Source organism: Pseudomonas sp. F220 (assembly GCF_057813935.1).
This window is the reverse complement of the sequence record NZ_JBVASJ010000025.1, coordinates 1-55,671: the sequence shown is the minus strand read 5'-3', so window position 1 is coordinate 55,671 and position 55,671 is coordinate 1. Positions and strand designations below refer to the sequence as shown.

The 55,671-nt window shown below is 56.4% G+C and carries 60 protein-coding genes and 4 tRNA genes (1 of these 64 only partly in view); 9 read left to right on the top strand and 55 right to left on the bottom strand.

Going from position 1 to position 55,671, the window contains the following annotated elements:
- From ACZYSM_RS19875 to ACZYSM_RS19855, 5 genes are all read left to right on the top strand, one after another.
- Positions 1-482, top strand: the 3' portion of a protein-coding gene (locus ACZYSM_RS19875) for a DUF2796 domain-containing protein (RefSeq protein WP_489073730.1). Its footprint begins 115 nt before the window's first position; only the last 482 of its 597 coding nucleotides appear in the window; the start codon falls outside the window, past its left edge; the stop codon is at positions 480-482.
- Between the two features lie 147 nt (positions 483-629).
- Positions 630-1,340, top strand: coding sequence for an ABC transporter ATP-binding protein (locus ACZYSM_RS19870; RefSeq protein WP_489073728.1), 711 nt, complete (start codon positions 630-632; stop codon positions 1,338-1,340).
- Position 1,341: 1 nt separating this feature from the next.
- The gene (locus tag ACZYSM_RS19865; protein WP_489073726.1) at positions 1,342-2,607 is read left to right on the top strand and encodes an ABC transporter permease; all 1,266 of its coding nucleotides are present in this window, start codon (positions 1,342-1,344) and stop codon (positions 2,605-2,607) included.
- Positions 2,608-2,647: 40 nt separating this feature from the next.
- Positions 2,648-3,166, top strand: coding sequence for a DUF3299 domain-containing protein (locus ACZYSM_RS19860; RefSeq protein WP_489073724.1), 519 nt, complete (start codon positions 2,648-2,650; stop codon positions 3,164-3,166).
- Between the two features lie 290 nt (positions 3,167-3,456).
- Positions 3,457-4,140 (top strand): OmpW/AlkL family protein, encoded by a 684-nt coding sequence (locus ACZYSM_RS19855; protein WP_489073722.1) that lies wholly within the window; start codon positions 3,457-3,459, stop codon positions 4,138-4,140.
- An 80-nt stretch (positions 4,141-4,220) separates the two neighbouring features.
- On the opposite strand, the gene ACZYSM_RS19850 is transcribed toward ACZYSM_RS19855, so the two are convergent.
- Entirely contained in the window at positions 4,221-5,150 is a 930-nt protein-coding gene (locus ACZYSM_RS19850; RefSeq protein ID WP_489073720.1) for an NAD-dependent epimerase/dehydratase family protein, read from the bottom strand.
- Entirely contained in the window at positions 5,143-6,027 is an 885-nt protein-coding gene (locus ACZYSM_RS19845) for a sugar nucleotide-binding protein (RefSeq protein WP_489073718.1), read from the bottom strand. The genes ACZYSM_RS19850 and ACZYSM_RS19845 overlap by 8 nt, the downstream gene beginning before the upstream one ends.
- 237 nt (positions 6,028-6,264) lie before the next feature.
- Between ACZYSM_RS19845 and ACZYSM_RS19840 the strand changes: the two genes are divergently transcribed.
- Both ACZYSM_RS19840 and ACZYSM_RS19835 read left to right on the top strand, forming a co-directional pair.
- Positions 6,265-10,587: a DEAD/DEAH box helicase gene (locus ACZYSM_RS19840; protein WP_489073716.1), complete on the top strand. Its 4,323-nt coding sequence runs from the start codon at positions 6,265-6,267 to the stop codon at positions 10,585-10,587.
- A 144-nt stretch (positions 10,588-10,731) separates the two neighbouring features.
- The gene (locus tag ACZYSM_RS19835; RefSeq protein WP_489073714.1) at positions 10,732-11,943 is read left to right on the top strand and encodes an MFS transporter; all 1,212 of its coding nucleotides are present in this window, start codon (positions 10,732-10,734) and stop codon (positions 11,941-11,943) included.
- 200 nt (positions 11,944-12,143) lie between these two features.
- Here ACZYSM_RS19835 and ACZYSM_RS19830 read toward each other — a convergent pair whose 3' ends face one another.
- The gene (locus tag ACZYSM_RS19830; protein WP_489073712.1) at positions 12,144-13,151 is read right to left on the bottom strand and encodes a GlxA family transcriptional regulator; all 1,008 of its coding nucleotides are present in this window, start codon (positions 13,149-13,151) and stop codon (positions 12,144-12,146) included.
- Positions 13,152-13,249: 98 nt separating this feature from the next.
- On the opposite strand from ACZYSM_RS19830, the gene ACZYSM_RS19825 reads away from it, so the two are divergent.
- On the top strand, positions 13,250-13,804 hold the full coding sequence (locus tag ACZYSM_RS19825; protein WP_489073710.1) for a cysteine hydrolase family protein: 555 nt from the start codon (positions 13,250-13,252) through the stop codon (positions 13,802-13,804).
- Positions 13,805-13,976: 172 nt separating this feature from the next.
- Here the strand turns inward: ACZYSM_RS19825 and ACZYSM_RS19820 are convergent, their stop codons facing one another.
- Entirely contained in the window at positions 13,977-14,501 is a 525-nt protein-coding gene (locus ACZYSM_RS19820) for a single-stranded DNA-binding protein (RefSeq protein ID WP_419116578.1), read from the bottom strand.
- A 9-nt stretch (positions 14,502-14,510) separates the two neighbouring features.
- The gene (locus ACZYSM_RS19815; protein ID WP_489073707.1) at positions 14,511-15,908 is read right to left on the bottom strand and encodes an MFS transporter; all 1,398 of its coding nucleotides are present in this window, start codon (positions 15,906-15,908) and stop codon (positions 14,511-14,513) included.
- A gap of 146 nt (positions 15,909-16,054) precedes the next feature.
- Here ACZYSM_RS19815 and uvrA point away from each other — a divergent pair, with 146 nt between their 5' ends.
- Positions 16,055-18,889 carry an excinuclease ABC subunit UvrA gene (uvrA, locus tag ACZYSM_RS19810; protein ID WP_489073705.1) on the top strand — a complete coding sequence of 945 codons (2,835 nt, stop codon included), beginning with the start codon at positions 16,055-16,057 and terminating at the stop codon, positions 18,887-18,889.
- Between the two features lie 61 nt (positions 18,890-18,950).
- On the opposite strand, the gene bfr is transcribed toward uvrA, so the two are convergent.
- The 50 genes from bfr to birA form a co-directional block, all read right to left on the bottom strand.
- On the bottom strand, positions 18,951-19,415 hold the full coding sequence (gene bfr, locus ACZYSM_RS19805) for a bacterioferritin (RefSeq protein ID WP_489073703.1): 465 nt from the start codon (positions 19,413-19,415) through the stop codon (positions 18,951-18,953).
- Positions 19,416-19,570: 155 nt separating this feature from the next.
- Positions 19,571-21,019, bottom strand: coding sequence for a catalase (locus ACZYSM_RS19800; protein WP_489073701.1), 1,449 nt, complete (start codon positions 21,017-21,019; stop codon positions 19,571-19,573).
- A gap of 174 nt (positions 21,020-21,193) precedes the next feature.
- On the bottom strand, positions 21,194-21,580 hold the full coding sequence (gene rplQ / locus ACZYSM_RS19795; protein WP_489073699.1) for a 50S ribosomal protein L17: 387 nt from the start codon (positions 21,578-21,580) through the stop codon (positions 21,194-21,196).
- Positions 21,581-21,622: 42 nt separating this feature from the next.
- Positions 21,623-22,624, bottom strand: coding sequence for a DNA-directed RNA polymerase subunit alpha (locus tag ACZYSM_RS19790; RefSeq protein WP_003176403.1), 1,002 nt, complete (start codon positions 22,622-22,624; stop codon positions 21,623-21,625).
- A gap of 22 nt (positions 22,625-22,646) precedes the next feature.
- Entirely contained in the window at positions 22,647-23,267 is a 621-nt protein-coding gene (gene rpsD / locus ACZYSM_RS19785; RefSeq protein WP_003210056.1) for a 30S ribosomal protein S4, read from the bottom strand.
- An 18-nt stretch (positions 23,268-23,285) separates the two neighbouring features.
- Positions 23,286-23,675 carry a 30S ribosomal protein S11 gene (rpsK, locus tag ACZYSM_RS19780; RefSeq protein ID WP_002555466.1) on the bottom strand — a complete coding sequence of 130 codons (390 nt, stop codon included), beginning with the start codon at positions 23,673-23,675 and terminating at the stop codon, positions 23,286-23,288.
- Positions 23,676-23,705: 30 nt separating this feature from the next.
- Positions 23,706-24,062, bottom strand: coding sequence for a 30S ribosomal protein S13 (gene rpsM, locus ACZYSM_RS19775; protein WP_003186020.1), 357 nt, complete (start codon positions 24,060-24,062; stop codon positions 23,706-23,708).
- A 129-nt stretch (positions 24,063-24,191) separates the two neighbouring features.
- Positions 24,192-24,308 carry a 50S ribosomal protein L36 gene (rpmJ, locus tag ACZYSM_RS19770; RefSeq protein WP_002555468.1) on the bottom strand — a complete coding sequence of 39 codons (117 nt, stop codon included), beginning with the start codon at positions 24,306-24,308 and terminating at the stop codon, positions 24,192-24,194.
- A 27-nt stretch (positions 24,309-24,335) separates the two neighbouring features.
- Positions 24,336-25,664 carry a preprotein translocase subunit SecY gene (secY, locus tag ACZYSM_RS19765; RefSeq protein ID WP_419116573.1) on the bottom strand — a complete coding sequence of 443 codons (1,329 nt, stop codon included), beginning with the start codon at positions 25,662-25,664 and terminating at the stop codon, positions 24,336-24,338.
- On the bottom strand, positions 25,665-26,099 hold the full coding sequence (gene rplO / locus ACZYSM_RS19760; protein ID WP_002555470.1) for a 50S ribosomal protein L15: 435 nt from the start codon (positions 26,097-26,099) through the stop codon (positions 25,665-25,667).
- Between the two features lie 3 nt (positions 26,100-26,102).
- Positions 26,103-26,279 (bottom strand): 50S ribosomal protein L30, encoded by a 177-nt coding sequence (rpmD, locus tag ACZYSM_RS19755; RefSeq protein ID WP_003444363.1) that lies wholly within the window; start codon positions 26,277-26,279, stop codon positions 26,103-26,105.
- 2 nt (positions 26,280-26,281) lie between these two features.
- Positions 26,282-26,782, bottom strand: coding sequence for a 30S ribosomal protein S5 (gene rpsE / locus ACZYSM_RS19750; RefSeq protein ID WP_003186035.1), 501 nt, complete (start codon positions 26,780-26,782; stop codon positions 26,282-26,284).
- A 3-nt stretch (positions 26,783-26,785) separates the two neighbouring features.
- Entirely contained in the window at positions 26,786-27,136 is a 351-nt protein-coding gene (gene rplR / locus ACZYSM_RS19745; RefSeq protein ID WP_003186037.1) for a 50S ribosomal protein L18, read from the bottom strand.
- A gap of 10 nt (positions 27,137-27,146) precedes the next feature.
- A complete protein-coding gene (gene rplF, locus ACZYSM_RS19740; protein WP_322219196.1) occupies positions 27,147-27,680 on the bottom strand; it encodes a 50S ribosomal protein L6 in 534 nt (177 codons plus the stop codon).
- A gap of 12 nt (positions 27,681-27,692) precedes the next feature.
- Positions 27,693-28,085 carry a 30S ribosomal protein S8 gene (gene rpsH, locus ACZYSM_RS19735; RefSeq protein ID WP_003186040.1) on the bottom strand — a complete coding sequence of 131 codons (393 nt, stop codon included), beginning with the start codon at positions 28,083-28,085 and terminating at the stop codon, positions 27,693-27,695.
- A gap of 209 nt (positions 28,086-28,294) precedes the next feature.
- Complete coding sequence (rpsN, locus tag ACZYSM_RS19730; RefSeq protein WP_003176414.1) at positions 28,295-28,600, bottom strand: 30S ribosomal protein S14; 306 nt, start codon at positions 28,598-28,600, stop codon at positions 28,295-28,297.
- Positions 28,601-28,613: 13 nt separating this feature from the next.
- A complete protein-coding gene (gene rplE, locus ACZYSM_RS19725; RefSeq protein ID WP_003186044.1) occupies positions 28,614-29,153 on the bottom strand; it encodes a 50S ribosomal protein L5 in 540 nt (179 codons plus the stop codon).
- Between the two features lie 20 nt (positions 29,154-29,173).
- Positions 29,174-29,488 (bottom strand): 50S ribosomal protein L24, encoded by a 315-nt coding sequence (gene rplX, locus ACZYSM_RS19720; RefSeq protein ID WP_150642941.1) that lies wholly within the window; start codon positions 29,486-29,488, stop codon positions 29,174-29,176.
- Between the two features lie 11 nt (positions 29,489-29,499).
- A complete protein-coding gene (gene rplN / locus ACZYSM_RS19715; RefSeq protein WP_002555479.1) occupies positions 29,500-29,868 on the bottom strand; it encodes a 50S ribosomal protein L14 in 369 nt (122 codons plus the stop codon).
- 23 nt (positions 29,869-29,891) lie between these two features.
- Positions 29,892-30,158, bottom strand: a complete 267-nt coding sequence (rpsQ, locus tag ACZYSM_RS19710) for a 30S ribosomal protein S17 (RefSeq protein ID WP_096514759.1) — start codon at positions 30,156-30,158, stop codon at positions 29,892-29,894.
- A gap of 2 nt (positions 30,159-30,160) precedes the next feature.
- Complete coding sequence (gene rpmC, locus ACZYSM_RS19705) at positions 30,161-30,352, bottom strand: 50S ribosomal protein L29 (protein ID WP_002555481.1); 192 nt, start codon at positions 30,350-30,352, stop codon at positions 30,161-30,163.
- On the bottom strand, positions 30,352-30,765 hold the full coding sequence (rplP, locus tag ACZYSM_RS19700) for a 50S ribosomal protein L16 (RefSeq protein ID WP_095080428.1): 414 nt from the start codon (positions 30,763-30,765) through the stop codon (positions 30,352-30,354). The genes rpmC and rplP overlap by 1 nt, the downstream gene beginning before the upstream one ends.
- A gap of 12 nt (positions 30,766-30,777) precedes the next feature.
- A complete protein-coding gene (rpsC, locus tag ACZYSM_RS19695; RefSeq protein ID WP_003176422.1) occupies positions 30,778-31,464 on the bottom strand; it encodes a 30S ribosomal protein S3 in 687 nt (228 codons plus the stop codon).
- Between the two features lie 13 nt (positions 31,465-31,477).
- Positions 31,478-31,810: a 50S ribosomal protein L22 gene (gene rplV / locus ACZYSM_RS19690; RefSeq protein ID WP_419116571.1), complete on the bottom strand. Its 333-nt coding sequence runs from the start codon at positions 31,808-31,810 to the stop codon at positions 31,478-31,480.
- A gap of 13 nt (positions 31,811-31,823) precedes the next feature.
- Positions 31,824-32,099: a 30S ribosomal protein S19 gene (gene rpsS / locus ACZYSM_RS19685; RefSeq protein ID WP_002555486.1), complete on the bottom strand. Its 276-nt coding sequence runs from the start codon at positions 32,097-32,099 to the stop codon at positions 31,824-31,826.
- 16 nt (positions 32,100-32,115) lie between these two features.
- Positions 32,116-32,940 carry a 50S ribosomal protein L2 gene (gene rplB / locus ACZYSM_RS19680; protein ID WP_003176423.1) on the bottom strand — a complete coding sequence of 275 codons (825 nt, stop codon included), beginning with the start codon at positions 32,938-32,940 and terminating at the stop codon, positions 32,116-32,118.
- Between the two features lie 14 nt (positions 32,941-32,954).
- Entirely contained in the window at positions 32,955-33,254 is a 300-nt protein-coding gene (rplW, locus tag ACZYSM_RS19675) for a 50S ribosomal protein L23 (protein WP_002555488.1), read from the bottom strand.
- Complete coding sequence (gene rplD / locus ACZYSM_RS19670; RefSeq protein ID WP_489073689.1) at positions 33,251-33,853, bottom strand: 50S ribosomal protein L4; 603 nt, start codon at positions 33,851-33,853, stop codon at positions 33,251-33,253. The genes rplW and rplD overlap by 4 nt, the downstream gene beginning before the upstream one ends.
- Before the next feature lie 12 nt (positions 33,854-33,865).
- On the bottom strand, positions 33,866-34,501 hold the full coding sequence (gene rplC, locus ACZYSM_RS19665; RefSeq protein WP_150804243.1) for a 50S ribosomal protein L3: 636 nt from the start codon (positions 34,499-34,501) through the stop codon (positions 33,866-33,868).
- 80 nt (positions 34,502-34,581) lie between these two features.
- A complete protein-coding gene (gene rpsJ, locus ACZYSM_RS19660; RefSeq protein ID WP_003186070.1) occupies positions 34,582-34,893 on the bottom strand; it encodes a 30S ribosomal protein S10 in 312 nt (103 codons plus the stop codon).
- Between the two features lie 140 nt (positions 34,894-35,033).
- A complete protein-coding gene (tuf, locus tag ACZYSM_RS19655) occupies positions 35,034-36,227 on the bottom strand; it encodes an elongation factor Tu (RefSeq protein ID WP_489073686.1) in 1,194 nt (397 codons plus the stop codon).
- A 30-nt stretch (positions 36,228-36,257) separates the two neighbouring features.
- On the bottom strand, positions 36,258-38,360 hold the full coding sequence (fusA, locus tag ACZYSM_RS19650; protein WP_489073684.1) for an elongation factor G: 2,103 nt from the start codon (positions 38,358-38,360) through the stop codon (positions 36,258-36,260).
- Positions 38,361-38,390: 30 nt separating this feature from the next.
- Positions 38,391-38,861, bottom strand: coding sequence for a 30S ribosomal protein S7 (rpsG, locus tag ACZYSM_RS19645; protein ID WP_010490886.1), 471 nt, complete (start codon positions 38,859-38,861; stop codon positions 38,391-38,393).
- A gap of 119 nt (positions 38,862-38,980) precedes the next feature.
- The gene (rpsL, locus tag ACZYSM_RS19640; protein WP_002555494.1) at positions 38,981-39,352 is read right to left on the bottom strand and encodes a 30S ribosomal protein S12; all 372 of its coding nucleotides are present in this window, start codon (positions 39,350-39,352) and stop codon (positions 38,981-38,983) included.
- Positions 39,353-39,569: 217 nt separating this feature from the next.
- Positions 39,570-43,769 (bottom strand): DNA-directed RNA polymerase subunit beta', encoded by a 4,200-nt coding sequence (gene rpoC, locus ACZYSM_RS19635; RefSeq protein WP_489073682.1) that lies wholly within the window; start codon positions 43,767-43,769, stop codon positions 39,570-39,572.
- A 64-nt stretch (positions 43,770-43,833) separates the two neighbouring features.
- Complete coding sequence (rpoB, locus tag ACZYSM_RS19630) at positions 43,834-47,907, bottom strand: DNA-directed RNA polymerase subunit beta (protein WP_489073680.1); 4,074 nt, start codon at positions 47,905-47,907, stop codon at positions 43,834-43,836.
- A 220-nt stretch (positions 47,908-48,127) separates the two neighbouring features.
- Entirely contained in the window at positions 48,128-48,493 is a 366-nt protein-coding gene (gene rplL, locus ACZYSM_RS19625) for a 50S ribosomal protein L7/L12 (protein ID WP_489073678.1), read from the bottom strand.
- A gap of 79 nt (positions 48,494-48,572) precedes the next feature.
- Positions 48,573-49,073: a 50S ribosomal protein L10 gene (rplJ, locus tag ACZYSM_RS19620; protein WP_480412752.1), complete on the bottom strand. Its 501-nt coding sequence runs from the start codon at positions 49,071-49,073 to the stop codon at positions 48,573-48,575.
- 198 nt (positions 49,074-49,271) lie between these two features.
- Positions 49,272-49,967, bottom strand: coding sequence for a 50S ribosomal protein L1 (rplA, locus tag ACZYSM_RS19615; protein ID WP_150642949.1), 696 nt, complete (start codon positions 49,965-49,967; stop codon positions 49,272-49,274).
- Positions 49,967-50,398 (bottom strand): 50S ribosomal protein L11, encoded by a 432-nt coding sequence (rplK, locus tag ACZYSM_RS19610; RefSeq protein WP_007933726.1) that lies wholly within the window; start codon positions 50,396-50,398, stop codon positions 49,967-49,969. The genes rplA and rplK overlap by 1 nt, the downstream gene beginning before the upstream one ends.
- Positions 50,399-50,516: 118 nt before the next feature.
- On the bottom strand, positions 50,517-51,050 hold the full coding sequence (gene nusG / locus ACZYSM_RS19605; RefSeq protein ID WP_004883648.1) for a transcription termination/antitermination protein NusG: 534 nt from the start codon (positions 51,048-51,050) through the stop codon (positions 50,517-50,519).
- Between the two features lie 9 nt (positions 51,051-51,059).
- Positions 51,060-51,428 (bottom strand): preprotein translocase subunit SecE, encoded by a 369-nt coding sequence (gene secE / locus ACZYSM_RS19600; protein WP_489073675.1) that lies wholly within the window; start codon positions 51,426-51,428, stop codon positions 51,060-51,062.
- 45 nt (positions 51,429-51,473) lie between these two features.
- Positions 51,474-51,549, bottom strand: a tRNA-Trp gene (locus ACZYSM_RS19595).
- A 54-nt stretch (positions 51,550-51,603) separates the two neighbouring features.
- Positions 51,604-52,797: an elongation factor Tu gene (tuf, locus tag ACZYSM_RS19590; RefSeq protein ID WP_489073788.1), complete on the bottom strand. Its 1,194-nt coding sequence runs from the start codon at positions 52,795-52,797 to the stop codon at positions 51,604-51,606.
- An 84-nt stretch (positions 52,798-52,881) separates the two neighbouring features.
- Positions 52,882-52,957 (bottom strand) — tRNA-Thr (locus ACZYSM_RS19585).
- 26 nt (positions 52,958-52,983) lie between these two features.
- Positions 52,984-53,057: transfer RNA gene (locus ACZYSM_RS19580), tRNA-Gly, on the bottom strand.
- Between the two features lie 24 nt (positions 53,058-53,081).
- Positions 53,082-53,166, bottom strand: a tRNA-Tyr gene (locus ACZYSM_RS19575).
- A 143-nt stretch (positions 53,167-53,309) separates the two neighbouring features.
- Positions 53,310-53,756, bottom strand: a complete 447-nt coding sequence (locus ACZYSM_RS19570; protein WP_489073673.1) for a hypothetical protein — start codon at positions 53,754-53,756, stop codon at positions 53,310-53,312.
- 7 nt (positions 53,757-53,763) lie between these two features.
- On the bottom strand, positions 53,764-54,513 hold the full coding sequence (locus tag ACZYSM_RS19565; protein ID WP_489073671.1) for a pantothenate kinase: 750 nt from the start codon (positions 54,511-54,513) through the stop codon (positions 53,764-53,766).
- Positions 54,503-55,462, bottom strand: coding sequence for a bifunctional biotin--[acetyl-CoA-carboxylase] ligase/biotin operon repressor BirA (birA, locus tag ACZYSM_RS19560; protein WP_489073670.1), 960 nt, complete (start codon positions 55,460-55,462; stop codon positions 54,503-54,505). Before birA ends, ACZYSM_RS19565 begins: the two co-directional genes overlap by 11 nt.
- Positions 55,463-55,671 lie beyond the last annotated feature (209 nt).

Below are 55,671 nucleotides of genomic sequence, written 5' to 3'. Positions count from 1 at the left end.
GGCGTTTGAACGCTGCGCTGGACGGTCAGACCCTGGAGCTGGAACTGGAAAGCCCGGCGATGAACCTGGTGGGTTTCGAACACGTTGCCAGCACCGATGAAGACAAAGCCAAGGTTGTTGCGGCCCGCGCTCAGCTGGAGAAACCATTGGTGCTGTTCAGCCTGCCGCAAGCCGCGGGCTGCGTGGTTGCCAAGCAGGAACTGGAAAGCCCGCTGTTCGGCGACAAGCCAGATGCCGATGATCACGACGAAGATGCAGACCATGACGAAGACGCCAACGGCCACGAACATCACCACGAACACAGCGAGATCCACGCCCACTATCAATTCACCTGCGCCACGCCAACCGCACTGAAAAATCTGGACCTGACGCAAATATTCAAGACCTTCCCCGCCACCCAGAAAATTCAGGTACAACTCATCAGCCCGAGCGGTCAGCAAGGCGTTGAAGCGACGGCCAAGGCTGCAATCCTGAAGTTTTGAATTCACACCGACCCCGTAGGAGCGAGCGGTGCGGCGATCCGACTTGCCTGCGATGAACGATGACGCGGCTTGTCTGATTGACTGCAGCGCCTGAATCGCGGGCAAGCCTCGCTCCTACAAGTACTCAACACACATGAAATCGGCTCAATGACCCAAGCACTTATCGAACTGTCCGACCTGAGCTTCAGCTGGCCCGGTCATCCGCAGTTGCTGGATATCCCGGCCTTCCGCCTCGAACCCGGTGAAACGCTGTTCCTCAAAGGTCCCAGCGGCAGTGGCAAGACCACCCTTCTCGGCCTGCTCGGCGGGGTGCAAAAGCCCAATCGCGGTAGCATTCGCCTGCTTGGCCAGGAACTGACCGAACTCTCGGCCGGCGCCCGTGACCGCTTCCGGGTCGATCACACCGGGTACATTTTCCAGCAGTTCAACTTGCTGCCGTTTCTCTCGGTGCGCGAGAACGTCGAGCTGCCCTGCCACTTTTCCAAATTGCGTGCCAACCGGGCGATCCAGCGCCATGGCAGTGTCGATCAGGCCGCCGCGACGTTGCTCGCCCACTTGGGCTTGAAAGATCCGAACCTGCTCAGCCGTCGCGCCGACTCGCTGTCCATCGGTCAACAACAACGGGTTGCCGCCGCCCGCGCGCTGATCGGCCAACCCGAACTGGTGATCGCCGACGAGCCGACCTCGGCTCTGGACTATGACGCCCGTGAGGCGTTTATCCGCTTGCTGTTCGCCGAGTGCCGTGAAGCTGGGGCCAGCCTGCTGTTTGTCAGCCACGACCAGAGCCTGGCGCCGCTGTTTGATCGCAACCTGTCGCTGGCCGAACTCAATCGCGCCGCCACGCCTGCAGAGGTTTGAGATGTATTTGTTTCGTCTAGCCATGGCCAGCCTGGCTAACCGCCGCTTTACCGCGATCCTCACCGCGTTCGCCATCGCCCTGTCGGTTTGCCTGTTGCTGGCGGTTGAACGCGTGCGCACCGAAGCCCGCGCCAGTTTCGCCAGCACCATCAGCGGCACCGACCTGATCGTCGGCGCCCGTTCTGGCTCGGTCAATCTGCTGCTGTACTCGGTATTCCGCATCGGCAACGCCACCAATAATATTCGTTGGGACAGCTTCGAGCACTTCGCCAATAACCCGAAAGTGAAGTGGGCGATCCCGATTTCCCTCGGTGATTCCCATCGCGGTTATCGGGTAATGGGCACCACCGACGCGTATTTCCAGCACTACCAATACGGCCACCAACAAAGCCTGCAACTGGCCAGCGGCCGCGCCTTCGCCACCGATCCGTTTGAAGTAGTACTCGGTGCCGAAGTCGCCGACGCCCTGCATTACAACCTCGGTGACAAACTGGTGCTGGCCCACGGCGTGGCGGTGATCAGTCTGGTCAAACATGACGACAAACCGTTCACCGTGGTCGGCATTCTCAAGCGCACCGGCACCCCGGTGGACCGCACGCTGCACATCAGCCTCGGTGGTATGGAAGCAATCCACATCGACTGGCATAACGGTGCGCCAGCTCAGGGCAATGGCCGCATCAGCGCCGACCAAGCGCGCAACATGGACCTGACGCCGCAAGCCATCACCGCGTTCATGCTCGGCCTCAACAACAAGATTTCGACCTTTGCTGTGCAGCGCGAAATCAACGAATTCCGTGGCGAGCCGATGTTGGCGATCCTGCCGGGCGTGGCCTTGCAGGAGCTCTGGAGCATGATGGGCACGGCTGAAAAAGCCTTGTTTGTGATTTCGTTGTTCGTGGTACTTACCGGGTTGATCGGGATGCTCACCGCGATTCTCACCAGCCTCAACGAACGCCGTCGGGAGATGGCGATCCTGCGTTCGGTCGGCGCCCGGCCTTGGCATATCGCGACCTTGTTGGTGCTTGAAGCCTTTGCCCTGGCGCTATCCGGAGTGATTGCCGGCTTGGGGCTGCTGTACCTGAGCATCGCCCTGGCGCAAGGCTATGTGCAGTCGACTTACGGTTTGTACCTGCCACTGGCCTGGCCGAGCGAGTATGAGTGGACGCTGCTCGGCGGCATCCTGATCGCCGCGTTGCTGATGGGCAGCGTGCCGGCCTGGCGCGCCTACCGACAATCGTTGGCCGATGGCCTGTCCATTCGTTTATGACTCTCTGTTTATGACCACCCTGTTTATAAGGAACCACGTCATGCCCCGCGCCCTGCTTGCACTGTTGTTGCTGGTTGCCATGCCATTGTGGGCCGCCGAACCGAAAGACCTGACCTGGTCGGAAATGATCCCGCCGGACGCCGCACCGGAAGTCCCGAACATGACGCCGCTGCACGATCTGTCGAAAATGAGCGACGCCCTGGCCGCCGAAGCTGCACCAGCGGCCAAGCAAGACCTGCCCAACGCGCCGGTGGTGAAGAGCCTCGACGGGCAGAAGATCCGCTTGCCGGGTTACATCGTGCCGCTGGAAGTCAGCGAAGAAGGCCGCACCACGGACTTTTTGCTGGTGCCATACTTCGGCGCCTGCATCCATGTGCCACCACCGCCGTCGAACCAGATCGTCCACGTCAAAAGCGAGGTTGGGGTGAAGCTGGATGAGCTGTATCAGCCTTACTGGATCGAAGGCGCGATGCAGGTCAAAGCGTCAACCAGCGAGCTGGCCGATGCCGGATATCAGATGGATGCCGAAAAAATCTACGTTTACGAATTGCCGGAGTGAGTCAGGTGGTTGTTCATCGCCTGCAAGATAGCCATCGCGAGCAGGTTCGCTCCCACATTTGATCTCCATTGGTTGCAGAATTTGCATCCAACACAAATCCCTGTGGGAGCGAGCCTGCTCGCGATCGACTGCGAAGCAGGCGCAAAAGGTTCCCCGCCCAAACACCCCATCATCATTTCATTGAGCTGAGTCAAATCCCCGTCATGATTCCATTGAGCTGAGTCAAAGCCTCGTCCCTGACGCTCTTTACCATTGGACACAGTCAACTTGAATCGTCCTTTGGAGCTCCCATGCACAAGTCTTTGCTTAGCGCTTCCCTGTTTGCTCTCGCGCTCGAAGCCCCACTCGCTCACGCCCACCAGGCCGGTGATTTCATCATCCGTGCCGGTGCCGCTACCACCGCGCCTAACGAAGACAGCGGCGCGCTGAAGCTCGACGGTGCGAAGATTTCCGGCACCAAAGCGACCCTGGACAGCGATACCCAACTGGGTCTGGCATTTGCCTACATGTTCACCGACCACATCGGTCTCGAACTGCTGGCTGCCACACCGTTCCAGCACCAAGTCGGCGTCAAAGGTCTTGGCCCGGCACTGGACGGCAAGCTCGCCGACATCAAGCAACTGCCTCCGACCCTGTCGCTGCAGTACTACCCGATGGAAGCTTCGTCCAGGTTCCAGCCGTATGCCGGTGTCGGTATCAACTACACCCTGTTCTTTGGTGAAGACCTGACCAGCCAGCGTAAAAACGAAGGGTTCAGCAACCTGAAACTCAAGGACTCGGTGGGTATCGCCGGGCAACTGGGCTTCGACTACATGATCACCGACCACATGCTGTTCAACGCCTCGGTCTGGTACGTCGACATCGACACCGAAGCCACCGTCGACGGCCCGACCGCACTGGGCGTCGGCCAGACCAAGGTCAATGTGGATGTCGATCCATGGGTTTACATGGTCGGTGTTGGCTACAAGTTCTGATTCAAACCTGTGGCGCGGGCATGATGTCTGTCGCATGAAAAAGGCGCCTCGAAAGGCGCCTTTGTTCATTCAATAAAACACTAGCGCCCCAACAGCCGCGCCAACGCGACGCTCATCGGTGTCTGCTCAGGGAATTTGAAGCGCTGCAGCAGCCGTTGATTATTCGCCCGTGAATGACGGATATCGCCCGAACGCGCCGGGCCATAGCTCACCGGCGGCAGCCCTCCCACGACATCACCCAAGGCTTCGAGCATCTGCTTGAGCGTGGTCGCCTGATTCAGCCCGACGTTGACCGCGCCCTCTTCGACCTGTGGCGCTTCGATGGCCTGGATCAACACGTCCACCAAGTCTTCAACGTAAACGAAGTCACGGGTTTGCTCACCGTCACCGAACACGGTGATCGGCAGGCCTTTCTGTGCCCGCTCACTGAAAATACTGATCACGCCGGAGTACGGCGACGACGGATCCTGGCGCGGACCGAAGATGTTGAAGAAGCGGAACACCACCGGCTCCAGAGCGTGCTGACGACGGTAGAAATCGAAGTAGTACTCGCTTGCCAGTTTGTCCGACGCGTAAGGCGTCAACGGCGCCTTGGGCGTATCTTCGTCGATCGACTCGCCTTCGCCATTGTTGCCGTAGACCGCCGCGCTTGAGGCGAACAGCACACGTTTGACGCCGGCCTGACGCATGGCTTCGCAGACGTTCAGCGTGCCGATGAAGTTGCTCTGGTGGGTGCGCACCGGATCATCCACCGAGGCCTGCACGGAGGCCACCGCTGCGAGATGGGCCACGGCCTGGCAACCCACCATCGCCCGCGCCACCAATGCCGCGTCGGCGACATCACCTACGATGAGTTCGACCCCAGGGTTGTCCAGCGCCAGATTACTGCGTTTGCCGGTAGACAAATCATCAAGAATCCGCACTGCGTAGCCCTTGGCGAGCAAGGCGTCGACCAAGTGCGAACCAATAAACCCGGCGCCGCCGGTGATCAAAACAGGGCCGTCAGCCATGGCGATAAAACCTATCCAGTAAGCCCGGGAGTGCAGCACGCCAGGCGCGCGGCTTGATCCCGAAAGTGTGCAGAATTTTCTTGCACGCCAGCACCGCGTGTTGCGGTTCGTCGGCGGCATCCGGGCGGGCGGCGTGAGCCTGGGCGGTCGGCGCCTCGATAGCCAGCGGATGCAACTGCCGGGCCTCGGCAAGAATCGCCTGACCCAATGCCAGCGGCGTGGTCGCCTCATGCCCGGCATAGTGGTAAGTGCCCCACAGCGGCGCCGCGCAATCGAGTTGTTTGAGTACCGAAATAATCACTCGTGCAGCGTCATCGACCGGGGTCGGATTACCGCGTCGGTCGTCGGCCATCAGCAGTTCTTCAGGTTTCTCGGCCCGGGCCAGGAAGCGCCCGAGCGTGCCGTCGGCGCTCTCATCGAGCAACCAGCCAAAGCGCAATAAAACATGCTGCGGACAGGTCGCACGCACACTCTGCTCGATCCGCCATAAAGCCTGACCACGCAGCCCTAGCGGTATCGGCTCGTCTTTTTCGCTGTAGGCGGTAGCCCGCGAGCCATCGAAGACCCGGTAGCTGGAGGGCTGCACAAGGATGATATTGTGATGTTGGCACAGCTCGGCAAGCCGCTCGATCGCTCGTTCCTGCCCGGCCAGACGCGCCTCGCCGACCGTCTCCGCCTGAAACCAGTCGAAGTAATAGGCAAGGTTGATCAAGGCATCCGGACGGGTGTCATCGAGCAGTTGCGTCAGGCTCGCGGCATCCCAGCCGTCTTGCGGCGGACGGGGGGCGAGGAAGCCGATGTCTTCCTCCGCACCGAGGCGAATCAGCGCTTGCCCAAGGGCATTTCCGCCGCCCAGTAACATAAGGCGCATTCGCATAGAGTCAGCAGGCCCAGTCTGTGTAGAACAATGGTTTTTATCGGAAAAGCCGTGGGGCCTCGCCGCTGGCATTTGCCAGGATCGTTGCATTTTGCGGGTTTCCAGCGCAACCGTCACCCGCAAAGTGTAGAACGGCCAGATCAGGGCCCGGCAATATGGCCTCTTCGCGATCTCCAACCCCATGGAGATTCTGCCGATGACTTGCAACTTAAGCCCATCGGCCGCATAAATCTCCCCATGAATCTTCCCGAATCAGCGGACAACGCCCTGATCGGCTTCCACCCTGCCGTCAGAGCCTGGTTCAACGCGACGTTCCCGTCGGTCACTGCCGCCCAGGCTCAGGCGTGGCCGTTGATCCGCCAGCGCCGCTCGACGTTGATTGCCGCACCCACTGGCTCGGGGAAAACCCTTACCGCGTTTCTCGCGGTGCTCGATGACCTGGTCCATCAAGGACTGGAGCATAACGGCAAACTGCCAGACGAGACGCTGGTGGTCTACGTCTCGCCGCTCAAGGCGCTGTCCAACGACATTCAGATCAACCTGCAAAACCCGCTCGCCGGGATTACCGAACAATTGCGCTGCATGGGTTTGCCTGAACTGCAGATCAGCACGGCGGTGCGAACCGGCGACACGACCCAAAAAGACCGCACGGCAATGCGCAAAAGCGCGCCGCATATTCTGGTAACCACCCCGGAATCCCTTTACGTGCTGCTAGGTTCGGACTCCGGCCGACGCATGCTCGCCAGCACTCGCACGGTAATTGTCGATGAAATCCACGCCATCGCCTCCAGCAAACGCGGCAGCCACCTGGCCCTGAGCCTGGAACGCCTACAGGCGCTGTGCCCGAATCCGTTGATGCGCATCGGTCTGTCCGCCACACAAAAACCCATCGCCGCGGTTTCGCGCTTTCTGGTCGGCCGTGACCGCCCTTGCGAGATCGTCGACATCGGCCACGCCCGCCCACGGGACTTAGGCATCGAAGTACCGCCGGTGCCGTTGTCAGCGGTGATGGCCAATGACGTCTGGGAACAGGTCTATGACCGGCTCGCGGTACTCGCCCGCGAGCACAAAACCACGCTGATTTTCGTCAACACCCGGCGTTTGGCAGAGCGTCTGAGCCGGCATTTAAGCGAGCGTCTGGGCAAAGAAGCGGTGGCCGCCCACCACGGCAGCCTGGCCAAAGAGTTCCGACTGGACGCCGAGCAACGGCTCAAACGTGGCGACTTGCAAGTGCTGATCGCCACCGCGTCGCTGGAGCTGGGCATCGATATCGGCGATGTCGATTTGGTCTGTCAGATCGGCTCGCCACGTTCGATTGCCGCTTTTTTGCAACGGGTCGGCCGCTCCGGACACCAGGTCGGCGGCACGCCCAAGGGGCGGTTGTTCGCCATCACCCGGGACGACCTGATCGAGTGCGCGGCCCTGCTCGACTGCGTGCGTCGCGGCGAACTCGACACCTTGCTGATCCCCACGGCGCCGCTGGACGTGCTCGCGCAACAGATCGTCGCCGAAGTCAGTTGCCAGGAATGGCAGGAGCAGCCGCTGCTGGAAATGATCCGCCGCGCCTCGCCCTATATCGCCCTCGATGAAGCGCATTATCAGGCGTTATTACAGATGCTCGCCGAGGGCTACAACGGTCGTCAGGGAGTGCGCAGCGCTTATCTGCATCGCGATGCAGTGACACGAACCCTGCGTGGTCGTCGTGGCAGCAAACTGACCGCCGTAACCAGCGGCGGGACTATCCCGGACAACGCCGATTACAGCGTGTTGCTGGAGCCACAGGGCCTGAACATCGGCAGCGTCAACGAGGACTTCGCCGTCGAAAGCATCGCTGGCGATATCTTCCAGCTGGGTAATACCTCGTACCGAATCCTGCGCATCGAAACCGGTAAAGTACGGGTCGAAGACGCCCAGGGCCAGCCGCCGACCATTCCGTTCTGGCTAGGCGAGGCCCCCGGGCGCAGCGCGGAACTGTCGTTCGCCGTGGCGCGCCTGCAAGCGCAGCTCGATGAACGCCTCAGCGCCAGCCCCGGCGACTTGCAACCAAGCCTCGACTGGTTGATCGACAGCCTGGGACTGAACATCGCCAGCGCCGAGCAACTGACGGAGTACCTGGCTCGCGCACGTTTGGCGCTGGGTGCATTGCCGTCCCAGGACACGCTCATCATGGAGCGCTTTTTCGATGAGTCCGGTGGTACCCAACTGATCATCCACACACCGTTCGGTAGCCGCATCAATCGCGCCTGGGGCCTGGCGCTGCGCAAACGTTTTTGCCGCACGTTCAATTTCGAACTGCAAGCCGCCGCCAGCGAAGACGCCATCGTTCTGTCGCTGTCCACCAGCCACAGCTTTGAACTGGACGAAGTCTGGCGCTACCTGCACAGCAACAGCGCCGAACACATCCTGATTCAAGCCGTGTTGGAGGCACCTTTGTTCGGCGTGCGCTGGCGCTGGAATGCAGGCGTCGCATTGGCCCTGCCGCGTTATTCCGGCGGGCGCAAAGTCCCACCGCAGATCCAGCGGATGAAAAGCGAAGACCTGATCGCCAGTGTGTTTCCCGATCAGATCGCTTGCCTGGAAAACCTCGCCGGTGAGCGGGAAATTCCCGAGCATCCGCTGGTGGAGCAGACCCTTGATGACTGCCTGCACGATGCCATGGACAGCGAAGGCTGGCTCGCACTGCTACGGCGTATTGAGAGCGGCGGAGTAAGGCTGATCAGCCGCGACCTGCCGGCCCCCTCGCCCTTGGCCGCCGAGATTCTTAGCGCCCGGCCATACACCTTTCTCGATGACGCGCCCCTGGAAGAACGCCGCACCCAAGCCGTGCTCAACCGCCGCTGGAGTGACCCGCAATCGACCGATGATCTGGGCGCGCTGGATACCGAGGCGATTCAGGCCGTACGCGACGAGGCGTGGCCCGCGCCCACGGGCATTGATGAAATGCACGAAGCGTTGATGAGCCTGGCGTGCATCAGCGATGCCGAGGCGCACGCTAATCCGCAATGGCTGTCCTGGTTGCAAGCCCTGGCCGACAGTGGCCGCGCCAGCCGTTTACAGCTCAATGCCAAACAGTCGTTATGGCTCGCGCTAGAGCGGCTGACGTGTCTGCGGGCGATCTATCCCGACGCCGAGTTGTACCCTGCATTGCAGGCCTTGCCGGGATTCGATGAAGCATGGGATGTCGACGAGGCACTGGTAGAAGTGATCCGCGCCCGCCTCAGTGGCTTCGGTCCTTTGCCACAGGGCGAGATCGCCGAACCGCTGGCGCTGCCGATGGCCAGCGTCACTCAAGCCTTGGCGCAGCTGGAACGTGAGGGTTACGTGCTACGCGGGCATTTCAGCCCGAACGCCACGCACGAGCAATGGTGCGAACGGCATTTGCTGGCGCGCATTCATCGCTATACGGTCAAACGCCTGCGCCGGGAAATCGAGCCAGTGGCGCTACAGGAGTTCATGCGATTCCTGTTCGACTGGCAGCATCTTTCAACGGCAACTCAGGGCCAAGGCAGCGCCGTTTTGTCAGAGATCGTCAACCAGTTCGAAGGCTATCCCGCTGCAGCCTCAGCCTGGGACAGCGATATTTTGCCGGCACGGCTCAAGGACTACTCAGCCAGTTGGCTGGATGACCTGTGCCGCAGTGGCAAAGTGGTCTGGACCCGTTTGACCGCGCGCAACAAGCCGGCGAGTACGGCACTGCGCAGCACGCCAATTGTGTTGTTGCCGCGCAGCCAGGTTGCACTCTGGAGCGGTCTGACCGAGCAGACCGACAGCAGCGAGTTGTCGCCAAAAACCCAGAAAGTCCACCAGGCCCTGACACAGCACGGTGCGTTGTTCTTCGACGAACTGCTGCACGAAGCTCATCTACTGCGCAGCGAACTCGAAACCGCGTTGCAGGAACTGGTAGGCGCAGGATTGGTGAATGCCGACAGTTTCGCCGGGCTGCGCGCGTTGATCACCCCGGCCAGCAAACGCCAGGCCCGCAGCGGTCGTCGTGGGCGTGGCGCCTTTTTCGGCGGGCTGGACGATGCCGGGCGCTGGGCCTTGCTGCGACGCGCCGCGCCAGCAGCGGTGAATGAAATTACTCGCTCCGGGCAAACCCCGACGGCGACTTTGGAGCATGTCGCGATGACCTTGCTTCGGCGTTATGGCGTGGTGTTCTGGCGCTTGCTTGAGCGTGAGGCTGATTGGTTGCCGAGCTGGCGCGAACTGCTGCGTACCTTCCATCGGCTGGAGGCCCGAGGCGAGATTCGCGGCGGGCGGTTTGTCAGTGGCTTGGCGGGCGAGCAGTTCGCGTTACCGGAGGCGATTCCCCTATTGAGGGAAGTCCGTCGACGCCCCCATGACGGCAGCCTGATGGGTGTCTGCGGCGTCGACCCGTTGAACCTGGCAGGGACGCTGCTGCCGGGTAACAAAGTCCCGGCGCTGGCCAGTAATCGATTGGTATACCGCGACGGCTTGCCCGCCGCTGCCGAAATCGCCGGCAAACAGCATTTCTGGCTGGAGCTGGATCAGCAAGCGAGTGCCGAGGTGCGCAGCAAACTGATTCAACACCGCTCTTGAGTAAGCGATCGTTCCCACGCGTGGGAACGATCAAGGCCGGATCTTTGACGTTGAGTCAAATATCTTATGCCGATACCGCTATTTTTCCACACGAGTCAAACACCGACACTGCGCTCCTGATTTAAACCCACCGGAGTTGCAGCCATGCCCATTGCCTTGCTCGCGCTGACCCTAAGCGCATTTGCCATCGGGACGACCGAGTTCGTCATCGTTGGCCTGTTACCCACTATCGGCGCCGACCTTGGGGTCAGCCTGCCGTCCGCCGGTCTCTTGGTCAGCCTTTACGCCCTGGGCGTGGCCATTGGCGCGCCGGTACTCACCGCGTTGACTGGCAAAGTGCCGCGCAAACTCTTGCTGTTGTCGTTGATGGTGCTGTTCACCCTTGGCAACCTGCTGGCCTGGAAAGCACCGAGCTACGAATCGCTGATCATTGCGCGAATCGTCACCGGGCTCGCCCACGGGGTGTTCTTCTCCATCGGCTCGACCATTGCCACCAGCCTGGTGCCCAAGGAAAAAGCCGCCAGCGCGATTGCGATCATGTTTACCGGCCTGACCGTAGCCTTGGTCACTGGCGTGCCGCTGGGCACCTTTATCGGCCAGCACTTCGGTTGGCGCGAAACCTTCCTCGCCGTCTCGGCCTTGGGTGTGATCGCCTTTATCGGCAGCCTGATCTATGTGCCGAAAAACATCGCTCACAGCAAACCGGCTTCGTTGCTACAGCAACTACAAGTTCTGAAACAACCACGCCTGCTGCTGGTGTATGCCATGACTGCGGTCGGTTACGGCGGCTCGTTCATCGCTTTCACCTTCCTTGCGCCGATTCTTCAGGACATCTCCGGTTTCAGCGCCGGCACAGTCAGCCTGGTGTTGTTGGTCTACGGTATCTCAGTGGCCGTCGGTAACATCTGGGGCGGCAAACTGGCCGACAAACGCGGCCCGATCAGCGCCCTGAAAATCATCTTTGCCCTGCTCGCTGCGGTGCTCTTTGTGTTGACCTTCACCGCCGGGAATCCTTGGCTGGCACTGGCCACCGTGCTGGTCTGGGGCGCGGTCGCCTTCGGTAACGTACCGGGCCTGCAAGTGTATGTAGTGCGCCAGGCCGAACATCACACCCCGAATGCGGTGGACGTGGCTTCCGGTCTGAACATCGCGGCCTTCAACCTCGGCATCGCCGGCGGCGCGTGGGGTGGTGGTCTGATCGTCACTCACATGGGCCTGATCCACACGACGTGGATAGGTGGCTTGGTGGTGCTGGTCGCCCTGGCATTGACCGCCTGGAGTGGTCGCCTCGATCGCCTGGGGCCGGTGTATGCAGAACCTGCTGAAGGTTCGGCACGGGTGGTTGCAAGTCATTGATCGGCGGTTTTCAAACCAACGCAGCCTTCGGGCTGCGTTTTTGTATGCAAGCGACCTAGCGTTACGTAGCAGCTGGTGGAGCCTGCGTTCGGCTGCGCAGCAGTCGTGAAATCAGGCTACGTGGTCCTTCAGTTAAACCGTGAACTTAGTGTTTACGACTGCTATGCAGCCGAACGCAGGCTCCGCCAGCTGCTACTGTTTCAGCGTTGCTGCTCGCGCGCTACCGCAACAGACGCCGTCACCCCAAACCGTATCCGGTAATCGCTCGGCGCCAGACCAGTGATTTTTTTGAACATGGCGCGAAAAGCGCTGGGGTCCGAGTAGCCGACGGTCCAGGCTATATGGTCAATGGTACCGTTGGTGAATTCGAGCATTTCTCGGGCCTTGCCGACCCGCAGATGCTGACAATACTCGGTGGGTTTCAGCCCGGTCGCCGTGCGAAAGCGTCGCAGGAAGGTACGTTCTTCCAGCCCCGCCTGCTGGGCCATCGCCGTCAGCGAGACCTCCACCGCACCGTTACCTTGCAGCCAATGCTGGACCTTGAGGATCGCCGGGTCGCCATGGCCGAGTATCGGCGAAAAGTTACTGCCGCACTGGCTCGCACTGTCGCTGTGCTCGATCACCAGAAACCGCGCAGTGCTGGCCGCAATGCTCGGCCCGAGCAGACGGTCCACCAGACGCAACCCCAACTCGGACCAGGCCATCAGCCCGGCGGTGGTAATCAGGTCACCGTCGTCGACGATGGGTTTATCGGCGTTGAGTTTGACCGCTGGGTAACGCTCGGCGAATTGTTTCGCCGACGTCCAGTGAGCGGTGGCGCTGCGACCATCCAGCAAACCGCTTTCCGCCATCAGAATAGAACCCACGCACACCCCGCCGAGGGTCGCACCGCTGGCGTGTTGCTGGCGAATCCAGTGGGTCAACGCTGACGGGGCCTGACCGGCAGAAAACCCGGCGATCGAAGGCGGGATCAGCACCGCCATCAACGCCTGGTCGGGTCCCGGGTGACTGTCGAAGACCCGCACCGGCGCTTCATCAGCATCTGCGCGCCAGTGGCTGACCCGTAGCACTGGCCGTTGCGTCGCCTGATGTTCGGCAGCGATGCGGTTTGCCACACCAAACAGATCGGTCAAGCCATGTACCGCCGCCATCTGCGCACCGGGATAGATCAGCACGCCCAATTCGGCGACTGTACTTTCTACGCCCATTGTCAGTTTTCCCCCTTCTATTGTCGGTGCGGCCAATCCTCGAACGGCCTGCTAAACCCAATACTTCATTCCACACAAACACATCCGAGGAAATACCCATGGCCAAGCAAGCCCTCATCGTAGTCGATATCCAGAACGACTACTTCCCCCACGGCAAATGGCCGCTGGTGGGCGTCGAAGCCGCCGCCGACAAAGCCGCACGGCTGATTCAGGCATTTCGCGATGCCGGTGACGCGGTGGTGCACATCCGCCATGAATTCACCTCCGACGCGGCACCATTCTTCACCCCCGGCTCTGAAGGCGCGCACCTGCACCCTAAAGTCATCAACCGCGCCGACGAACCGGTGGTGCTCAAGCACTTCGTCAACTCGTTCCGCGAAACCGAACTACAGTCAATCCTCGACCAGCAGGGCATCGAGAACCTGGTGATCGTCGGCAACATGAGCCACATGTGCGTCGACGGCATCACTCGAGCCGCGGCCGACCTTGGCTACTCCGTCACGGTGATCCACGACGCCTGTGCCTCTCGTGACCTTGAGTTCAACGGCCTTACGGTTCCGGCCGCCCATGTGCATGCAGCCTTCATGTCGGCATTGGGCTTTGCCTACGCAACCGTGGTATCCACCGACGAATTCCTGGCTGCCAGCCGCTAGCCACACAGGCCACTAGGCCCCCGGCGCACCTCATGGCCTGACCGATACCCACAAAGAAAAGGTCAACGCTGACCTGCTGGCGTTTGCCAAAAGCGGATCAAAGCCCCAGAAACCAAAAGGCCCGTAGCGTTTGAGCGCTACGGGCCTTTTGTTTGCCGTTAGAGAAAGCTTTCTAAAACGGAATATCGTCATCAAAGCTGTCGAAATCCGGAGCCGGTTGCGGTGCGGCCTGTTGTGGCGCTGGACGCGACTCACGTTGTGGCTGCTGCGATGGCTGAGATTGCTGCGGACGCGACTGCTGAGGACGCGGTGCCGAGTTGGACATGCCGCCCTGGCCTTGTTGGTCGCCCTGTGGACGGCCGCCCAGCAGTTGCATGGTGCCTTGCATGTCGACCACGATTTCAGTGGTGTAACGCTTGATACCGTCTTTTTCCCACTCGCGGGTTTGCAGTTTGCCTTCGATGTAAACCTGCGAACCTTTACGCAGGTACTCGCCAGCAATTTCTGCAACCTTGCCGAACATCGACACACGGTGCCATTCGGTTTTCTCGACCTTCTGACCGGTTTGCTTGTCGGTCCACTGTTCGCTGGTCGCCAGACTCAGGTTGGTCACGGCGTTACCGTTAGGCAAGTAGCGAACTTCGGGATCCTGGCCGCAAGTGCCGACCAATATGACTTTGTTAACCCCACGGGCCATAACGTTCTCCTAGGCTTCGCACGCTGTCGGGGCCGGGTTGTTGACCAGGCTCTCGAGGGTCGTGCGATCCAATAGTTCGGTGTCCAATTTGATGTAAATGGCCGCTTCATCAGCAACCACCACTGCATCTGTTACCCCAACGACGGTCAGCAGGCGCTCGACCAGACCAGCTTCGCGGATCGCTTCAGGCGATAACGGCAAGCGCAGGCTCGTCACATAGGGAGGTTCGCGCATGGTAACAGCAAAGGCCAACCAAAGTGCAGCCAGCCCCGCGCATCCAAGGAACACAACCGACAAACCGCCATGTTGGTACAGCCAGCCGCCCATGATCCCGCCCAGTGCCGAACCGAGGAACTGACTGGTGGAGTAAACCCCCATCGCCGTGCCCTTGCCGCCCGCCGGTGAAACCTTGCTGATCAGCGACGGCAGTGAGGCTTCCAACAGATTGAATGCGGTGAAGAACACCACCGTACCAATCACCAGGGCCCGCAAGCTATCGCCGAACTGCCAGAAGAATAGCTCAGTGAGCATCAGCGTACTGACTGCACCGAGTAAAACTCGTTTCATTTTGCGTTTCTTCTCGCCATAGATAATGAACGGGATCATGGCGAAGAACGAAATCAACAGGGCTGTCAGATAGACCCACCAATGCTGCTCTCTAGGCAACCCGGCTTTTTCTACCAGGGCCAGAGGCAAAGCGACGAAGCTGGACATCAGCATCGCGTGCAAAACGAAGATACCCAGGTCCAGGCGCAACAGGTCCGGATGCTTGAGCGTCGGCAAAAGAGCCTGACGCGCTACGCCGGATTCGCGGTGCTGCAACGGTCCGGTGGAACGCGGCACCATGAACATCACAATTACGATGCCGAACAGCGCCATGCCGCCGGTGGCCAGGAACAGCCCTGACAAACCGAACGCGCGAGTCAGCAGCGGCCCGACGACCATGGCGACCGCAAACGACAGGCCAATGGTCATGCCAATCATGGCCATGGCTTTGGTGCGGTGCTGTTCGCGGGTCAGGTCTGACAACAAGGCCATGACCGCGGCAGAAATCGCCCCGGCGCCTTGCAGGATTCGTCCGGCGATCACGCCCCAGATCGAGTCAGCATTGGCCGCCAGCACACTGCCGAGGGCAAACACGATCAGCCCCAGATAAATCACTGGACGCCGCCCAATACGGTCGGAAATGAATCCGAACGGGATCTGGAAGATTGCCTGGGTCAAGCCGTAAGCGCCTATCGCCAGCCCGATGAGGGCCGGGGTCGCTCCTGCGAGATCCATTCCATAGGTCGCCAGGACCGGCAACACCATAAACATGCCAAGCATACGGAAGGCGAACACCAGGGCCAGACCGCTTGCTGCGCGGGTCTCGCTGCCACTCATGCGTTCGCTGTGGGGATCGTGCATGGATAAACCTCATGTGAACCGGCGGCGATTCTACCAGTCCCATCGCCTAACAGCACATACACGAGAGGTGCGCGACGCTTTGCCGCGTAATGGCCTGGAGCCGTATACTCGTTCGTTTTACGCAATGCCCGCCAAGCGAGGCCGCAGTGGACAAGATCCTGATACGTGGGGCACGAACCCACAACCTGAAAAACATCGACCTGACCCTGCCACGGGACAAACTGATCGTCATCACCGGACTGTCCGGATCCGGCAAATCATCCTTGGCTTTCGACACGTTGTACGCCGAAGGACAGCGCCGTTATGTCGAGTCGCTATCGGCTTACGCCCGGCAGTTTCTGTCGATTATGGAAAAGCCTGACGTCGACACCATAGAAGGTCTATCACCGGCGATCTCCATCGAGCAAAAGTCGACCTCGCATAACCCGCGTTCGACCGTCGGCACCATCACCGAAATCTACGACTACCTGCGCCTGCTTTATGCTCGCGTCGGCATTCCACGCTGCCCGGACCACGACATCCCGCTGGAGGCGCAGACGGTCAGCCAGATGGTCGACCTGGTGCTGGCTCAGCCCGAAGGCAGCAAGCTGATGCTGCTGGCTCCGGTGATTCGCGAACGCAAAGGCGAGCACATTTCTGTGTTCGAAGAACTGCGCGCCCAAGGCTTCGTGCGCGCCCGGGTCAACGGCAAGCTCTGCGAGCTCGACGAACTGCCGAAGCTGGACAAACAGAAGAAGCATTCGATCGACGTCGTGGTCGACCGCTTCAAGGTTCGCGTCGATCTGCAGCAACGTCTGGCTGAATCATTCGAAACCGCCCTGAAACTCGCCGACGGTATTGCACTGGTCGCGCCGATGGACGACGAGCCTGGCGAAGAAATCATTTTCTCCGCGCGCTTCGCCTGCCCGATCTGCGGCCACGCCATCAGCGAACTCGAACCCAAGCTGTTCTCCTTCAACAATCCAGCGGGCGCCTGCCCGACCTGTGATGGTTTGGGGGTGAAGCAGTTCTTCGACATCAAGCGACTGGTCAATGGCGAGTTGACGCTGGCCGAGGGTGCGATTCGCGGCTGGGACCGGCGTAACGTGTATTACTTCCAAATGCTCGGGTCGTTGGCCTCACATTACGACTTCAGCCTGGAAGTGCCGTTCAATGATCTACCGGCAGATCAACAAAAAGTCATCTTGCATGGCAGCGGTTCGCAGAACGTCGATTTCAAATACCTGAACGATCGGGGCGACATCGTCAAGCGCTCGCACCCGTTCGAAGGCATCGTGCCGAACCTCGAACGCCGCTACCGCGAAACCGAATCGGCCTCCGTGCGTGAAGAGCTGGCCAAGTTCCTCAGCACCCAAGCGTGCCCGGATTGTCGCGGCACCCGACTGCGTCGCGAGGCGCGTCATGTATGGGTTGGTGAGAAGACTCTGCCGGCGGTGACCAATCTACCGATTGGCGATGCATGCGAATATTTTGGCGTACTGAAACTGACCGGCCGACGTGGCGAAATCGCTGACAAAATCCTCAAGGAAATCCGTGAGCGCCTGCAGTTCCTGGTCAACGTTGGTCTCGATTATTTGTCCCTTGATCGCAGTGCGGACACCTTGTCCGGCGGCGAAGCCCAGCGTATTCGCCTGGCCAGTCAGATCGGCGCCGGCCTGGTCGGGGTGCTGTACATCCTCGACGAACCGTCGATTGGCTTGCATCAGCGCGACAACGATCGATTGCTCGGCACACTGAAACACCTGCGCGATATCGGCAACACAGTGATCGTGGTCGAGCACGACGAAGACGCGATTCGCCTGGCTGACTATGTAGTGGATATCGGTCCTGGCGCTGGCGTGCACGGCGGGCATATCGTCGCCGAAGGTACACCGGCCGAAGTCATGGCCCACCCTGACTCGCTGACCGGTAAGTATCTGTCCGGCCGAGTGAAGATCGAAGTTCCAGCCAACCGTACACCACGCAACAAGAAACTTTCGCTGTCGCTCAAGGGCGCCCGCGGCAACAACCTGCGTAATGTCGACCTGGATATCCCGATTGGCCTGCTGACGTGTGTCACCGGCGTGTCCGGTTCGGGCAAGTCGACGCTGATCAACAACACTTTGTTTCCCCTCAGCGCCACCGCACTGAACGGTGCGACCACCCTTGAGGCGTCGGCTCACGACAGCATCAACGGCCTGCAGCATCTGGACAAAGTGGTGGATATCGACCAAAGCCCGATTGGCCGTACACCGCGCTCGAACCCGGCAACCTATACCGGCTTGTTCACGCCAATTCGTGAGCTGTTCGCCGGTGTCCCGGAGTCGCGCTCCCGTGGCTATGGCCCCGGGCGTTTCTCATTCAACGTGAAGGGCGGACGCTGCGAGGCCTGTCAGGGCGATGGCTTGATCAAGGTGGAAATGCACTTTCTGCCGGACATCTACGTGCCGTGCGACGTCTGCAAGAGCAAGCGTTACAACCGCGAAACGCTGGAGATCAAGTACAAGGGCAAGAGCATCCACGAGACGCTGGAAATGACCATCGAAGAAGCACGAATATTCTTCGACCCGGTTCCGGCCCTGGCGCGCAAGCTGCAAACGCTGATGGACGTAGGTCTGTCGTACATCAAGCTGGGGCAATCGGCGACCACCCTGTCCGGTGGTGAGGCGCAGCGAGTCAAGCTGTCCCGTGAACTGTCCAAGCGCGATACCGGCAAGACGCTGTATATCCTCGACGAGCCGACCACCGGCCTGCACTTCGCCGATATCCAGCAACTGCTTGATGTGCTCCATCGCCTGCGCGACCACGGCAACACGGTGGTGGTGATCGAACACAACCTTGACGTGATCAAGACCGCTGACTGGCTGGTGGACTTGGGCCCTGAAGGCGGTTCCAAGGGCGGACAGATCATCGCTGTCGGTACCCCAGAAGAAGTGGCAGAGATGCCGCAGTCCTACACCGGCTACTACTTGAAGCCGTTACTGGAACGCGACAGGGCCTGAGCCCAATGAAAAAGCCCCTGTCACTGACGACGTGACAGGGGCTTTTTTGTGTCCGCTGAAATCAGAACTGCGATTGCAGGTAGTTCTCCAGACCGACCAACTTGATCAGACCCAGCTGCTTCTCCAGCCAGTAGGTGTGATCTTCTTCGGTGTCGGCCAACTGGATACGCAGAATTTCGCGACTGACGTAGTCCTTATGCAGCTCGCAGAGCTCGATACCTTTGCAAAGCGCGGCACGTACCTTGTATTCCAGACGCAGGTCGCTGGCGAGCATCTCAGGCACCGTAGTACCGGTGTCCAGATCGTCCGGACGCATGCGCGGTGTGCCTTCGAGCATCAGGATGCGACGCATCAAGGCGTCAGCGTGTTGCGCCTCTTCTTCCATCTCGTGATTGATGCGCTCGTAGAGCTCGGTGAAGCCCCAGTCCTCATACATCCGCGAATGGATGAAATACTGATCACGCGCCGCCAGCTCGCCCGTCAGCAACGTATTGAGGTAATCGATAACATCCGGATGGCCTTGCATCGCCCTACATCTCCCTGCTTGAAAGTCTGTAGTTTGAACCAAGCTGACTTGCAGGTCACTTCAAAAAAGTTGGGAAAGTGCGAAATCATCGAGAAAAACCGGCGAACGGAAACGAAAACCGCCCAAATGAGGGCGGTTTCGTTTATCACTTAGACTTAGTTACGCTGTACACCTAACGCCTTGGCAATACCCTCGCCATAAGCGCTATCTGCTTCGGAGAAGTGCTGCAGTTGACGCTGAACCACGTCAGCAGAAACTCCAGCCATGGCCCCGGCAATGTTGTTGATAAGCAGCGCTTTCTGCTCATCGCTCATCAAACGGAACAGCGCACCGGCATGGCTGTAGTAGTCGGTGTCTTCGCGATGATCGTAACGATCTGCGGCACCACTCAAAGCCAACGCCGGCTCGGCATACTGCGGCGCTTGTTTTGGCGCGTCAGCGTAGCTGTTTGGCTCGTAGTTCGGAGCTGCGCCACCGTTGCTACCAAACGCCATGGAGCCATCACGCTGGTAGCTGTTGACCGGACTCTTCGGCGCATTCACCGGCAAATGCTGGTGATTGGTGCCAATACGGTAGCGATGCGCATCGGCATAGGCGAACACGCGGCCTTGCAGCATCCGATCCGGTGACAGACCAACACCCGGCACCATGTTGCTCGGAGCGAACGCGGCCTGCTCGACTTCAGCGAAGTAGTTTTGCGGGTTACGGTTCAGTTCCAGCTCACCCACTTCAATCAGCGGGAACTCCTTCTGCGACCAGGTTTTGGTCACATCGAACGGGTTTTCATAGTGCACCGCAGCTTGAGCCTCGGTCATGATCTGGATACACACGCGCCATTTAGGGAAGTCACCGCGCTCGATCGCGCCGAACAAGTCGCGCTGGGCGTAGTCCGGATCAGTACCGGCCAGGCGCGCCGCATCAGCGGGAGCCAGGTTCTTGATGCCCTGCTTGGTTTTGTAGTGCCATTTCACCCAATGCCGCTCGCCCTTGGCGTTGATCAGGCTGTAGGTATGGCTGCCAAAGCCGTGCATGTGACGGTAACCATCAGGAATCCCGCGATCCGAGAACAGGATGGTGACCTGGTGTAGCGCCTCAGGTGAATGCGACCAGAAGTCCCACATCATCTGTGCGCTTTTCAGATTGCTTTGCGGCAGGCGTTTTTGGGTGTGGATAAAGTCTGGGAACTTCAGCGGATCACGGATGAAAAACACCGGGGTGTTGTTACCGACAATGTCCCAGTTGCCTTCTTCGGTATAAAACTTCAACGCGAAGCCACGCGGATCACGTTCGGTGTCAGCCGAACCGCGCTCACCGCCGACGGTAGAGAAACGCAGGAAGGTCGGGGCTTGCTTACCTACCGACTCGAACAGCTTGGCACTGGTGTATTGGGTGATATCACGAGAAACAGTGAATGTACCGTAAGCACCCGAGCCTTTGGCGTGCACGCGACGCTCTGGGATGTTTTCACGGTTGAAGTGGGCAAGCTTCTCGATCAAATGAAAATCGTCGAGCAGAAGTGGGCCACGTGGGCCGGCAGAGCGGGAATTCTGGTTGTCGGCGACAGGAGCGCCACTGGCGGTAGTAAGCGTTTTATTCTGGCTCATACTCAATCTTCCTCTGTCAGTCTTCGAACTGCCGGCTAATCGGCTGAGAGGGAGTATTGATCATCAGCATGACACCATCAAATTCATTAAATAATCACTATCGATAGAAAATTTCTAATATAGCGCCCACAAAAAACCGGGCACTAGGCCCGGTTCTTTGTTCAGTCTGACGTCTTACTCAGCGGATACTGCTTCACCGCCGACAGCACGATCAACCAACTCGACGTACGCCATAGGCGCGTTGTCGCCAGCGCGGAAGCCGCACTTGAGGATGCGCAGGTAGCCACCCTCACGGGTAGCGTAACGCTTGCCCAGGTCGTTGAAGAGCTTACCAACGATGACTTTCGAACGAGTACGGTCGAAAACCAGACGACGGTTAGCCAGGCTGTCTGTCTTGGCCAAAGTGATCAGCGGCTCAGCAACGCGACGCAGTTCTTTGGCTTTCGGCAGTGTAGTTTTGATCAGCTCGTGCTCGAACAGCGACACCGCCATGTTTTGAAACATGGCCTTGCGGTGCGAGCTGGTGCGGCTCAGATGACGACCACTTTTACGATGACGCATGGTTCATTCCTTACCAAACACAACGTTCGGTGATTACGACGATCAGGCAGTCGCCTTGTCGTCCTTCTTAAGACTTGCAGGCGGCCAGTTGTCGAGGCGCATGCCGAGGGACAGACCGCGGGAGGCCAGAACGTCCTTGATTTCAGTCAAGGATTTCTTGCCAAGGTTCGGAGTCTTCAACAGTTCTACTTCGGTGCGCTGAATCAGATCGCCGATGTAGTAAATGTTTTCCGCCTTAAGGCAGTTAGCCGAACGTACAGTCAGTTCCAGATCGTCAACCGGGCGAAGCAGGATCGGATCGATCTCGTCTTCTTGCTCGATTACCACTGGCTCACTGTCACCCTTGAGGTCGACGAACGCAGCCAACTGCTGTTGCAGAATGGTTGCAGCGCGACGGATAGCCTCTTCAGGATCCAGAGTACCGTTGGTTTCCAGATCAATAACCAGCTTGTCCAGGTTAGTACGCTGCTCGACACGGGCGTTTTCCACCACGTATGCGATACGGCGAACCGGGCTGAACGAAGAGTCAAGCTGCAAGCGACCAATGCTGCGGCTTTCGTCTTCATCGCTCTGACGCGAGTCGGCCGGTTCATAACCACGACCACGAGCTACAGTGAGCTTCATGTTCAGGGCGCCGTTAGACGCCAGGTTAGCGATTACGTGATCGGGATTAACGATCTCGACATCATGATCCAGCTGAATATCGGCAGCGGTAACCACCCCCGAACCCTTCTTCGACAAGGTCAGCGTAACTTCGTCACGGCCGTGCAGCTTGATAGCCAGACCTTTAAGGTTCAACAGGATTTCAATTACGTCTTCCTGTACACCTTCGATGGCGCTGTACTCGTGGAGCACACCGTCAATCTCGGCCTCGACTACTGCACAGCCGGGCATTGAGGACAACAGGATGCGGCGCAGCGCGTTGCCCAGGGTGTGGCCAAAACCACGCTCGAGAGGCTCGAGAGTGATCTTGGCGCGGGTTGGACTGACAACCTGCACATCAATATGGCGGGGTGTCAGGAACTCATTTACCGAAATCTGCATGGATGCACCTATTTTCTAGCCCTTACTTGGAGTAGAGCTCGACAATCAGGCTTTCGTTGATGTCGGCGGACAGATCACTGCGAGCAGGAACGTTCTTGAAAACGCCCGACTTCTTCTCAGTGTCTACTTCTACCCATTCTACGCGGCCACGTTGGGCACACAGATCGAGAGCTTGGACAATGCGAAGTTGGTTCTTTGCTTTCTCGCGAATCGCGACCACGTCACCAGCACGAACCTGGTAGGACGGAACGTTTACGGTCTGACCGTTAACGCTGACGGATTTGTGCGATACCAGCTGACGGGATTCGGCACGAGTAGAGCCAAAACCCATACGGTATACAACGTTGTCCAGACGGCATTCGAGCAGTTGCAACAGGTTCTCACCAGTAGCGCCTTTCTTGCCGGCAGCTTCTTTGTAGTAACCGCTGAACTGACGCTCGAGAACGCCATAAATACGACGGACCTTCTGCTTTTCACGCAGTTGGGTGCCGTAATCGGACTGACGACCGCGGCGTTGGCCGTGGATACCAGGTGCTGCTTCAATGTTGCACTTCGATTCGATCGCGCGCACGCCGCTCTTCAGAAAGAGATCGGTGCCTTCGCGACGAGCGAGTTTGCATTTTGGACCAATGTAACGAGCCATTCTTTACAATCTCCTGGATTACACGCGGCGCTTCTTCGGCGGACGGCACCCGTTGTGCGGGATTGGCGTCACGTCGGTGATGCTGGCGATCTTATAGCCACAGCCGTTCAATGCACGGACAGCGGACTCACGACCTGGACCTGGACCTTTGACGTTAACGTCAAGGTTTTTCAGGCCATATTCCAGCGCAGCTTGACCAGCACGTTCAGCAGCTACTTGAGCAGCGAACGGAGTGGACTTGCGAGAACCGCGGAAACCCGAACCACCGGAGGTAGCCCAAGAAAGCGCGTTACCCTGACGGTCGGTAATGGTCACGATGGTGTTGTTAAAAGACGCGTGGATGTGGGCGATGCCATCAACCACTGTCTTTTTGACTTTTTTACGAGGACGAGCAGCAGGTTTTGCCATGATTAATTTCCTGTCGATTCGCTGGGGCGATTACTTGCGGATCGGCTTACGCGGACCTTTACGGGTACGCGCGTTAGTCTTGGTACGCTGACCGCGTACTGGAAGACCACGACGATGACGCAGACCGCGATAGCAACCGAGGTCCATCAAACGCTTGATTTTCATGTTGATTTCGCGACGCAGGTCACCTTCAGTGGTGAACTTCGCCACTTCGCCACGCAGCTGTTCAATCTGCTCGTCGCTCAGATCCTTGATCTTTGCGGCTGGGTTTACCCCAGTCACTGCACAAATTTTCTGTGCAGTAGTGCGACCAACACCATAGATGTAGGTCAGCGAGATAACAGTGTGCTTGTTATCTGGAATGTTAACGCCTGCAATACGGGCCATTCAGTGGGACTCCAATTGACAGCTACCTACGCCCCGGAAGCCAAGAAATAGGGCGCGAGATAATATCGCTGTAATAACAAATAATCAACCCAGCAGCGCACTAGCTGCTGGGCTTCAAGCGGATCACACTCAGCCTTGGCGCTGTTTGTGACGCGGTTCCGCGCTGCAAATTACTCGAACAACACCTTCGCGGCGAATAATTTTGCAGTTACGGCACAGCTTTTTCACCGATGCACGAACTTTCATCACCAACTCCTCGAACCTTATGGGTACTCAGCGCAACATGCCGCTGCCGTAACCCTTCAGGTTGGCTTTCTTCATCAGGGATTCGTACTGGTGCGAAACGAGGTGCGATTGTACTTGGGACATGAAGTCCATAACAACCACGACCACGATCAGCAACGAGGTCCCGCCAAGGTAGAACGGAACGTTTGCTGCAACCACCAGGAACTGGGGCAACAAGCACACGGCCGTCATATATAGAGCACCGAACATGGTCAAGCGAGTCAGAACGCCATCAATATAGCGCGCAGACTGCTCACCTGGACGGATGCCCGGAATAAAGGCACCGGACTTCTTCAGGTTTTCCGCTACGTCTTTCGGATTGAACATCAACGCCGTATAGAAGAAGCAGAAGAAAATAATCCCTGCACTAAACAGCAGAATATTCAACGGCTGACCAGGAGCGATCGACTGCGAGATGTCCTGCAACCAGCCCATACCTTCAGACTGACCGAACCAGGCACCCAGCGAAGCCGGGAACAGCAAAATGCTGCTCGCGAAAATAGCAGGAATAACACCGGCCATATTCACTTTCAGCGGCAAGTGGCTAGTCTGCGCAGCAAACACCTTGCGGCCCTGCTGACGCTTGGCGTAATGAACGGCGATACGCCGCTGACCACGCTCAATGAACACCACGAAACCGATAATCGCTACTGCCAGCAAACCGATGGCAACCAAGGCGAAGATATTAATATCACCCTGACGTGCAGACTCGAAAGACTGCCCGATCGCTCTCGGAAGACCGGCGACGATACCCGAAAAAATCAACATCGAGATACCGTTACCAACACCGCGCTCAGTAATCTGCTCACCCAGCCACATCATGAACATCGCACCAGCCACAAAAGTGGATACCGCGACGAAATGGAAGCCAAAGTCACCAGTGAACGCAACGCCCTGCCCCGCCAACCCAACGGACATGCCGATAGCCTGGACGAGAGCAAGGACGACGGTGCCATAGCGGGTGTATTGGCTGATCTTACGACGACCAGCCTCACCTTCCTTCTTCAACTGCTCCAGCTGCGGGCTGACGGCGGTCATCAGTTGCATGATGATCGATGCCGAAATGTACGGCATGATCCCCAGTGCAAAGATGCTCATCCGCTCCAGCGCGCCGCCGGAAAACATGTTGAACAAGCTAAGAATGGTCCCCTCATTCTGTCGAAACAGGTCCGCCAGCCGGTCCGGGTTGATACCTGGAACTGGGATGTGTGCGCCTATCCGGTAGACGATAATCGCCAGGAATAGAAAACGCAGTCGAGCCCAGAGCTCGGATAACCCGCCTTTGCTGAGCGCTGAGAGAGCACCTTGCTTAGCCATTTATTCCTCGAACTTGCCGCCAGCTGCTTCGATAGCCGCACGCGCACCTTTGGTGGCGGCGATACCCTTGATGGTGACCGCGCGAGTAACTTCACCGGACAGCATGATTTTCACACGCTGTACGTTTTGGTTAATCACGTTGGCATCCTTCAGGGACTGCACGGTGACGATGTCGCCTTCCACTTTAGCCAGTTCGGACAAACGCACTTCTGCGCGATCCATGGCTTTCAGGGAAACGAAACCGAATTTCGGCAGACGACGATGCAGCGGCTGTTGACCGCCTTCAAAGCCCGGAGCAATAGTGCCACCGGAGCGGGAGGACTGACCTTTGTGACCACGGCCACCAGTCTTACCCAAACCACTACCGATACCACGGCCCGGACGATGCTTCTCGCGACGGGAACCCGGCGCAGGACTCAGATCATTGAGTTTCATCGATTAACCCTCGACTCGCAGCATGTAGTAAGCCTTGTTGATCATCCCGCGATTCTCAGGAGTATCAAGTACTTCTACAGTGTGACCGATGCGACGCAGACCCAGACCCTTAATGCACAATTTGTGATTAGGGATACGGCCGGTCATGCTTTTGATCAGCGTTACTTTAACGGTAGCCATGATCAGAAGATCTCCTTGACGCTTTTGCCGCGCTTAGCGGCAATGGACTCAGGAGACTGCATTGCTTTCAAACCCTTGAAAGTGGCGTGAACCACGTTCACCGGGTTAGTCGAGCCGTAGCACTTGGCCAGCACGTTCTGAACGCCAGCAACTTCGAGGACAGCACGCATAGCGCCGCCAGCGATGATACCAGTACCTTCAGAAGCAGGCTGCATGTACACCTTGGAAGCGCCATGGGCGGATTTCATTGCGTACTGCAAAGTGGTGCCATTAAGGTCCACTTGAATCATGTTGCGACGAGCAGCTTCCATTGCTTTCTGGATCGCAGCAGGCACTTCACGTGACTTGCCACGACCGAAACCAACACGGCCCTTGCCATCACCAACCACGGTCAACGCGGTGAAGGTGAAGATACGGCCGCCTTTAACGGTTTTAGCAACGCGGTTAACTTGAACCAGCTTCTCGATGTAGCCTTCGTCGCGCTTTTGGTCGTTATTTGACATAACTTAGAACTCCAGCCCAGCTTCACGAGCAGCATCAGCCAGCGCCTTGACGCGGCCGTGGTACTTGAAGCCAGAGCGGTCGAAAGCCACCTGCGAGACGCCAGCGGCTTTAGCACGCGTAGCGACCAGCTGGCCAACCTTAGTGGCCGCGTCGATGTTGCCAGTGGCGCCATCACGCAGTTCTTTATCCAAAGTCGAGGCGCTTGCCAGGACTTTGTTGCCGTCGGCCGAGATGACCTGGGCGTAGATGTGCTGCGACGAGCGGAACACGCAGAGACGCACGACTTCGAGTTCGTGCATTTTCAGGCGTGCTTTGCGAGCGCGACGCAGTCGAGTAACTTTTTTGTCGGTCATTTGCTATGCCCTACTTCTTCTTGGCTTCTTTACGACGGACGACTTCGTCCGCGTAACGTACACCTTTACCTTTATAAGGTTCTGGTGGACGGAAACCGCGGATCTCAGCGGCCACCTGACCTACCAGCTGCTTGTCGATACCCCTGATCAGGATATCGGTCTGGCTAGGGGTCTCAGCGGTGATGCCTTGCGGCAGTTCGTAATCCACTGGGTGCGAGAAGCCAAGGGCCAGGTTCAGCACCGTGCCTTTTGCTTGCGCTTTGTAACCAACACCGACCAGCTGGAGCTTACGCTCGAAGCCTTGGCTTACGCCTTGGACCATGTTGTTTACCAACGCACGAGTGGTACCGGCCATTGCGCGGGTTTGTTGATCGCCATTGCGAGCAGCGAAACGCAGCTCACCAGCTTCTTCAACAATCTCAACGGACGAATGGATGTTCAGTTCAAGAGTACCCTTGGCACCCTTCACCGAAAGCTGCTGGCCTGCGAATTTTACTTCGACACCGGCTGGCAGCTTAACGGGGTTCTTAGCGACGCGTGACATGCTTATCCCCCCTTAGAACACTGTGCAAAGAACTTCGCCGCCGACACCGGCAGCGCGCGCAGCACGATCCGTCATCACACCTTTGTTGGTGGAGACGATAGACACACCGAGACCGCCACGAACTTTTGGCAGATCATCGACGGACTTGTACTGACGCAGGCCTGGACGGCTAACGCGCTTCACTTCTTCGATGACTGGACGGCCTTCGAAGTACTTCAGCTCGATGGACAGCAACGGTTTGATTTCGCTGCTGATCTGATAACCCGCAATGTAGCCTTCGTCCTTGAGGACTTTTGCTACAGCTACCTTCAACGTAGAAGATGGCATGCTTACGACGGACTTTTCAGCCATCTGGGCATTACGGATTCGAGTTAGCATGTCCGCTAACGGGTCCTGCATACTCATGGGCTAGACGCTCCTGATACAAAAAAAATAAGCCTTGCGGCTACAACCTTCGCAGAGAAACTCCGCACGTAAAAAGTACGGGCTCAGGCGAGCCGGGTATTCTAGACACACCCCACAAATGAATCAAGCCCCAAAAGGGGCTTGATTCAAGCTCAAGGTCACCGGCGGTCAGTATCTTGCGATAGCGAACGCCGAGACTTTGACAGTACTTACCAGCTGGCTTTAACCAGACCTGGTACGTCACCACGCATTGCAGCTTCACGCAATTTGTTACGGCCAAGGCCGAACTTGCGGTAAACGCCGTGTGGACGACCGGTCAGGCGGCAGCGGTTACGCATGCGCGAGGCGCTTGCGTCACGTGGCTGCTTCTGCAGAGCAACTGTAGCTTCCCAGCGCGCTTCTGGACTTGCGTTCAGATCAACGATGATAGCTTTCAGTGCTGCACGCTTTTTGGCGTACTTGGCAACCGTGAGCTGACGTTTCAGCTCGCGGTTTTTCATGCTCATCTTGGCCATGGTCCTACTCCAATCAGTTGCGGAACGGGAATTTGAAAGCACGCAGCAATGCGCGACCTTCATCATCCGTCCGAGCAGTGGTGGTCAGGGTAATGTCCAGACCGCGGAGAGCATCGATCTTGTCGTAGTCGATTTCCGGGAAGATGATCTGCTCTTTAACGCCCATGCTGTAGTTACCACGACCATCGAAGGACTTGGCATTCAGGCCGCGGAAGTCGCGAACCCGAGGCAGGGAGATCGACAGCAGACGATCCAGGAATTCATACATACGCTCACGGCGCAGAGTCACTTTGACGCCGATCGGCCAACCTTCACGGACTTTAAAGCCAGCGATGGATTTCCGAGCGTAAGTCACAACGACTTTTTGACCGGTGATCTTTTCCAGGTCAGCAACAGCGTGCTCGATGACTTTTTTGTCGCCGATCGCTTCGCCCAGACCCATGTTCAGGGTGATTTTTGTAACGCGCGGAACTTCCATCACGTTCGAAAGCTTAAGTTCTTCCTTAAGTTTCGGTGCGATTTCCTTCCGGTAAATCTCTTTTAGTCGTGCCATGGTCTTCTACCTAGCAGTGTTCAAGCATCAACCGCTTTTTGGGTCGACTTGAAGACACGAATTTTCTTGCCTTCTTCTACTTTGAAACCAACGCGGTCAGCCTTGTTGGTTTCGCCGTTGAAGATGGCGACGTTAGAAGCGTGCAGTGGCGCTTCTTTCTCGACGATACCGCCCTGTACGCCCGACGCCGGGTTAGGCTTGGTATGACGCTTAACCAGGTTCAGACCACCAACGACCAGACGGTCGTCAGCGAGAACCTTAAGCACCTTACCGCGCTTACCTTTGTCTTTGCCGGCGATCACGATGATCTCGTCGTCACGACGAATCTTTTGCATGTCGGATCTCCTTACAGCACTTCTGGGGCGAGCGAGACGATCTTCATGAACTTCTCAGTACGAAGTTCACGGGTCACTGGCCCAAAGATACGGGTGCCGATCGGCTCTTGCTTGTTGTTCAACAGAACAGCAGCGTTGCCATCAAAGCGGATGATGGAGCCGTCAGCACGACGGACGCCATGGCGAGTGCGGACTACAACAGCAGTCATCACTTGGCCTTTTTTCACCTTACCGCGTGGAATTGCTTCCTTCACGGTAACTTTGATGATGTCACCGATACCAGCGTAACGACGATGGGAGCCACCCAGCACCTTGATGCACATAACACGGCGAGCGCCGCTGTTATCGGCCACATCGAGCATGGATTGAGTCTGAATCATATAATTTCTCCGACCCCTAGTCCTTAGACTTCCACAGCGCGTTCGAGAACTTCAACCAATGCCCAAGACTTGGTCTTGGCCAGCGGACGAGTTTCACGAATAGTGACTTTGTCGCCGATGTGGCACTGATTGGTTTCGTCGTGCGCGTGCAGCTTAGTCGAACGCTTAACATATTTACCGTAGATCGGGTGCTTAACGCGGCGCTCGATCAGAACGGTGATGGTCTTGTCCATCTTGTCGCTGACAACACGGCCAGTCAGCGTACGGACGGTTTTTTCGGCTTCAGCCATGATTACTTACCTGCCTGCTGGTTAAGCACAGTCTTCACGCGAGCGATGTCACGTTTAACTTGCGAGAGCAGGTGAGACTGCCCCAACTGGCCAGTTGCTTTCTGCATACGCAGATTGAACTGGTCGCGCAGCAGGCCGAGCAGTTGCTCGTTCAGCTGCTGTGCTGATTTTTCACGAAGTTCATTCGCTTTCATCACATCACCGTCCGTTTAACAAAGGAGGTGGCGAGCGGCAGCTTTGCAGCAGCCAGGGCGAAAGCCTCACGCGCCAGCTCTTCAGTAACACCCTCGATTTCATACAGGACTTTGCCTGGCTGAATCTGGGCAACCCAATATTCCACGTTACCCTTACCTTTACCCATCCGAACTTCGAGTGGCTTTTTGGTGACAGGCTTGTCCGGGAACACACGGATCCAGATCTTGCCGCCACGTTTTACGTGACGGGTCAGAGCACGACGCGCTGACTCGATCTGACGAGCGGTGAGACGACCACGAGCAACAGACTTCAGCGCATATTCGCCGAAGCTGACTTTGCTACCGCGCTGAGCCAAGCCACGGTTGTGGCCTGTCATCTGCTTGCGGAACTTCGTACGCTTTGGTTGCAACATTTGGCGTACCCCTTACTTAGCAGCTTTTTTACGAGGCGCTGGTGCTTGTGGTTTCAGCTCTTCTTGGCGACCACCAATTACTTCGCCTTTGAAGATCCAAACCTTTACACCGATCACACCGTAAGTGGTGTGAGCTTCGTAGTTGGCATAGTCGATGTCGGCACGCAGGGTGTGCAGTGGCACACGACCTTCGCGATACCATTCAGTACGTGCGATTTCAGCACCGCCGAGACGACCGCTCACTTGGATTTTGATGCCTTTGGCACCAATGCGCATGGCGTTTTGTACAGCGCGCTTCATAGCGCGACGGAACATTACGCGACGCTCCAGCTGCTGAGCTACGCTCTGCGCAACCAGCATACCGTCGAGTTCCGGCTTGCGGATCTCTTCGATATTGATGTGCACAGGCACACCCATTTGCTTGGTCAGGTCCTGACGCAGTTTCTCAACATCTTCACCTTTCTTCCCGATAACGATACCTGGACGAGCGGTGTGGATAGTGATACGTGCAGTTTGAGCCGGACGATGGATATCGATACGGCTTACGGACGCGCTTTTTAGTTTGTCTTGGAGATACTCACGCACCTTCAGATCAGCGAACAAATAGTCCGCATAAGTCCGACCGTCTGCGTACCAGACGGAGGTGTGCTCCTTGACGATTCCCAGGCGAATGCCAATGGGATGTACTTTCTGACCCATCTCTTCGACTCCGTTACTTGTCAGCAACCTTGACAGTGATATGGCAAGACCGCTTGACGATGCGATCAGCACGGCCTTTGGCACGCGGCATGATGCGCTTCAGCGAACGCCCTTCGTTGACGAAAACGGTGGCGACTTTAAGGTCGTCAACATCTGCGCCTTCGTTATGCTCGGCGTTGGCTACGGCCGACTCCAGCACTTTCTTGATGATCTCGGCGGCTTTCTTACTGCTGAAAGCCAACAGGTTGAGCGCTTCGCCCACCTTCTTCCCGCGGATCTGGTCGGCGACCAAGCGGGCTTTCTGGGCGGAGATTCGAGCGCCCGACAACTTAGCGGCTACTTCCATCGTTCCTTACCCCTTAACGCTTGGCTTTCTTGTCTGCCACGTGCCCACGATATGTGCGGGTACCGGCAAACTCGCCTAGTTTGTGGCCGACCATGTCTTCGTTCACGAGAACTGGGACATGTTGACGACCGTTATGCACAGCAATGGTCAAACCGACCATTTGTGGCAGGATCATGGAACGGCGCGACCAGGTCTTAACTGGTTTGCGATCGTTCTTTTCCGCCGCCACTTCGATCTTCTTCAGTAGGTGAAGATCAATAAAAGGACCTTTTTTCAGAGAACGTGGCACTGTCGTATCCCTCTATTTACTTGCGACGACGGACGATCATTTTGTCGGTACGCTTATTACCACGAGTCTTCGCGCCCTTAGTCGGGAAGCCCCACGGCGATACCGGATGACGACCACCAGAGGTACGACCTTCACCACCACCATGTGGGTGGTCAACCGGGTTCATGGCAACACCACGAACGGTTGGGCGAACGCCACGCCAGCGCTTGGCACCAGCTTTACCCAGCGAACGCAGGCTGTGCTCGGAGTTCGAGACTTCGCCAAGCGTTGCACGGCATTCAGCCAATACTTTACGCATTTCACCAGAGCGCAGACGCAGGGTCACGTAGACACCTTCACGAGCGATCAGCTGAGCCGAAGCACCAGCGGAACGAGCGATTTGCGCGCCTTTACCCGGCTTCAATTCGATGCCGTGTACGGTGCTACCAACTGGAATGTTACGCAGTTGCAGAGCGTTACCAGGCTTGATCGGCGCCAAAGCACCTGCGATCAGCTGGTCGCCAGCACTCACGCCTTTAGGGGCGATGATGTAGCGACGCTCGCCATCTGCGTACAACAGCAGAGCGATGTGAGCAGTACGGTTTGGATCGTATTCAATACGCTCGACAGTGGCAGAGATGCCATCTTTGTCGTTGCGACGGAAGTCGACCAGACGATAATGCTGCTTATGACCACCACCGATGTGACGAGTGGTAATACGGCCATTGTTGTTACGACCACCAGTCTTCGACTTTTTCTCGAGCAGCGGTGCGTGAGGAGCGCCTTTATGCAGCTCCTGGTTGACCACCTTGACCACAAAACGGCGGCCAGGGGAAGTCGGTTTGCATTTAACGATTGCCATGATGCACCCCTTCCTTACTCAGCACTGCTGCTGAAATCGAGATCTTGGCCTGGCTGAAGGGAGATAACTGCCTTCTTCCAGTCATTACGCTTGCCCAGACCGCGAGCAGTGCGCTTGCTCTTACCCAGAACATTCAGGGTAGTAACACGCTCTACTTTCACGCTGAACAGGCTTTCGACGGCCTTCTTGATTTCCAGCTTGGTTGCATCAGTAGCAACCTTGAAAACGAACTGGCCTTTCTTGTCTGCCAGAACCGTAGCCTTCTCGGAAACGTGCGGGCCAAGCAGAACTTTAAATACGCGTTCCTGGTTCATCCCAGCAGCTCCTCGAATTTCTTCACGGCCGACACGGTGATCAACACCTTGTCGTATGCGATCAGACTAACTGGATCGGAACCTTGCACGTCACGCACATCAACGTGTGGCAGGTTACGAGCAGCCAGGTACAGGTTCTGATCAACAGCCTCAGACACGATCAAGACATCAGTCAGACCCATGCCATTCAGCTTGTTCAGCAGATCTTTGGTTTTCGGTGCTTCAACAGCGAAGTCCTGAACCACGACCAGACGATCAGTACGCACCAGTTCAGCAAGGATGGAACGCATTGCTGCGCGATACATCTTCTTGTTGAGCTTCTGGGAGTGATCCTGAGGACGAGCTGCGAAAGTAACACCACCGCCACGCCAGATTGGGCTACGGATAGTACCGGCACGAGCACGGCCAGTACCTTTCTGACGCCATGGGCGCTTACCGCCACCAGAAACGTCGGAACGGGTCTTTTGCTGCTTGCTACCTTGACGGCCGCCGGCCATATAGGCCACGACTGCTTGGTGAACCAGCGTCTCGTTGAATTCGCCGCCAAATGTCAGTTCGGAAACTTCGATCGCTTGAGCGTCATTTACATTTAATTGCATGTCAGCTTCCCCTTAACCGCGAGCCTTGGCCGCCGGACGTACAACCAGGTTGCCGCCAGTAGCGCCAGGAACAGCACCCTTGACCAACAACAGATTGCGTTCAGCGTCGACGCGCACTACTTCGAGGGACTGCACGGTCACGCGCTCAGCGCCCATATGACCGGACATTTTTTTGCCCTTGAATACACGACCAGGAGTCTGGCACTGGCCAATAGAGCCCGGGACGCGGTGGGAAACGGAGTTACCGTGGGTGTTATCTTGCCCGCGGAAATTCCAACGCTTGATCGTACCCTGGAAGCCTTTACCTTTGGACTGACCGGTCACATCGACCAGTTGACCAGCAGCGAAGATTTCAGCGTTGATCAGATCGCCAGCCTGGTACTCGCCTTCTTCAAGACGGAACTCCCAGACACCGCGACCAGCAGCAACGTTTGCTTTAGCGAAGTGACCCGCTTGAGCAGCAGTCACACGCGAAGCACGACGCTCGCCGACAGTGACTTGCACTGCACGATAGCCATCGGTTTCTTCAGTTTTGAACTGGGTGACGCGATTCGGCTCGATCTCAATGACCGTGACCGGAATGGAGACACCTTCTTCGGTGAAAATACGGGTCATACCGCATTTACGACCGACTACACCAATAGTCATGTTGTAAACCTCATGAGTGTACGGGGCTTTCACCCGCTATGGCCGCCCATTTCAGAGCGTTACACGACTAAGACCGAGTCTTAGCCGAGGCTGATCTGCACTTCCACACCGGCCGCAAGATCAAGCTTCATAAGTGCATCAACGGTTTTATCCGTTGGCTGGACAATGTCCAACACGCGCTTATGAGTACGGATCTCGTACTGGTCACGCGCGTCTTTGTTGACGTGCGGGGAGACCAGAACGGTGAACCGCTCTTTACGGGTAGGCAGTGGAATTGGACCACGCACTTGAGCACCAGTACGTTTCGCGGTTTCCACGATTTCCTGGGTGGATTGGTCGATCAGGCGATGGTCAAAAGCCTTCAACCTGATACGGATTTGCTGATTTTGCATTGGATTTCAGACTCCAGGCTGCTATTCCCACCGAGCGCAATACGCCCGTTAAAAGGAGGCGCAATTCTATAGACGGGCCAACTCAGTGTCAACCCAATAAAAAAGCCCCCGCAAGCGGAGGCTTTTTCATCAATCAACGCTTACGCGATGATTTTGGCTACGACGCCTGCGCCGACGGTACGACCGCCTTCACGAATAGCGAAACGCAGACCTTCTTCCATCGCGATGGTTTTGATCAGGGTAACAGTCATTTGAATGTTATCACCCGGCATTACCATCTCAACGCCTTCTGGCAATTCGCAGTTACCAGTCACGTCAGTTGTACGGAAGTAGAACTGTGGACGGTAGCCTTTGAAGAACGGAGTGTGACGACCGCCTTCTTCCTTGCTCAGAACGTAAACTTCTGCAGTGAACGTGGTGTGCGGCTTAACCGAACCCGGCTTAACCAGAACCTGGCCACGCTCAACGTCTTCACGCTTGGTACCGCGCAACAGCACGCCGCAGTTCTCGCCAGCACGACCTTCGTCGAGCAGCTTACGGAACATTTCAACGCCGGTGCAGGTGGTGGTCACGGTGTCACGCAGACCAACGATCTCAATCGATTCCTGGACCTTGATAATGCCACGCTCGATACGACCAGTTACTACGGTGCCACGACCAGAAATCGAGAACACGTCTTCGATTGGCATCAGGAACGGCTTGTCGATCGCGCGCACTGGATCTGGAATGTAGCTGTCCAGAGTGTCGAGCAATTTACGAACCGAAGTGGTGCCCATTTCATTATCGTCCAGACCTTCCAGCGCCATACGCGCGGAACCGATAATGATAGGAGTGTCGTCGCCCGGGAAGTCGTAAGTGCTCAGCAGATCGCGCACTTCCATCTCAACCAGTTCCAGCAGCTCAGCGTCGTCTACCAGGTCAGCCTTGTTCAGGAAGACCACGATGTACGGAACACCTACCTGACGGGACAACAGGATGTGCTCGCGAGTCTGAGGCATAGGACCATCAGCAGCCGAGCAAACCAGGATAGCGCCGTCCATCTGCGCAGCACCAGTGATCATGTTCTTCACATAGTCAGCGTGACCTGGGCAGTCAACGTGAGCGTAGTGACGAGCCTTGGTGTGATACTCAACGTGTGCAGTGTTGATGGTGATACCGCGAGCCTTTTCTTCCGGCGCGCTATCGATGCTGCCGAAATCAGCCGCTTTACCACCAAACGCTTCCGCAGCCACTCGAGTCAGAGCAGCAGTCAGCGTGGTTTTACCATGGTCAACGTGACCAATGGTGCCAACGTTGACGTGCGGGAGGGTACGTTCAAATTTTTCTTTAGCCACGACAATTAACTCCTTGCCTAAAGGGCTGAATCAGCCTTGTTTTTTAGTGACAGCTTCGACGATATGCGCCGGAGCTACATCGTATTTTTTGAATTCCATAGAGTAGCTCGCGCGACCCTGAGACATGGAACGGACGTCGGTCGCATAACCGAACATCTCACCCAACGGAACCTCGGCGCGAATCACTTTGCCGGAAACCGTATCTTCCATACCCAAGATCATGCCGCGACGACGATTCAAGTCGCCCATCACGTCACCCATATAGTCCTCAGGTGTAACAACCTCTACAGCCATGACCGGCTCAAGCAGCACACCACCACCTTTAGTGGCCAACTGCTTGGTCGCCATGGAAGCAGCCACCTTAAACGCCATCTCGTTGGAGTCGACGTCGTGGTAAGAACCATCGAAAACGGTCGCCTTCAGGCCGATCAGCGGATAGCCGGCCACAACGCCGTTCTTCATCTGCTCTTCGATACCCTTCTGGATAGCCGGGATGTATTCCTTAGGAACCACACCACCCACTACTTCGTTCACAAATTGCAGACCTTCCTGACCTTCGTCAGCAGGAGCAAAACGAATCCAGCAGTGGCCGAACTGACCACGACCGCCGGACTGACGAACGAACTTGCCTTCGATCTCACAGGCCTTCGTGATTTTCTCACGATAGGAAACCTGAGGCTTACCGATGTTAGCTTCGACGTTGAACTCGCGGCGCATCCGATCAACCAGGATGTCCAGGTGCAATTCGCCCATGCCAGAGATGATCGTTTGACCAGTCTCTTCATCAGTCTTGACGCGGAAAGACGGGTCTTCCTGAGCAAGTTTGCCCAGAGCGATACCCATTTTTTCCTGGTCATCCTTGGTCTTTGGCTCAACAGCAACCGAAATAACCGGTTCCGGGAAGTCCATACGAACCAGGATAATTGGCTTTTCAGCGGAGCACAGGGTGTCACCAGTGGTGACGTCCTTCATGCCGATCAGGGCCGCAATGTCACCAGCGCGTACTTCCTTGATCTCTTCGCGGGTATTTGCGTGCATTTGCACCATACGACCCACGCGCTCTTTCTTGCCTTTAACCGAGTTGATCACGCCGTCGCCGGAGCTCAACACGCCCGAGTAAACACGAGCAAAGGTCAAGGTACCCACGAATGGGTCGGTAGCGATCTTGAATGCCAGAGCCGAGAACGGTTCGCTGTCATCTGCATGACGCTCCATCTCGACAGTCTCGTCATCCGGATCGGTACCCTTGATCGCAGGAATATCAACCGGCGCAGGCAGGTAGTCGATAACGGCGTCGAGAACCAGGGGAACACCCTTGTTCTTGAACGAAGAACCGCAAACAGCCAGAACGATTTCGCCAGCGATAGTACGCTGACGCAGAGCGCCCTTGATCTCTTCGACGGTGAGCTCTTCACCTTCGAGATACTTGTTCATCAGCTCTTCGTTGGCTTCGGCCGCAGCCTCTACCATGTTGCCGCGCCACTCTTCTGCCAATTCAAGCATGTCAGCCGGAATTGCTTCGCGACGAGGGGCCATGCCCTTGTCGGCGTCGTCCCAGTAGACAGCTTCCATGTTGACCAGATCGATCTGACCCTGGAAGTTATCTTCCGAACCGATAGCAAGCTGGATTGGCACCGGAGTGTGACCCAGACGCTGCTTGATCTGACCGATCACGCGCAGGAAGTTCGCACCAGCGCGGTCCATCTTGTTGACGTAAACAAGACGTGGAACACCGTACTTGTTGGCCTGACGCCATACGGTTTCCGACTGAGGCTCAACACCCGAAGTACCGCAGAACACAACGACCGCGCCATCGAGTACGCGCAACGAGCGCTCTACTTCAATGGTGAAGTCAACGTGGCCCGGGGTATCGATGATGTTGAAGCGATACTTGTCGAACTGCTTGGCAGAACCCGACCAGAAGGCCGTGGTTGCAGCGGAGGTGATAGTAATACCACGCTCCTGCTCCTGCACCATCCAGTCCATGGTCGCGGCGCCATCATGCACCTCGCCCATTTTGTGGTTTACGCCAGTGTAAAAAAGGACGCGCTCGGTGGTGGTGGTTTTACCAGCATCCACGTGAGCAACGATACCAATGTTACGGTAGCGGTTAATCGGAGTAGTACGAGCCATAAAGCCCTCGCAAAATTATTGACGCTAAATTTAGAAGCGGTAGTGCGAGAAAGCCTTGTTGGCTTCAGCCATACGGTGCACGTCTTCACGCTTCTTAACTGCAGCACCTTTACCTTCAGCAGCGTCCAACAGTTCGCCAGCCAAACGCAGAGCCATAGACTTCTCGCCGCGCTTACGGGCGAAGTCTACCAACCAGCGCATTGCCAGGGCGTTACGACGGGACGGACGAACTTCGACCGGAACCTGGTAAGTAGCACCGCCTACACGGCGCGACTTCACTTCGACCAGCGGAGCGATGGCGTCGAGAGCTTTCTCGAAGATTTCCAGGGGATCGCTGTTCTTGCGTTCTTTAACCTTGTCCAGCGCGCCATAAACGATACGCTCGGCAACGGCTTTCTTGCCGCTTTCCATTACGTGGTTCATGAACTTGGCCAGGATTTGGCTTCCGTATTTTGGATCGTCAAGCACTTCGCGCTTGGCTGCTACGCGTCTTCTTGGCATGGATAAGCCCTCAAACGGTCTTCAGGTTCGCTCGGAATCGGTGCCCTTTCGGGACGCCTCCGACCTTACTCTTATCGACTCAGAAAAATAGATAATTCAGTTTTTACAAAAAGCCGCTACTACTTAGGCTTCTTGGTACCGTACTTCGAACGACCCTGGTTACGACCTTTAACGCCGGAAGTATCCAAAGAGCCGCGAACGGTGTGGTAACGAACACCTGGCAAGTCTTTTACACGACCGCCACGGATCAGTACCACGCTGTGTTCTTGCAGGTTGTGGCCTTCACCGCCGATGTACGAGGAAACCTCGAAACCGTTGGTCAGACGCACACGGCATACTTTACGCAGTGCCGAGTTAGGTTTTTTCGGCGTAGTGGTATACACACGAGTGCATACGCCACGACGTTGCGGGCAGTTCTGCAGCGCAGGCACGTCGGATTTCTCGACGATACGCTTACGCGGCTGACGTACCAGCTGGTTGATAGTTGCCATCTACTAGCTCCACTGTTGTCTTGCGACGCTATTGTCTTGCAAGAAAAGCAAAAATGGCAGGAACGAATTCCCGCCAAATTTAGGGGTACAAGAGTCTAAAGAGGATCTTGCCCCCAGTCAAGGCAAGGCCCCGACCTCCCCACTCAACGAACCTCGACAAAATGTCTCGATCCGCTGAGCGGGGCAGTCAGGGCCCGGCACTTATTTACCGCAGAACTCAGTTACCGCTTGAGTTCAGTGCTTCGGTCAGTGCAGCTTCCACTTCACTGGCGCTTACGCGCAACGGCTTGTCAGCTTCACGACGACGCTTGCGCTCGCTGTGATAAGCCAGGCCGGTACCGGCTGGGATCAGACGACCCACAACTACGTTTTCTTTCAGGCCGCGCAGGTAATCGCGCTTGCCGGTGACTGCCGCTTCGGTCAGTACGCGGGTGGTCTCTTGGAAAGAGGCCGCCGAGATGAACGATTCAGTAGACAACGATGCCTTGGTGATACCCAGCAGAACACGAGTGAACTTGGATACGAATTTCTCGTCCGCGCTCAAACGCTCGTTCTCGACCAAAACATGAGTCAACTCCATCTGGTCGCCCTTGATGAAAGTAGAATCGCCAGATTCAGCGATTTCAACTTTACGCAGCATCTGACGCAGGATGGTCTCGATGTGCTTATCGTTGATCTTCACGCCTTGTAGACGATAAACGTCCTGGATCTCGTTAACGATGTACTTGGCCAGCGCACTCACACCCAGCAGACGCAGGATGTCGTGTGGATCGCTCGGACCGTCGGAGATAACTTCGCCGCGGTTAACCTGTTCGCCTTCGAAGACGTTCAGGTGACGCCACTTCGGAATCAGCTCTTCGTATGGATCACTGCCGTCGTTCGGGGTAATGACCAGACGGCGCTTGCCTTTAGTCTCTTTACCAAACGCGATGGTGCCGCTGACTTCAGCCAGAATCGAGGCTTCTTTCGGACGACGGGCTTCGAACAAGTCGGCAACACGCGGCAGACCACCGGTGATGTCACGAGTTTTCGAGGTTTCTTGCGGGATACGAGCGATAACATCACCGATCGCAACCTGCACACCATCCGCAACACCAACCAAGGCGTTAGCCGGCAGGAAGTACTGAGCCGGTACGTCGGTACCTGGCAACAGCAGATCCTTGCCATCAACACCCACCATCTTAACGGCTGGACGAATGTCCTTACCGGCAGCTGGACGGTCTTTGGCATCGAGTACTTCAATGTTAGTCATACCGGTCAATTCGTCAGTCTGACGCTTGATCGTGATGCCTTCTTCCATGCCCACGTAGGTCACGGTACCTTTCATTTCGGTAACGATTGGGTGAGTGTGCGGATCCCACTTGGCCACGATTGAACCAGCGTCGACCTTGTCACCTTCTTTCACCGAAATCACAGCACCGTACGGCAGCTTGTAACGCTCACGCTCACGACCGTAGTCATCAGCAATTGCCAGCTCACCGGAACGGGACACTGCAACCAGGCAACCATCTACCCGCTCAACGTGCTTCAGGTTGTGCAGACGGACGGTACCGCCATTCTTCACCTGAACGCTGTCAGCAGCGGAGGTCCGGCTTGCCGCACCACCGATGTGGAACGTACGCATCGTCAGCTGGGTACCCGGCTCACCGATCGACTGAGCAGCGATAACGCCGACAGCTTCACCGATGTTCACCTGGTGACCACGAGCCAAGTCACGGCCGTAGCACTTGGCGCAGATGCCGTAGCGGGTTTCGCAGCTGATCGGCGAACGCACGATCACTTCGTCGATGCTGTTGAGCTCGATGAATTCGACCCACTTTTCGTCAACCAGGGTGCCGGCAGGAACGATAATGTCCTCGGTACCTGGCTTGAATACGTCGCGAGCAATAACACGACCCAACACGCGCTCACCCAGCGGCTCTACAACGTCGCCGCCTTCGATGTGCGGAGTCATCAACAGACCGTGTTCGGTGCCGCAGTCGATCTCGGTAACAACCAGATCCTGCGCAACGTCTACCAGACGACGAGTCAGGTAACCGGAGTTCGCAGTTTTCAACGCGGTATCCGCCAAACCTTTACGAGCACCGTGAGTGGAGATGAAGTACTGAAGTACGCTCAAACCTTCACGGAAGTTCGCGGTAATCGGCGTTTCAATGATGGAACCGTCCGGCTTGGCCATCAGGCCACGCATACCGGCGAGCTGACGGATCTGCGCAGCAGAACCCCGTGCGCCCGAGTCGGCCATCATATACATCGAGTTGAAGGACTCTTGGTCGACTTCGACGCCGTGACGGTCGATAACCTTCTCTTTCGAGAGGTTCGACATCATCGCCTTGGACACTTCGTCGTTCGCCTTGGACCAAAGGTCGATCACTTTGTTGTACTTCTCGCCCTGGGTTACCAAGCCGGAGGCGTACTGACTTTCGATCTCTTTCACTTCATCGGTGGCAGCACTGATGATGGCCGCTTTCTCATCCGGGATAACGAAGTCGTTAACACCGATGGAAACGCCGGAAATGGTCGAATAGGCAAAGCCGGTGTACATCAACTGGTCAGCGAAGATCACCGTCTCCTTCAAACCAACCACGCGGTAGCATTGGTTGATCAGCTTGGAGATCGCCTTTTTCTTCATAGGCTGGTTGACTACGTCGTACGACAGGCCTGGTGGAACAACCTGGAACAACAGCGCACGGCCGACGGTAGTGTCGACGATACGGGTGTTCTTGACGCTGCCGCCATCACGATCATTGACTGTTTCGTTGATCCGCACTTTGACTTTGGCATGCAGCGCAGCTTCGCCAGCGCGGAATACACGGTCAACTTCCTGCAGATCCGCGAACACACGACCTTCGCCTTTGGCGTTGATCGCTTCACGAGTCATGTAGTACAGACCCAATACAACGTCCTGCGACGGAACGATGATTGGTTCACCGTTGGCTGGCGACAGAATGTTGTTGGTCGACATCATCAACGCACGCGCTTCCAACTGAGCTTCCAGTGTCAGCGGTACGTGCACGGCCATTTGGTCGCCGTCGAAGTCGGCGTTGTACGCAGCACAGACCAACGGGTGCAGCTGGATAGCCTTACCTTCGATCAGTACCGGCTCAAACGCCTGGATACCCAGACGGTGAAGGGTCGGTGCACGGTTGAGGAGAACCGGGTGTTCGCGAATTACTTCAGCGAGAACGTCCCAAACTTCCGGCAGCTCGCGCTCAACCATTTTCTTCGCGGCTTTGATGGTGGTGGCCAGGCCACGCATTTCCAACTTGCCAAAAATGAACGGTTTGAACAGCTCGAGAGCCATTTTCTTCGGCAGGCCGCACTGGTGCAGACGCAGAGTCGGGCCTACGGTAATTACCGAACGACCGGAGTAGTCAACACGCTTACCGAGCAAGTTCTGACGGAAACGACCTTGTTTACCCTTGATCATGTCAGCCAGGGATTTCAGAGGCCGCTTGTTGGAACCAGTGATAGCGCGGCCACGACGACCGTTGTCGAGCAAGGCGTCGACCGCTTCCTGCAACATACGTTTTTCGTTGCGCACGATGATGTCCGGAGCGGACAGATCAAGCAGGCGCTTCAAACGGTTGTTACGGTTGATCACTCGACGATACAGATCGTTGAGGTCGGAAGTCGCGAAACGACCACCATCCAACGGAACCAGAGGACGCAAATCTGGCGGCAGTACCGGCAGAACGGTCAGCACCATCCACTCTGGAAGATTGCCGGAACCCAAGAAGGCTTCCATCAACTTCAGACGTTTGGACAGTTTTTTGATTTTGGTTTCGGAGTTGGTTTGCGGAATTTCTTCGCGCAGACGGCCAATCTCGTGCTCCAGATCGATGGCGTGCAGCAGTTCGCGGACAGCTTCGGCACCCATGCGGGCATCGAAATCGTCGCCGAACTCTTCCAGCGCTTCGAAGTACTGCTCGTCGTTGAGCAGCTGACCTTTTTCAAGGGTGGTCATGCCTGGATCGATAACGACATAGCTCTCGAAGTAGAGAACGCGTTCGATATCACGCAGGGTCATGTCCATCAGCAAGCCGATACGGGACGGCAGCGATTTCAGGAACCAGATGTGGGCAACTGGCGAAGCCAGTTCGATGTGCGCCATGCGCTCACGACGAACTTTAGCCAGCGCGACTTCAACGCCGCACTTCTCGCAGATCACACCACGGTGCTTCAAGCGCTTGTACTTACCGCACAGGCACTCGTAATCCTTTACCGGGCCAAAGATCTTGGCGCAGAACAGGCCGTCACGCTCAGGTTTGAACGTACGGTAGTTGATGGTTTCCGGCTTTTTAACTTCACCGAACGACCACGAACGGATCATCTCAGGCGATGCCAATCCGATACGGATGGCGTCGAACTCTTCGACTTGACCCTGGTTTTTCAGCAAATTCAGTAGGTCTTTCAAGGCCTTTCCTCCTGGCGGAGCAGAGAGCGGGCAATCCTGCCCCGCTCTCGATTCGCGTCACGTGTTATTCGGTTTCCAGATCGATATCGATGCCGAGGGAACGAATTTCTTTGATCAACACGTTGAAAGACTCGGGCATGCCCGGCTCCATACGGTGATCGCCGTCCACGATGTTTTTGTACATCTTGGTCCGACCGTTCACATCGTCCGACTTCACTGTGAGCATTTCTTGCAGAGTGTAAGCAGCACCGTATGCTTCCAGTGCCCAGACCTCCATCTCCCCGAAACGCTGACCACCGAACTGCGCCTTACCACCCAGCGGCTGCTGGGTAACCAGGCTGTACGAACCGGTAGAACGAGCGTGCATCTTGTCGTCTACCAAGTGGTTCAGCTTCAGCATGTACATGTAGCCAACAGTAACCGGGCGCTCGAACTTGTTGCCGGTACGGCCGTCAGTCAGCTGCATCTGGCCGCTTTCTGGCAGGTCCGCCAGCTTCAGCATGGCCTTGATTTCGCTTTCCTTGGCACCGTCGAACACTGGAGTGGCCATTGGAACACCGCCACGCAGGTTCTTCGCCAGATCCAGGATTTCCTGGTCGGAGAAGCTGTCCAGATCTTCGTTACGACCGCCGATCTCGTTGTAGATCTCGTGCAGGAACTTACGCAGGTCAGCAACCTTGCGCTGCTCTTCGATCATACGGTTGATCTTCTCGCCCAGACCTTTGGCCGCAAGGCCCAGGTGGGTTTCGAGGATCTGACCAACGTTCATACGCGAAGGTACGCCCAACGGGTTGAGGACGACGTCGACCGGGGTGCCATTGGCATCGTGCGGCATGTCTTCAACCGGCATGATCACGGAGACCACACCTTTGTTACCGTGACGACCGGCCATCTTGTCGCCCGGCTGGATGCGACGACGGATTGCCAGGTAAACCTTGACGATTTTCAGCACGCCTGGAGCCAGGTCATCGCCCTGCTGCAGTTTGCGCTTCTTGTCTTCGAACTTGTCGTCCAGCAGACGGCGGCGATCAACGATGTAGGCCTGAGCCTTCTCGAGCTGCTCGTTCAGAGCATCTTCAGCCATGCGCAGTTTGAACCACTGACCATGCTCAAGACCGTCGAGTACTTCGTCGGTGATTTCCTGACCTTTCTTCAGACCGGCGCCGCCTTCGGCTTTGCGGCCGACCAGAGCGGAACGCAGACGTTCGAAAGTTGCGCCTTCAACGATACGGAACTCTTCGTTCAGGTCCTTGCGGATCTCGTCGAGTTGAGTCTTCTCGATGGACAGAGCACGAGCGTCACGCTCGACGCCGTCACGGGTGAAGACCTGTACGTCGATGACGGTACCCTTGGTGCCGGTAGGCACACGCAGGGAGGTGTCTTTAACGTCGCTGGCTTTTTCACCGAAGATGGCACGCAACAGCTTCTCTTCTGGAGTCAGCTGAGTCTCGCCTTTCGGAGTGACCTTACCGACCAGAATGTCGCCTGCGCCAACTTCAGCACCTACGTAAACGATACCGGCTTCGTCCAGCTTGTTCAGTGCAGCTTCACCCACGTTAGGGATGTCTGCAGTGATTTCCTCTGGCCCAAGCTTGGTGTCACGCGCCACACAGGTCAGTTCCTGAATGTGGATCGTGGTGAAGCGATCTTCCTGAACAACACGTTCGGACAGGCAGATGGAGTCTTCGAAGTTGTAACCGTTCCAGGCCATGAACGCGATGCGCATGTTCTGACCCAAAGCCAGCTCACCCATATCGGTGGACGGACCATCAGCCATGATGTCGCTGCGCTGAACCCGATCACCCTTGCGAACCAGCGGACGCTGGTTGATACAGGTGTTCTGGTTGGAACGGGTGTACTTGGTCAGGTTGTAGATATCAACACCGGCTTCGCCAGTCTCGACTTCATCATCAGCAACACGAACCACGATACGGCTGGCGTCTACGGAATCGATCACACCACCACGACGAGCCACGACGCAAACGCCTGAGTCGCGGGCAACGTTACGCTCCATGCCGGTACCCACCAGCGGCTTGTCGGCACGCAGGGTTGGTACAGCCTGACGCTGCATGTTCGAACCCATCAACGCGCGGTTGGCGTCATCGTGCTCGAGGAACGGGATCAGCGACGCAGCCACCGAAACAACCTGTTTCGGTGAAACGTCCATCAAGGTGACGTCTTCCGGCGCCTTAACGGTGAACTCGTTCAAGTGACGAACAGCTACCAGCTCGTCGATCAGCATTTTCTTGTCGTTCATCGTGGCCGAAGCCTGAGCGATCACGTGATCAGCTTCTTCGATGGCGGACAGGAACACGATCTCGTCAGTGACCAAAGCGTCTTTCACCACACGGTACGGGCTCTCGAGGAAGCCGTACTGGTTGGTGCGCGCATAGGCCGCCAGGGAGTTGATCAGACCGATGTTCGGACCTTCCGGCGTTTCAATCGGGCATACACGACCGTAGTGAGTCGGGTGTACGTCACGAACTTCAAAACCAGCACGCTCACGAGTCAAACCGCCAGGGCCGAGTGCAGAAACACGACGCTTGTGGGTGATCTCGGACAGCGGGTTGTTCTGGTCCATGAACTGGGACAGCTGGCTGGAACCGAAGAACTCTTTCACCGCCGCAGCCACTGGCTTGGCGTTGATCAGGTCTTGCGGCATCAGGCCTTCGCTTTCAGCCATCGACAGACGCTCTTTGACCGCACGCTCAACACGTACCAGGCCAACGCGGAACTGGTTTTCAGCCATTTCGCCTACGCAGCGAACACGGCGGTTACCCAGGTGGTCGATGTCATCGACGATGCCTTTACCGTTACGGATATCAACCAGAGTCTTGAGGACTGCGACGATATCTTCTTTGCACAACACGCCAGAACCTTCGATCTCGGTACGACCGATACGACGGTTGAACTTCATCCGGCCGACCGCAGACAGGTCATAACGCTCAGGGCTGAAGAACAGGTTGTTGAACAGGGTCTCGGCAGCGTCTTTGGTTGGCGGCTCGCCAGGACGCATCATGCGATAGATCTCGACCAGCGCTTCCAATTGGTTGCTGGTGGAGTCAATCTTCAGAGTGTCAGAGACGAACGGACCGCAGTCGATATCGTTGGTGTACAGAGTCTCGATACGGACAACCTGAGACTTGGCGATTTTCGCCAGGATCTCGGTGTTCAGCTCGGTGTTGCACTCAGCCAGGATTTCGCCGGTTGCCGGATGCACGATGACCTTGGCGGTAGTGCGACCCAGGACGTAGTCCAGGGGCATAACCAACTCTTTGATCCCGGCCTTTTCCAGCTGGTTAATGTGGCGAGCGGTGATACGACGACCCTGCTCGACAATAACCTTGCCCTTGTCATCGAGGATATCAATGACAGCGATTTCACCACGCAGACGCTGAGGCACCAATTCCAGGTTGAGGGTTTCACCGCTCACATGGAAAACGTTGGTGGTATAGAACGCGTCGAGCACTTGTTCAGTGGTATAGCCCAGCGCGCGCAGCAGTACCGATGCAGGCAGCTTGCGGCGACGGTCGATACGTACGAACACGCAGTCTTTCGGGTCGAACTCGAAGTCCAGCCACGAACCGCGGTAAGGAATGATCCGCGCGGAATACAGCAGTTTACCGGAGCTGTGCGTCTTGCCGCGGTCGTGGTCGAAGAACACGCCCGGGGAACGGTGCAACTGGGAAACGATTACACGCTCGGTACCGTTGATTACGAAGGTACCGTTCTCAGTCATCAGGGGGATTTCACCCATGTAGACTTCTTGCTCTTTGATGTCCTTGATCGCTTTGTTCGACGATTCTTTGTCGAAAATGATCAGACGGACTTTTACCCGCAAAGGTACGGCGTACGTGACACCGCGCAGCACGCATTCTTTGACATCAAATGCCGGTTCGCCCAGGCGATAACCGACGTACTCCAGCGCAGCATTGCCGGAGTAGCTGATGATCGGGAAAACGGATTTGAAGGCCGCATGCAGGCCCACGTCGCGGAACTGATCTTTAGTCGCTCCCGCTTGCAAGAATTCACGATACGAATCCAGCTGGATGGCCAGAAGGTATGGCACATCCATGACGTCCGGCAACTTGCTAAAGTCCTTGCGGATACGTTTTTTCTCAGTATATGAGTAAGCCATCAGCGTTCCCCAGCTTGGTCACCTGCTTGTTTGGCCCCTCCCGACGGGAGCAGCCAGAAAATCTTGCAAACCCCATGGTTTGCGCCACCGCATCGGGTGGTTACAGCGCGTTAGTGGCGACGACCGAGTCGATTGCCAATAACGGAAAAAGGCCGGTGGCAAGAGCCACCAGCCATCAGCCTTCCGCTTAACGCTTGGGCTGGAGACGCAAGGTCGATGCTTACTTCAGCTCGACTTTAGCGCCTGCTTCTTCCAAGACTGCCTTGGCTTTTTCAGCTGCATCTTTAGAAACAGCTTCCAGAACCATGCCTGGGCAGCCATCAACTACTGCCTTGGCTTCTTTCAAGCCCAGACCGGTCAGCTCACGTACAGCCTTGATCACGTTAACTTTCTTCTCGCCAGTCTCAACCAGATTGACGTTGAATTCAGTTTGTTCTTCAACAACGGCAGCAGCTACAGCTGGGCCAGCGGAAGCAGCAGCAGCGGTAACGCCGAACTTCTCTTCCATTGCCTTAATCAGTTCAACGATTTCCATAACGGATTTCGCGCCGATTGCGTCAAGGATTTGCTCGTTAGTCAGAGACATGACTCTAATTTCCTGTATTGGGTGGACGGCCTACGCGACCATCGAAATAAACAAAAAACGCGAAAGGAGGTACCGAGCCTTAGGCTGCAGCAGCTTCTTTTTGGTCGCGAATAGCCGCCAGAGTACGAGCCAATTTGCTGGTTGCGCCTTGGATCACGCTCATCAGCTGAGAAATTGCTTCGTTACGGGTCGGCAGAGTTGCCAGTACGTCGATCTGGTTAGCTGCGAGGAACTTGCCCTCGAACGCAGCTGCCTTGATCTCGAACTTATCCTGACCTTTGGCAAACTCTTTGAACAAACGGGCAGCAGCGCCAGGATGTTCGTTGGAGAATGCAACTAAGGTCGGGCCAGTGAACACGTCGTTGAGCACGTCATATTGAGTGCCGGCAACAGCGCGCTTGAGCAGGGTGTTACGTACAACGCGTACGTAAACGCCAGCTTCACGAGCCTCTTTACGGAGTCCGGTCATAGCGCCTACTGTTACGCCACGGGCATCAGCCACGACAGCGGACAGAGCAACTTGGGCAGCCTTGTTGACTTCAGCGACGATGGCCTTCTTGTCTTCAAGTTTAATTGCCACGGGTTTAACTCCTGCTTGTTACCGTTTCATCCAACCGGAGCCGGATGTCGTTTTGGTGTCTGATTCGGTAAGGAACCGGGAGCACCATCTGCGTAGGCTTGAGGTTTAAGACTTGCGTCGCCTACGGTCTTGGATAGCCCCCGCCAGGCAGGGACCCCAATTTTTCAATTGACGCAATCGCTTGCGCCAATTTGTGTCTTATACGTCCAGCGAGCCTTGGTCGATGACCAGACCTGGGCCCATAGTAGTGCTCAGGGTAACGCGCTTAACGTAGATACCTTTCGAGGAAGCTGGCTTGATACGCTTCAGATCAGCGATCAGGGCTTCAACGTTTTCCTTCAGCTTGACGGCGTCGAAACCGACCTTGCCAACGGAAGTGTGAATAATGCCGTTTTTGTCGGTGCGATAACGAACCTGACCAGCCTTGGCATTTTTAACCGCGGTAGCGACGTCCGGGGTAACGGTGCCGACTTTCGGGTTAGGCATCAGGCCACGTGGACCAAGGATCTGACCCAACTGACCAACAACGCGCATTGCATCCGGAGAAGCAATAACCACGTCATAGTTCAGGTCGCCGCCTTTCATTTCGGCAGCCAGGTCGTCCATACCTACGCGATCAGCGCCGGCAGCCAGAGCAGCTTCAGCTGCCGGGCCCTGGGTGAACACAGCAACGCGAACGGTCTTACCAGTGCCGTGCGGCAGCACAGTAGCGCTACGAACAACCTGGTCGGATTTACGCGGGTCAACACCCAAGTTTACAGCGATATCAACCGACTCGCTGAATTTGACAGTCGACAGCTCGGTCAGCAGTGCAGCGGCGTCTACAAAGTTGTAGGCCTTGCCTGCTTCGATTTTGCCGGCGATAGCCTTTTGACGCTTGGTCAGCTTAGCCATTACACACCCTCCACGTTAAGGCCCATGCTACGAGCAGAACCGGCGATAGTACGCACGGCTGCTTCCATATCAGCTGCAGTCAGATCCGCGTTTTTGGTTTTCGCGATTTCTTCCAGCTGAGCACGAGTTACAGTGCCAACCTTAACGGTGTTCGGACGAGCGGAACCGCTAGTCAAACCAGCAGCCTTCTTCAGCAGAACCGAAGCAGGGGTGGATTTGGTTTCGAAAGTGAAGCTACGGTCGCTGTAGACAGTGATGATCACTGGAGTCGGCAGGCCTGGCTCAAGACCCTGAGTACGGGCGTTGAAAGCCTTGCAGAATTCCATGATGTTCACGCCGTGCTGACCCAGAGCAGGACCAACAGGTGGGCTTGGGTTAGCCTGAGCGGCCTTCACTTGCAGCTTGATGTAAGCGGTAATCTTCTTGGCCATGAGGCACTCCAATTACGGGTTCGAACGCCTCGAAAGGCTCCCCGGTTACTTGCGCGTTTATCCCAGTGACGACAAAACCCCACAGCCTAGGGCTGCGGGGTATGGGATGCTTGTTCAGTTATGCCTTTTCGACCTGACTGAACTCTAGCTCTACCGGAGTAGAGCGACCGAAAATGAGCACTGCCACTTGGATCCGGCTCTTTTCGTAGTTAACTTCTTCGACAGTACCATTGAAATCAGCGAACGGACCATCGGTGACACGTACCACTTCACCTGGTTCGAACAGTGTTTTCGGCTTCGGCTTGTCGCTACCGTCAGCAACACGACGCAGAATTGCTTCCGCCTCTTTATCGGTGATCGGTGCAGGCTTGTCGGCGGTTCCGCCAATGAACCCCATCACACGAGGGGTATCCTTGACCAAGTGCCAAGTACCCTCATTCATATCCATCTGTACCAGCACATAACCTGGGAAGAACTTGCGCTCACTTTTGCGTTTCTGGCCATTACGCATCTCAACCACTTCTTCAGTGGGAACCAGAATTTCGCCAAAGCCTTCTTCCATGCCAGCCAGCTTCACACGCTCGACCAACGAGCGCATGACATGCTTCTCGTAACCCGAGTAAGCATGCACAACGTACCAACGCTTAGCCACGGGACACCCTTAGCCAACAATCAAGGAAACAAGCCAGCCGAGCAGGGAATCAAGCCCCCACAACAGCAACGCCATAACCAGAACAACAGCCACGACAATCAATGTGGTCTGCGTGGTTTCTTGGCGAGTTGGCCACACGACTTTACGGATTTCAGTGCGAGCTTCCTTAACCAGTGCAAAGAAAGACTTGCCCTTGACAGTCTGCAGGCCTACAAAGGCAGCTACAGCAGCAATGGCGAGCAAAGCAAGCACGCGGTACAGGATCGGAGAACCAGAGTAATACTGATTACCCACAACACCAACAACCACCAAAGCGACTACTACAAGCCACTTGAGCAGATCGAAGCGAGAACCTTGAGCTTCAGCCTTGGGAGTCATCTAAGAAAATCCTGTGAAAAGAAAGCCAGACACACCGAGTGAATCTGGCAGGTCAGGAGGGAATCGAACCCCCAACCTACGGTTTTGGAGACCGTCGCTCTGCCAATTGAGCTACTGACCTAAAAACAAAATCAGGCCGACCATTATGTCGGCCCGACAAAGATACTTCAACAACTTACTCGATGACTTTTGCTACGACACCAGCGCCGACGGTACGACCGCCTTCACGAATAGCGAAACGCAGACCATCCTCCATTGCAATGGTCTTGATCAGGGTAACGGTCATCTGAACGTTATCACCTGGCATTACCATCTCAACGCCTTCTGGCAATTCGCAATTACCAGTCACATCAGTCGTACGGAAGTAGAACTGTGGACGGTAGCCTTTGAAGAACGGCGTATGACGACCACCCTCCTCCTTGCTCAGAACGTAAACTTCAGCAACGAACTTGGTATGCGGCTTGACACTGCCCGGCTTGACCAGAACCTGGCCACGCTCAACATCATCACGCTTGGTACCACGCAGCAATACGCCGCAGTTCTCACCCGCACGACCTTCGTCGAGCAGCTTGCGAAACATCTCAACACCGGTACAGGTAGTCTTGATCGTGTCACGCAGACCAACGATCTCAATCTCTTCCTGAATCTTGACAATACCGCGCTCGATACGACCAGTCACCACAGTGCCACGACCAGAAATCGAGAATACATCTTCGATCGGCATCAGGAACGGCTTGTCAATTGCACGAACCGGCTCAGGAATGTAGCTATCCAGAGTCTCAACCAACTTACGAACGGCACTGGTACCCATTTCGTTGTCATCTTGGCCATTCAGAGCCATCAAAGCAGAACCGATGATGATCGGAGTGTCGTCACCCGGGAAATCATAAGTGCTTAGCAGATCACGCACTTCCATTTCAACCAGCTCCAACAACTCAGCGTCGTCAACCATGTCAGCCTTGTTCAGGAAGACAACGATGTACGGAACACCGACCTGGCGGGACAACAGGATGTGCTCACGAGTTTGCGGCATCGGGCCATCAGCAGCCGAGCAAACCAGAATTGCACCATCCATCTGAGCAGCACCGGTGATCATGTTTTTTACGTAGTCGGCGTGACCTGGACAGTCAACGTGCGCATAGTGACGCACGGCCGAATCGTACTCAACGTGAGCGGTATTAATGGTGATACCACGAGCTTTTTCTTCTGGGGCACTATCGATCTTGTCGAAGTCGACCTTCGCGCTACCGAAAACTTCGGAGCAAACGCGAGTCAGGGCAGCAGTCAAAGTTGTCTTGCCGTGGTCGACGTGACCAATGGTGCCAACGTTGACGTGCGGCTTATTACGTTCGAACTTTTCCTTAGCCATCGAAATCACCCCCAGGAGAAGAATTAAGTAAGTCAAACCAACCATTAAAACAAAGGCAGATATTTTCATATCTGCCTTGTTATATGGAGCTCTTGAGCGGATTCGAACCGCTGACCTCACCCTTACCAAGGGTGTGCTCTACCAACTGAGCTACAAGAGCAAAACACCTTGCACAACCTGCAAACTTGGAGCGGGTAGCGGGAATCGAACCCGCATCATCAGCTTGGAAGGCTGAGGTTCTACCACTAAACTATACCCGCGGAGCTTGCAGCTCACGCTAAAAATGGTGGAGGGGGAAGGATTCGAACCTTCGAAGTCGTAGACGTCAGATTTACAGTCTGATCCCTTTGGCCGCTCGGGAACCCCTCCTAAGCGAGGCAGCATTCTATATCATGCTACCCTTCTGTCAAGCATTTTCTCATTAAAAACCTGAGGTTAGCCGCGTTGACTATCGCTTTGCACCTTTAACCCCAAAAGGTCATCACTGCGAAGCGGGCGCCATTCTATGCAAACTATTCAACAGTTGCAATGCCTTCGCACGGCATTATTTTATGTTTTAACTCATTGAATTCTTTGGCAAGGTTTTGCAGAAGCAGATCATCCACGAGATGCCGACTCTCTGGCGCCACGCGCAGCCAATAACCGGCGGAATCAGTAAGGCTGACCGACAGCGGCCGGGTTTTGATATCCAGACCGCTCAACCGCTGCTCGAGCACCTGGGCCGTTTCCTGGCGAGTAAAACCTCCCACGTAGAGGCAATTGCTATCCACGTCAGCCGGCTTGCTCCTATCACGCCTCGCCACAGCATCAGCCGACTCACTCAGCAAACGAATGTCCTGCTGCGAACCACGATATAGGGTAAGCGGCATGACCTCTTTTGCCCGCAAAGGTGCTTCCTGCTGATGCCAGACGTAATAGAACCCATTGAGAACCAGCAACAGCAGAAACAGCCAACGCATAAATACCTCAGGACAGGGGACATGCCATAGCCAAGCCTACAAATACAAGATCCGGGACAACTCTAGCCCCAGGCACAATCTCCGAGACCAGATCTGCATCCCCCCCCGTGAGAAACACCGTGAAATCCTGACCCCAATAGCTGCGCGCCAACTCCAATTGGGTCAGGACGAAGCCTCTCAGCATCAATGAGCAACCGCGCTCAACCGCTTCGACCGTTGTAACTCCGGGCACCAGCCTTTCCAGCGCCCGCTCAGCTGCAAGGTCGTCATAGCGGATTCGCCGTGTATGGGTGCGCAACTGGTTACGCATCAACGGCATTCCCGGACATATGAATCCACCCAGGTGCTCGCCATTCGCAGCAATAAAGTCAGCCGTCACTGCAGTGCCAAAATCGAGCACAAGGCAAGCTCCTGACGCGAGATGAAACCCTCCGAGCATCGCAAGCCATCGATCGAGCCCTAATCTCTCGTATTCCTCATAACCGTTTCGAACTCCAGACATCTCACGAGCCGGTGCCGCGCAGACAACAGATACGCCGAACGCATCAACCAGTGAAGAAATAAGCGCGCTAGTCTCTTCAGCGGTCCGGACGCTGACTAACCGACAACGCGTCAGAATCAAGCCGTCACACTCACGCAAGCTCTCCAGCAAAGCGAGATCCGAATCGACCACCCCCCCGGCAAATACACGAGCCGCATCAGCAAGAAGCACACGCCACTTGATGAAGCTATTACCGCAGTCGAGCTCAAGAATCATTGCGCAACCTCAAGCTGAGCTCACCGCCACTGAAGACTTTTTCCACACTACCCACCTTCAAACGCAATCCGCCCTGCCGATCGATGCCCATTACAATGCCATCAATCTGGTTAACTCCAGCGATCAACGAAACCGCGCGCCCCTGCCATAGATGGCTCTGCTCCCATTCCGCCTGGATAGCGGCAAAACCTGAATCCTGGTGGCGACTCAAATACTTCTGAAGCATCATCCCCAGATTAGCCACCAGATGATTGCGATCATAGGCTTTGCCCGTCTCGAGACGCATTGAGGTCCATTGCTGATCGATCTCTTCGGTCATCTGCATGTTCACGTTAATTCCTACACCCAAGACGACGTGACACACATCAGCAGGATCCCCAACCAACTCCAACAAGATCCCGGCAATCTTTTTCTGACCGACCAAGACATCATTCGGCCACTTCAGACCTGCATCCCGCACTCCCAATTCACGCAAGGTCTGCATTACAGCCAAACCGACGACGAGACTGAGGCCTTCAAGTTGTCGCATACCACCATCTATCCGCAGCACCAGACTGTAATAGATGTTCTCTGCGAAAGGGCTTGCCCACTTTCTCCCCCGCCGACCCCGACCGGCAGTCTGTCGCTCTGCCAGCACAACAAACGGCGCAGCCAGCCCCTTCTCGATGGATCGTAGGGCTTCTGCGTTTGTGGAGTCGATAGAGTCGAAAATTATCACTGGCCACGTACAACCGGGCGCCTGCTCGGCGATCTCGGCAGGACATAGAAGCATCAGCGGTGTAGCCAATTGATAGCCACGACCACGCACTTTATGAATAGATAAATCCAGGCCTGCCTCTAAATGTTGAAGCTGCTTCCACACAGCACTGCGGCTAATGCCCAAAGCAGCACCAAGCGCCTGCCCCGAGTGAAATCGACCATCCTTCAGAAGCTTTAACAACGTCAGCATGCACATCCCGCCTCACCATGAGCCACGCATGATATCCATGCCTAGAGCCGTTGCATAGAAAGCGTAAGAACGTGATTTTTTTTGCAGGCAAAACAAAACCCCTACCTGCATACGCAGATAGGGGTTTCGGAATTTAATCTTGACGATGACCTACTCTCACATGGGGAAACCCCACACTACCATCGGCGATGCATCGTTTCACTGCTGAG

What these genes read in the sequence shown, in the direction of transcription:
- rpsG (WP_010490886.1), bottom strand. Translation starts at nt 38,861, where the DNA reads ATGCCAAGAAGACGCGTAGCAGCCAAGCGCGAAGTGCTTGACGATCCA.
- ACZYSM_RS19870 (WP_489073728.1), top strand. Translation starts at nt 630, where the DNA reads ATGACCCAAGCACTTATCGAACTGTCCGACCTGAGCTTCAGCTGGCCC.
- rpsD (WP_003210056.1), bottom strand. Translation starts at nt 23,267, where the DNA reads ATGGCTCGTTACATTGGTCCAAAATGCAAACTCGCTCGTCGCGAAGGC.
- rpsN (WP_003176414.1), bottom strand. Translation starts at nt 28,600, where the DNA reads ATGGCCAAGATGAGCATGAAAAACCGCGAGCTGAAACGTCAGCTCACG.
- rplE (WP_003186044.1), bottom strand. Translation starts at nt 29,153, where the DNA reads ATGGCACGACTAAAAGAGATTTACCGGAAGGAAATCGCACCGAAACTT.
- ACZYSM_RS19855 (WP_489073722.1), top strand. Translation starts at nt 3,457, where the DNA reads ATGCACAAGTCTTTGCTTAGCGCTTCCCTGTTTGCTCTCGCGCTCGAA.
- ACZYSM_RS19835 (WP_489073714.1), top strand. Translation starts at nt 10,732, where the DNA reads ATGCCCATTGCCTTGCTCGCGCTGACCCTAAGCGCATTTGCCATCGGG.
- ACZYSM_RS19565 (WP_489073671.1), bottom strand. Translation starts at nt 54,513, where the DNA reads ATGATTCTTGAGCTCGACTGCGGTAATAGCTTCATCAAGTGGCGTGTG.
- ACZYSM_RS19815 (WP_489073707.1), bottom strand. Translation starts at nt 15,908, where the DNA reads ATGCACGATCCCCACAGCGAACGCATGAGTGGCAGCGAGACCCGCGCA.
- rpsC (WP_003176422.1), bottom strand. Translation starts at nt 31,464, where the DNA reads ATGGGTCAGAAAGTACATCCCATTGGCATTCGCCTGGGAATCGTCAAG.
- rpmC (WP_002555481.1), bottom strand. Translation starts at nt 30,352, where the DNA reads ATGAAAGCGAATGAACTTCGTGAAAAATCAGCACAGCAGCTGAACGAG.
- rplQ (WP_489073699.1), bottom strand. Translation starts at nt 21,580, where the DNA reads ATGCGTCATCGTAAAAGTGGTCGTCATCTGAGCCGCACCAGCTCGCAC.
- rpsJ (WP_003186070.1), bottom strand. Translation starts at nt 34,893, where the DNA reads ATGCAAAATCAGCAAATCCGTATCAGGTTGAAGGCTTTTGACCATCGC.
- ACZYSM_RS19840 (WP_489073716.1), top strand. Translation starts at nt 6,265, where the DNA reads ATGAATCTTCCCGAATCAGCGGACAACGCCCTGATCGGCTTCCACCCT.
- rplF (WP_322219196.1), bottom strand. Translation starts at nt 27,680, where the DNA reads ATGTCACGCGTCGCTAAGAACCCCGTTAAGCTGCCAGCCGGTGTCGAA.
- rpmJ (WP_002555468.1), bottom strand. Translation starts at nt 24,308, where the DNA reads ATGAAAGTTCGTGCATCGGTGAAAAAGCTGTGCCGTAACTGCAAAATT.
- rplK (WP_007933726.1), bottom strand. Translation starts at nt 50,398, where the DNA reads ATGGCCAAGAAGATTACCGCTTACATCAAGCTGCAAGTGAAGGCCGCT.
- ACZYSM_RS19790 (WP_003176403.1), bottom strand. Translation starts at nt 22,624, where the DNA reads ATGCAGATTTCGGTAAATGAGTTCCTGACACCCCGCCATATTGATGTG.
- rplC (WP_150804243.1), bottom strand. Translation starts at nt 34,501, where the DNA reads ATGACTATTGGTGTAGTCGGTCGTAAATGCGGTATGACCCGTATTTTC.
- rplB (WP_003176423.1), bottom strand. Translation starts at nt 32,940, where the DNA reads ATGGCAATCGTTAAATGCAAACCGACTTCCCCTGGCCGCCGTTTTGTG.
- rplL (WP_489073678.1), bottom strand. Translation starts at nt 48,493, where the DNA reads ATGTCTCTGACTAACGAGCAAATCCTTGACGCAATCGGCGCGAAATCC.
- rpsE (WP_003186035.1), bottom strand. Translation starts at nt 26,782, where the DNA reads ATGTCAAATAACGACCAAAAGCGCGACGAAGGCTACATCGAGAAGCTG.
- rplN (WP_002555479.1), bottom strand. Translation starts at nt 29,868, where the DNA reads ATGATTCAGACTCAATCCATGCTCGATGTGGCCGATAACAGCGGCGCT.
- secY (WP_419116573.1), bottom strand. Translation starts at nt 25,664, where the DNA reads ATGGCTAAGCAAGGTGCTCTCTCAGCGCTCAGCAAAGGCGGGTTATCC.
- secE (WP_489073675.1), bottom strand. Translation starts at nt 51,428, where the DNA reads ATGACTCCCAAGGCTGAAGCTCAAGGTTCTCGCTTCGATCTGCTCAAG.
- fusA (WP_489073684.1), bottom strand. Translation starts at nt 38,360, where the DNA reads ATGGCTCGTACTACTCCGATTAACCGCTACCGTAACATTGGTATCGTT.
- rplO (WP_002555470.1), bottom strand. Translation starts at nt 26,099, where the DNA reads ATGAAACTCAATGATCTGAGTCCTGCGCCGGGTTCCCGTCGCGAGAAG.
- rpsH (WP_003186040.1), bottom strand. Translation starts at nt 28,085, where the DNA reads ATGAGTATGCAGGACCCGTTAGCGGACATGCTAACTCGAATCCGTAAT.
- rplD (WP_489073689.1), bottom strand. Translation starts at nt 33,853, where the DNA reads ATGCAATTAAATGTAAATGACGCTCAAGCGATCGAAGTTTCCGAACTG.
- tuf (WP_489073788.1), bottom strand. Translation starts at nt 52,797, where the DNA reads ATGGCTAAGGAAAAGTTCGAACGTAATAAGCCGCACGTCAACGTTGGC.
- ACZYSM_RS19830 (WP_489073712.1), bottom strand. Translation starts at nt 13,151, where the DNA reads ATGGGCGTAGAAAGTACAGTCGCCGAATTGGGCGTGCTGATCTATCCC.
- birA (WP_489073670.1), bottom strand. Translation starts at nt 55,462, where the DNA reads ATGCTGACGTTGTTAAAGCTTCTGAAGGATGGTCGATTTCACTCGGGG.
- rpmD (WP_003444363.1), bottom strand. Translation starts at nt 26,279, where the DNA reads ATGGCTACCGTTAAAGTAACGCTGATCAAAAGCATGACCGGCCGTATC.
- rpsM (WP_003186020.1), bottom strand. Translation starts at nt 24,062, where the DNA reads ATGGCCCGTATTGCAGGCGTTAACATTCCAGATAACAAGCACACTGTT.
- rpsQ (WP_096514759.1), bottom strand. Translation starts at nt 30,158, where the DNA reads ATGGCTGAAGCCGAAAAAACCGTCCGTACGCTGACTGGCCGTGTTGTC.
- rpoB (WP_489073680.1), bottom strand. Translation starts at nt 47,907, where the DNA reads ATGGCTTACTCATATACTGAGAAAAAACGTATCCGCAAGGACTTTAGC.
- ACZYSM_RS19850 (WP_489073720.1), bottom strand. Translation starts at nt 5,150, where the DNA reads ATGGCTGACGGCCCTGTTTTGATCACCGGCGGCGCCGGGTTTATTGGT.
- bfr (WP_489073703.1), bottom strand. Translation starts at nt 19,415, where the DNA reads ATGCAAGGCCATCCGGATGTTATCGATTACCTCAATACGTTGCTGACG.
- rplW (WP_002555488.1), bottom strand. Translation starts at nt 33,254, where the DNA reads ATGAACCAGGAACGCGTATTTAAAGTTCTGCTTGGCCCGCACGTTTCC.
- rplA (WP_150642949.1), bottom strand. Translation starts at nt 49,967, where the DNA reads ATGGCTAAGCTGACCAAGCGTCAAAAGGCTATCGCCGGCAAAATCGAA.
- rplX (WP_150642941.1), bottom strand. Translation starts at nt 29,488, where the DNA reads ATGCAAAAGATTCGTCGTGACGACGAGATCATCGTGATCGCCGGCAAA.
- ACZYSM_RS19865 (WP_489073726.1), top strand. Translation starts at nt 1,342, where the DNA reads ATGTATTTGTTTCGTCTAGCCATGGCCAGCCTGGCTAACCGCCGCTTT.
- ACZYSM_RS19845 (WP_489073718.1), bottom strand. Translation starts at nt 6,027, where the DNA reads ATGCGAATGCGCCTTATGTTACTGGGCGGCGGAAATGCCCTTGGGCAA.
- rplV (WP_419116571.1), bottom strand. Translation starts at nt 31,810, where the DNA reads ATGGAAGTAGCCGCTAAGTTGTCGGGCGCTCGAATCTCCGCCCAGAAA.
- ACZYSM_RS19860 (WP_489073724.1), top strand. Translation starts at nt 2,648, where the DNA reads ATGCCCCGCGCCCTGCTTGCACTGTTGTTGCTGGTTGCCATGCCATTG.
- rpsL (WP_002555494.1), bottom strand. Translation starts at nt 39,352, where the DNA reads ATGGCAACTATCAACCAGCTGGTACGTCAGCCGCGTAAGCGTATCGTC.
- rplR (WP_003186037.1), bottom strand. Translation starts at nt 27,136, where the DNA reads ATGACCGACAAAAAAGTTACTCGACTGCGTCGCGCTCGCAAAGCACGC.
- ACZYSM_RS19570 (WP_489073673.1), bottom strand. Translation starts at nt 53,756, where the DNA reads ATGCGTTGGCTGTTTCTGCTGTTGCTGGTTCTCAATGGGTTCTATTAC.
- rpsK (WP_002555466.1), bottom strand. Translation starts at nt 23,675, where the DNA reads ATGGCAAAACCTGCTGCTCGTCCTCGTAAAAAAGTCAAAAAGACAGTG.
- ACZYSM_RS19800 (WP_489073701.1), bottom strand. Translation starts at nt 21,019, where the DNA reads ATGAGCCAGAATAAAACGCTTACTACCGCCAGTGGCGCTCCTGTCGCC.
- ACZYSM_RS19825 (WP_489073710.1), top strand. Translation starts at nt 13,250, where the DNA reads ATGGCCAAGCAAGCCCTCATCGTAGTCGATATCCAGAACGACTACTTC.
- rplP (WP_095080428.1), bottom strand. Translation starts at nt 30,765, where the DNA reads ATGTTGCAACCAAAGCGTACGAAGTTCCGCAAGCAGATGACAGGCCAC.
- ACZYSM_RS19820 (WP_419116578.1), bottom strand. Translation starts at nt 14,501, where the DNA reads ATGGCCCGTGGGGTTAACAAAGTCATATTGGTCGGCACTTGCGGCCAG.